Origin of the sequence: Pararobbsia silviterrae (genome assembly GCF_003628125.1) — a bacterium.
In the GTDB taxonomy this organism is placed as follows: Bacteria; Pseudomonadota; Gammaproteobacteria; order Burkholderiales; family Burkholderiaceae; genus Pararobbsia; species Pararobbsia silviterrae.
Genome location: NZ_RBZU01000002.1, coordinates 230,147 through 287,817, shown reverse-complemented (window position 1 = coordinate 287,817; position 57,671 = coordinate 230,147). Strand labels below are relative to the sequence as shown.

The window sequence follows — 57,671 nt, the reverse complement described above, 5'->3', positions numbered from 1 at the left end:
GCGCACGCCGATCCCCATGATCTGGATCACCGAATCGCCGACCGGCGACGGCACGACGACCGGCTTGGGGCCCCAGATCGCGAGACCGACGCTGTCGAGCACGACGCCGAAGCCGAGCGTGCTCATGACCCACGCCATGCCCGGCTGCTTCGTGAACGGGCGAATACCGAGCACGTAGAGCAGCCAGCCGAGCAAGCCCATGACGACGAGGGCCGCGACGAGACCGAGCAACTGGGCCGTGACGCTCGGCGCGATGCCGCTGAAACTCGTCGCGGTGATCGGCTTGCCGACCATCAGCAGCAGCGCGCTCATGCCGATGAACGCGCCGGCCGACACGAATTCGCCGTGCGAGAAATTGAGCGTCTTGGTCGTGGTGAACGTCACGCCGAAACCGAGCGCGACGAGCGCGTAGGCGCCGCCTACGGCGAGGCCGCTGATCAAGGCCTGAAGAATGGCTTCCGTCATGGTTCTCTCCCCGCGCGCGGCACGTCGGCATATCGCCGCGTCGCGCGCCGGTGGTAAGTGCATGCGTCTTATTGCTTGAAGTCGGCGGTCGTCAGCGAGGCGACGAGCGGGTCGGTGTACGGCACGAGCTTGCCGTCCTTCCAGTGAACCCAGACGAGATCCTTCGCGGTCAGCGCTTCGTGATTCGTCTTGCTGAACGGCTTGTCGTAGGTCTTGAGCAGACCGTGCACGGGCGTGTTCAGATTTTCAAGCGCGGCGCGCACCGCGGCGCCGTCGGTCGAATTCGCCTGCTTGATCGCTTGCGCGAGCAGCAGCACCGAGTCGTAACCGTGCAGCGAGAACGAGAACGCGCTCGGCGCCTTGAGTTGCGAGCCCACGCGCGCAAACAACTTGTCCTGCTCGGGCGTGCGGTTCTCGCTGACCGTGCGCAGAAACAGCGGCTTTTCGGCGAGCTGCTTGCCGGCGGCGTCGTAGAACGTCACGTTGTCCGACGCCCACGACGTCAGCGTGCGCGGGTAGTAGTTGATCTTCTCCATGCTGCGCATGACCTGCGCGATCGGCGTGCCTTGCGCCCAGATGATGACCGTGTCGACATTCGCGGCCTTGAGCTTGTTGAGCTGCGAGGTCATATCGGTGTCGTCGACGCCGAACTGTTCGATATCGACGGGCTTGACGCCTTGCGCATCGGCGATGTCCTTCATGTCCTTGAGACCGCCCTGGCCATAGCCCGTCGTCTCGGCCATGAACGCGACGCGCTTCGAGTCCGCGCCGTTCTTCTTGACGTAAGCCATCAATGCCGCGACCTGTTCGCGATCGACCATCGACACGCGGAACATATAGTTGTCCGAACCCGGGCTCATCGGCTTCGTGATGTCCGTGCCGGCCGACACGTTGTCGATGACCGGGATCTTCTTCTGATCGACGACGTGCTTCCACGCCATCGCGTTGCCCGAGTTCGTCGGGCCGAAGACCGCGGCCACCTTCTCGTTGTCGATCAGATCGCTCATGTTCTGGATCGACTTCGGCGGCTGCGACACGTCGTCGCGCACCACGAGCTCGAGCTTCTTGCCGAGCACGCCGCCCGCCGCATTGATGTCGGCGATTGCGGCCTGCATGCCGAGTACCGCGGCCTGCCCGCTTTGCGCCGACGGCGACGCCGACAGGTCGCCGTTGAATCCGATCTTGATGTTCTGCGCAACCGCGTTCGGAATCGCCGCAGCAATGCCGAGCACGGCCAGCAGCGTCGGGAGGATTCGGGTGGCCTTCATGGTGTCTCCAACGGAATGTTATGTGAGGCAGCGCCTGCGTTCGGGTCCGCATGCCCCGTATCGGTCTCGACCGGCGACGCGCGAAATCGAATGCTTCGCGCCTGCGTATCCATGACCGGATAGTACGCCAGCAAATTAGATATTCGCCACTCGTTTTGCATAGGTACAAATCCCGAGACTCGATACATCATTAGACGGGTGCATAGTTGCATGTCAATGTGCAATACTGCGCACGAACCCGCGTGGTCCAGGCAAGCGGGCATTCCACACAACAAGCAGTAAGGAGACGTCATGTCAGCAAGTCCATCACCGGCCGACCGCTTGCTCGAGCGTCGTCTGGCGCTCGTGACCGGCGCGGGACAGGGCAATGGCCGCGCACTCGCGGTGGGTCTCGCGAAGGCCGGCGCGAATGTCGTCGTCAGCGACATCAACCTCGACCAGGTCGAGGAAACCGCGCGACTGGTCCGCGAGACGGGCGCGAGCGCATGGGCGTATGCGCTCGACGTGACGGATGCCGACGCGTGCTACGCGCTCGCGCAGCATGTCGGGCGCAACGTCGGTCAGATCGACCTGCTCGTCAATAACGCGGGCATCATCATTCGGGAAAATTCGACGAGTCCGAACGCGGCGAAGAACTGGCGCAAGGTCATGGACGTCAACGTCCAGGGCACGTTCAACGTCACGCACGCGTGGCTCGATGCGATCAAGGCGCGCCGGGGCGTCATCATCAATCTCGCGTCGATCGCTTCGTATGCGGGCCAGGGCGGCAGTCTCGGCTACTCGCCGTCGAAGGGGGCCATCAAGATGTTTACGCAATCGCTCGCGGCCGAACTCGCGCCGCACGGCGTGCGCGTCAACGCGCTCGCGCCGGGTGTCATCGAAACGCCGATGACGGCCGTCACGCGCGAAGATCCGAAGCGGCTCGAAGCGTTCATGACGCGCATTCCGATGGGACGCGTCGGCCAAACCGACGACCTTATCGGTCCCGCGTTGTTTCTCGCCTCCGATATGTCGCGCTATGTGACGGGCGTGACGCTCGCCGTCGACGGCGGATTCCTCGCGATTTAGCGGGCCCAGCACAGCGCGGCGCGCCATGCCCGGCGCGCCGCGCTTGCCGGGCGCCGCCCTCTCGCCCTCTACGTCTCGGCGGCCCCGACATTGACCCAGTACGGCGTGACCATGACGACACGCAACGCAAAGGTATCCGCGAGCAAACGCAAGGCGCGGTCCGTATCGTCGATCTGAAAACTGCCGGACACACGAAGCGCGGCCACCGAAGGATCGCAGCGGATGATGCCGCGTCGATAACGCGACAGCTCGTCAAGCACATCCGAGAGCGGCATATCGTCGGCAAAAAGCACGCCTTGCGACCACAACGCACTCGTATCGTAGGCGGCGGCGACGGGCCCGACGATGCCGCGCGCGAGATCGATCCGCGCGCCCGAGCGCAACAGAACGTGCGGCGTCGCATCGCCGCCCGACACATCGACGCTGCCTTCGAAGACCGCCACGCGCGTCATCGCATCGTGCAGCCGAACATCGAAGCGCCGGCTCGCCGATCGGATCGCGCCGTCGCGCGTGCGCACGACGAACGGCTGCCGCGCCATCGCGGTGTCGACCAAGATCTCGCCGCGATGCAGCGTGACGGTACGGTTCGTTCCGTCGAACGCCACGTCGAGCGAGGTCGACGTGTTCAGCATCAACGTGCTTTGATCGGCGAGCGTGATCCGGCGGCGCTCGCCTGTCGCGGTCCGATACTCGGCCGACCAGTCGTCCCAGGGCAAACGCGATGCGAGCCACGCGCTCGGTACGGCCGCGATGGCGACGGACAGCGCGCCGAGCATGGCCTTGCGACGCGCCTTCGAGAGGGGCACGTCGAGCGTCGCCGCGCCGATCTGCGCGGGAATGCCGCCGAACTTGCTCGCGACGGCGTTCGCACGCATCCATGCACGCTCATGTTCGACGCTCTGATCGCACCAGCGGCGCCACGCCTGACGTTCGGCTTCGCTCACGCCGGGTTCGTGCAAGCGCATGAGCCAGACCGCGGCCTCGCGCACGACGCGCGGATCGAGGCGTGCGTTCATTCGAGTTTGAGCAGACATTGTTCGAAGGCCAGCACCATATAGCGCTTCACGGTACGCAGCGAAATGCCGAGCTTGAGCGCGATCTCCGCATATCCGAGGTGGTCGAGTTGAGCGAGCAGAAACGTCGTGCGCGCCTTGTCGGGCAATTGCGACAGTGCCGCATCGATTTCAAGCAGCGATTCGAGGATCAATGCGCGGTCTTCGGGCGAAGGGGCGAACGATTCGGGAATCGTCGCGAGGCGATCGAGATAGGCGCGTTCGATCTCGTGTCGACGCCACTGATTCGCGAGCAGCCCCTTGGCGATGACCGTCAGATAGGAACGCGGCTCGTCGATCGAGACGGGCTCGGACTTGAGCAGGATGCGCAGAAACGTGTCGTGCGCGAGGTCGGCGGCTTGCTCGCGATTGCCCGTCCGTTTGCGCAGCCAGCCGAACAGCCAGCTGTGATGATCGACATATAACGCGCCGGCCACTGTCCCTTCGATCTTGTCCACGATGCATCGCCCGATGATGTCTTCGTTGAAGCCGCACGGCACGTCCGGCGCTCGGCCGGTATCCGCTCTTGATACAGAATGAGCGCGAAGCAACGGGTTCTCAACTCGCCAATAAATTGACGTTGGATATCCGCAAATCGAGTCGCGGCGCCCCGTATCTCATGCGCGCTTGAAAATTTGCACGCCATTCTAGGGGGCCCGGCGGAGAATTATTTGTCGAAGAAATCATATCGATCGAAGATCGGCAGGAAAAAGTTTTTCAGAACCGTACGCATGCAACACACCATTCTCCGCGCCGCGCCGGCGGATCGAATCCGCGCGTTTACGCGTACGGCCGCCATGCGTTCGACTCGCGCCATGACGACGCACGACGGCGGATTCCTCTGAGTTGAACGCAGGGCAGCGATCGCGCACCTTGCGCGGCCGCCTCGTAATATTTCGTCACACACGCATGCGGCGAAATTGGCCCTTTTCGTGGGCGTCGATGGGCCTACCTGTGAAAACACTCATTCACCGGGGAACAGCACATGGCATCGCGCACGACTCGATTCAGCCCTGACGTCGACACGACGGCCCGCACGCGCTTCACGTCAAAGGCTCGGCGTATTTCACTCGCGGTTCATCTCGCGCTGCCGATCGCAAGCGCGGCATCGTTGTCGTGGGTCTCGACGTGCGCGCACGCGCAGTCCGCGGCGAGTGCCGCGACATTGCACTACGCGTTGCCCGCCGGACCGCTCGATCACGCGCTCGCCAGTTTCGCGGCATACGCGGGCGTCTCCGTCTCCTATGCGCCGGGAACCGTCGAAGGCAAGCAAAGCCCGGGACTCACGGGAACCTACACCGTGCGCGAGGGCCTCGACAAATTGCTCGCGGGCACCGGTCTCGAAGCCGCGAGTGCGGACGACAAGGCCTACGTGATCCAGAAAGCATCGGCCGGCGCGACACCGTCGACGCCCGCGAGCCACACCGATACGGTGCCGACCTTGCCGCTCGTGACGGTCAACAGCTCGGTCGACACGGGGTCGAGCAACGGCTTCGTGACGACACAATCGACGACGGCCATGCGCACCGATACGGCGATCGCGGACACCCCGCAGTCGGTGACGGTCGTCGATCAGTCGGTCATGCAGAGTCAACAATCGCGCTCCTTGAGCGACGCATTGCAGAACGTCAGCGGCGTCACCGTGGCGCCGAGCACGCTCGGCCCCACGGTCAGCATCCGGGGATTCGACGCGCCCGTCATGACGGACGGCATGAATAGCGTCACGTCGTCGTTATTCTCGACGCAGCAGGGTGCGAGCTCGCTGAACGTGCCGATCGCCGCCGTTCAGCAGCTCGAAGTCCTCAAGGGCGCGGACGCGATCATCGCGGGTCCGTCAAATCCCGGCGGCATCGTCAATCTAGTCCTGAAGCAACCGCAGACCGATCCGGTACGCGAGGTCTCGATGCAGCTCGGGCCCTACGGCGACATTCTGAGTTCGCTGGACCTCGCGGGCGCGATGTTCGGCGACGACCGCATCAGCTACCGACTCGTCATATCAGGCGAGCACTCGGGACAAAGCCAAGGCGACTACGACGGCATGCACGATTTCTACATCGCGCCGTCGGTCCGATGGAAAAGCGGCGACACCGATCTGATCGTCGGCTTCAGCCAGAACACATCTCACGAACCGTTTCCGTGGTTCACGATCTTGTTGCCGACGGGCCCGGTCACTGATCCGGTGCGCTTCGGCACGGCCGCAGACAACATCACGGAAAACGACACGGCCGTCTACTACAACCTCGAAGAAAAGCTCACCGACAACATCACGTTTCGCAGCAAGGCACGCTACGACGCCGAGCTCACCGGCACGACCGGCATGAACTTTCTGACGACGCTCAATGTCGGTGCAGGGGAGCAGGCGTTCTATATCCCGTTCAGCCAATTCACGCAAAGCGACCGCTGGACGTTCGACAACAGCGTGCAGGCCAAATTCAGTATCGGCCCGGTCGCCCAAACCGTAGTTGGCGGCTTCACGTATTCGAAGATGAACGGCATCGCGAGCGCGTATAGCGGACTGCCGATCCTCACATCGATCTATGCGCCACAGTTTCCGTCGACGGGCTTCCCGTACGGCTTGGCCTACAACATCAACGATCACATCAATAACGAATATCTACAGGATCAAATCGCGGTCGGCCGCCTCCATGTCGTGGTCAATCTTTCATACAGTCAGGCATGGGGCTGGTCGGCGACCCAGCCCGACCAGCCGAGCCAGCACGGCTGGAGTCCGAACATCGGCGCGGTCTATCAGTTGACCGACAGCGTCGGGCTCTACGCGAATGCGATGAAGTCATTCACACCGCAGATCGCGCTGACCCCGACCGGCAGCTTCTCCCCTCCGGATACCGGAAGATCCGCCGAAGCGGGCTTCAAGATCGACCTCGCCGACGATCGCCTGACCTCGACGATCTCGTTCTATCGGACCGCGCTCATCAACAAGGCCGTCTCGGACCCGGCCGAACCTGGCTACTATCTCGTCCTGCCGCAAACCACCTCACGCGGCGTCGAAATCGACGTGCAAGGCTCGCCGTACAAAGGCGTCAACCTGATCGGCAGCTATACGTACGCCGACTTCTTGTCGCAGCCGACATCGGGCTTCAGCGCGATCCCGAGGCATACGGCCAGTTTCTGGGCGACGTATGACTTCCAGAACGCCGCGCTGCACGGCTGGGGCTTCGGCGCGGGCATCAAGGCGCGCAGCGACTACGCGATCACGACGTCGGCAAACGCGACCTACGATATCGCGGGACAGGCCGAAGTCGACGCGGGCGTCTACTACAAGGCCAAAAAGTGGAGCATGCGTCTCGGCGTGCAGAACCTTTTCGATCGCCGTCTCTATTCGGACTACTCAGCGGAAAACGATATTTATATCGAGCCCGGACGCACGGTCTTGCTGACCGGCACCTACGACTTTTAGCGATCGATCGCGATGACCCGAGTCGATCAGGGCATCCGCGACGGCGGCCCGCTCGACATCGCGCGCCCCCCGGTGCGCGATCTGCCGCCGTCATCGATCGGCCCCGATTGCCTGCCCAGTTCGTCATGGAGTCCTAGCGGTGCTGATCTCAATCACCGATAAAACAACAATGGCGGCCCATGCGCCGCCGCGTCGTCCACGCGCGGTCAGCGCGAAGGTCGGCGCCGCGCTCGTCGCGTTGCTCCTGCACGCCGCACTCGTCGTGCTCGCCATGCATGTGCAACGCGATGTGCTCCTGACCTCGCATGCGGCGCCCGGCGGCGCGCTGCGCGTGACGCTCGTCTCGCGCGCCCAGCCCCCCGTGCCGCAGCCGCCCAAGCCGCAGATACAAAAGCCCATGACGCATCCGAATGTGCTCGCGACCCATCACGCGGCGATGCGGCAGATCGCCGCGCTCGACCCCACGCCCGTCGTCAAGGAGCCGCCCGTGGTCACGCCGCCGACACCGCCGCAGCCGCACGCGTCGGCGCCACCGGCGACACCCGCGCCGTCGGCGGCGATGCCGCTACCCGTGCCCGGTGATGCCGGCAAGCACGCGAACCTGATCTGCGACATTCCGGCGCCGCCCTATCCCTCGCGCGCGCGCCGTCTCGGACATGAAGGCACGGTCGAATTGGCGGTCAACATCGATGCGAGCGGGCGCATCACGGACGCACAAGTCAAAAAAAGCAGCGGCTACGACGACCTCGACGACGCAGCCGTGCAAGCCATGCTTGCAGGCCATTGCGACCCGCTGATGCAAGCGGGCCATCCGGTATCGACCAGCGCGGTCCAACCGCTTTCGTTTCATCTCGACCATTGAGCTTCAGCATTTGTTCAGGAGTCTTTCCCTATGAATTCCGGGCTTATCCAAACCCTGTGGCGGGGTGATGCCATCTCACACGCGATCGCGACGGCACTCGTCGCCATGTCGGTGCTCTCATGGGCGGTGATGCTCTACAAGGGGCTCCAATTCGCGGGCCATCGCAAACTGACCGCCGTTGTCGAACGTCAGTTCTGGCAAGAAGAAACGCTCGAACACGGCAGCGCGAAACTCGGCGGCGCGCGCGCCGGCAATATCTATCAGAACCTCGTCGACGCCGCCTTGCAGGCCAAGGACCGTCATAGCGGCACCAACCTCGAAGAGGTGCTCTCGCATGACGAATGGGTTCAGCGATGCCTCGCCGTCTCGATGGAGGAACAAACGTCGAAGCTGTCGAGCGGACTGGGCATCCTCGCCTCGATCGGCAGCACCGCGCCGTTCGTGGGCTTGTTCGGCACCGTATGGGGGATCTATCACGCGCTCATGGCCATCAGCGCGTCGGGGCAGTCGAGTCTGTCGCAGGTCGCGGGTCCGGTCGGCGAATCGCTCGTCATGACTGCACTGGGCCTGTTCGTCGCGATCCCGGCCGTGCTGGGCTACAACGCGCTCACGCGCGGCAACCGCGGGCTCATCTCGAAGCTCGCGCGCTTTCGGCATGAACTGCACGCGTATCTGATGAGCGGCTCGCGGCAGACGCGTCCCGCACACGACAAGGTCCGCGCGCCGGCCCAGCGCCGCCTCGCGACGGAGGGATCCTGACATGTCCTTTTACAGCCCGCCCGACGATGTGATGAACGAGATCAATATGACGCCGCTCATCGACGTCATGCTCGTGTTGCTGATCGTATTCATGGTCACGCTGCCGGCCATGACGAACACCGTCAAGCTCGACTTGCCGACCGCGACGAGCACGCCGACCGGCACGCCGCCCCCGCACGTGGTCGTCGCGGTGCAGGCCGACGGCTCCGTGCACTGGGACAACGAAACCGTCGATGCGGCCGCGCTCAGCGTGCGCCTCGCCGGCGCGGCGCAACGGCAGCCCCAACCCGACATCCAGATCTACGCGGACAAGGCGGTGCGCTACGAAGCGGTCGCCGACGTCCTCGCGGCCACACAGCGCGCGGGGCTGACGAACATCGACTTCGTCACGCAGCCCGCACCGAACTGAAGCCCCGACCTCCAGCACTCCAACGAGCGAGATTCCCGAATGAGCATCGTCGATACCACCGAACACCGATTCGAACGCGACGTCAGCGGCGGCGTGCCCGTGATCGTCGATTTCTGGGCGCCCTGGTGCGGCCCCTGCAAAGCATTGAAGCCCCACCTCGACACACTCGATGCGAAGGTCGGCGAGCGTCTGCGCATCGTCAAGATCAACATCGACGAGGAACCCGTGCTCGCGCAGCGCTTTCAGGTTCGAAGCGTTCCGACGCTCGTATTCCTGCGCGACGGGGCCGAAGAAGGCCGACTGGTCGGCACGACCACGATGCGGCTGAACGCCATGGTCGAGCGCTGGATCGGAGAGGATCGTATCGACGCCGCGCGCGATACGCCCGCCCAGGCTTCGTCCGATCCTGACGATCTCAAACGCGTGTGGTCGAGCTTCGGCGGTCGCGCCGCGCTTCGCGACGCGTGTGTCGCACGCATCGCGGCGATCGCCGATACCGGGCGCGTGCGTCTTGCGGCGCAGTTGGCCGACACCCCGGAACAGATCGAGGATGAACTGGGCATTCCGCTCGCGTACACGACCTTGCTCGATGCCGTCTGGCATCTCAGACGCGCTTCGAATATCGAACCTCATGAACGCATCCGTGAACACGTGGCGAACCTGATCGCGGCGATTCCGCTCGACGTCGATCTCTTTGCGTTGACCCGGCATCTGCAGTTCGATTTTCTGTACCGATCGAAGTGGGCCATCGCCCCGCATTTCGACGATGTGGACGTGTTGTCGGTGCTCGCCGATATCCACGCGGCCCACCGACGCGAGCTCGATGGCGAGACGATCGCGACAGCCGAATGGGACGCCATCCGCAAGCGCGCGGTGCTCCTCGCCGGCATCGACGGCACACGCGCCGCGGAGAGCCGCCGGCTCGAAACCCTTGCCCACCCGCTCGCGCAGCAGAACAGCGAAGGCTGGATCCGCGTCCTCATCGGTTTGCGGCACGACGACGTGCATCGCGAACCGCACTGGAGTCTCAAGGACATCGAACGCATGAAGACGCTTGAAGCCGAGTTCGGCATGCGGACTCGAGACACGCAAGGACCGCGTCCGACGCAGCCGGGGACCGAACTCGCCGAGTGGCAGCGCGCGATCGACTCGTTGCGCAAGACATGGCACGAGACCGAGCGCGCCGCAAACCCGGCGTTCTGGGCCCGCTTCGACATGTTTCAAGCCAACGTGAAAGCCGCGCAACACGATATGGCCATCGATCTCCTCGAACAGCTCCAGGCGCGTTTTTCCAAAGCGGCCACCGGTGCCTGATCGCCCCATCGAGCCTCCTCTCATGACTATCGATGAACCTTCGATCGCGTGCCCCGTCGGCTGCGACGAGACCGCGGATCGCGTCGCGCCGACCGGCGTCGACAATTTGACGCTCGCCAAAGCCGCGCTTCTGGAACCCTATGGACTGGACGAAGGCGTCCTGCAAAACACACTCGGCGACATGTACGCGACGCGTATCGACGACGCCGACCTGTTTTTCGAACTCACGCACACCGAGAGCTGGATGCTCGAAGACGGCATCGTGAAAGCCGGCAGTCGTTCGATCGACCGGGGCGTCGGCGTTCGCGCGATGGCGGGCGAACGTACCGCGCTCGCGCATTCGGCCCACCTGTCCGCTTCGGCATTGCGGCGCGCCGCGCACACGGTCCGCGAAATCGGTCGCGGGGCGACGTCCGGCGGGACCGACATCGTGATCCCGCTCGATCTGTCGCACGGCTTCAAGCGGTCGGCAACGCATGCGCTCTATACGCAGACCGACCCGCTTGCGTCGCTCGAAGCGGACGAAAAGACGGCCCGCCTGCATCAGATCGAAGCGCTCGCGCGAAGTCGCGACGCGCGCGTCAAGAAAGTGACCGCGCGGCTCTCGAGCCAACACCAGATCGTGCTCATCGCGCGCGCCGACGGAACGCTCGCGGCCGACGTGCGCCCGCTCGTTCACCTGAGCATCCAGATCCTCGTCGAACACCGTGGCCGTCGTGAAATGGGCGCATCGAGCGGCGGCGGCCGCTACGACGGCCGGCGATTCGATACCGCCTTCATTGCCAGGCATGTCGACGCGGCGCTGCATCGCGCATTCGTCAATCTCGAAGCGCAATCCGCCCCCGCCGGCACGATGAGCGTGGTTCTCGGACCCGGCTGGCCGGGCGTCATGCTTCACGAGGCGATCGGCCACGGTCTCGAAGGCGATGCGATCCGCAAGCGGACCTCGGTGTTTTCAGGCCGTCTCGGCGAACGCGTCGCGGCGCCCGGCGTCACGATCGTCGACGACGGCACGCTCCGCGCGCGGCGCGGCTCCTTGAATATCGACGACGAAGGCCATCCGACGCAATGCACGACGCTGATCGAGGACGGCATTCTGCGAGGCTATCTGCACGACACCTTGAATGCGCGGCTCATGGGCGTTCCCACCACCGGCAACGGTCGACGTCAATCGTATGCATCATTGCCGCTGCCGCGCATGACCAACACCTATATGCGCAACGGCGACAAAGATCCAAGGGAGATCATCGAATCCGTCAAAAGCGGGATCTATGCCGTGAACTTCGGCGGCGGTCAGGTCGATATCGTGACCGGGAAATTCGTGTTCGGCGCGACCGAGGCGTATCGCATCGAGAACGGCCGGCTGACCCATCCGATCAAGGGCGCGACCCTCATCGGCAGCGGTCCCGAATCGCTTCAATACGTGAGCCTGATCGGCAACGACATGCGGCTCGACGACGGCGGCGCGACCTGCGGCAAGAACGGGCAATCGGTTCCGGTCGGCGTGGGCCAGCCGACGCTGCGCATCGACGAGATGACGGTCGGAGGGACGGTATCGTGAACGTTCATCTCGACGATTGCCGAATCGATCTCCGTTTCGCGCGCCGCGCATGGGGGTTTATCCAACCCTATTGGTTACGGCGCGCGCACTGGCTCTCGTGGCTGGGGCTGCTCGCGTTCCTCGCCTACACCGTGTTCGAAGTCGGGCTCGGCGCCAAACTGTCGATCCTCACGAAGGACATGACCAACGCGCTCGTCGCGAAGCGCGCGCCGTCGTACTGGCACGGGTTTATCTGGATCTCGTTGATCGTGCTCGTGGTCGGCGACGGCATCGGCAAGCAAGGCATCGTCTCCCGGCTGTCGAACTGGCTGCTCGAATCGATCGTGATCCATTGGCGGCAGTGGGCGACGCGCGAGATGCTCGGTCGATATCTGTCTCATCACGTCTATTTCCGAATCGAGCAGGACAACGACGTCGACAACATCGACCAGCGCATTCAGCAGGAGGTCGAACCCGTATGCAAGATCGCGCTCAATATCGTGCAGATCGCCATCTATTGCATTGCGAGCTTCGGCGTGCAGGGCTGGATTCTGAGGAGCATCTCGCCGACCTTGTTCTATGCGGTACTCGCTTACGCGGCGCTTTTCTTGACCGTGACGTGGTGGCTCTACGGACGGCTGATTCGCTATCAATATCGATTGACCGTCTCGGAAGCTGACTTTCGCTACGGCATCCTCCATGTACGCACCCACACCGAGACCATCGCGCTCTATCGCGGCGAGCAGACGGAAAACGCGAGCGTGTTGCGCCGGCTACGCCGCGTCGTCGAGATCGCCTACGCGAACTTGCGATACTCGACGGGCATGGGCGTCATCGAGTCGGTGCTCAATGTCGCCTGGTCGCTCGTGCCGGTCCTGGTACTCGCGCCGCTCTATTTCGACGGACGCATTTCGTTCGGCGTGATCACGCAGGGCACCGCGTCGGCCGTGCTGCTGCTCGGCGCGATTCAGCGGTTTCAGATACTGATCTCGATGTCGGCGAGCGCCGCGCCTCATGTCGTGCGTATCGCGCAATTTCGCGAGAAGGTCGACGCGCTGGCGAACGAGGAACGCGATAGCCGCGCCACGATCCGCTTCATCGAAGGCCCGCGCATCCGTCTCGACGACGTGACACTGCGCACGCCGGGTTTCGAGCGGACGCTCGTGCGCAATCTGAGCGTCGATATCGATGCGGGCGAGAGCCTATTGATCGTGGGCCGCACGGGCGTAGGCAAAAGTTCGCTGATCCGAGGGATGGCCGGGCTCTGGCATAGCGGCTCGGGCTCGATCACGATGCCGCCCGAGGGTACCGTGCTGTTTCTTCCGCAGCGGCCCTATATGGTGCTCGGCACCTTGCGCGAGCAGATGCGCTATCCGTCCGACGACAAGCACGCGTCGGACAGCGACCTGCAACGGCGCCTGGAGCAAGTCAATCTGCCGGATCTCGCGCGGCATCACGGCGGTTTCGACACCGTCGTCGACTGGTCCCGCGTCCTGTCGCTCGGCGAGCAGCAACGCATCGGATTCGCGCGCGCCCTCGCGTCGGACGCGAAGTACGTGTTCCTCGACGAAGCGACGAGCGCCGTCGATCTCACGACCGAAGCGATGCTCTATCGCGCACTGCTTGGCGCGGGCATCGCGTGTGTGAGCATCGGCCATCGCAGTTCGCTGCTGACCTATCACCGTCGCGTACTCGAACTCCTGCCTGAAGGCGCTTGGCGTCTGATGACGAGCGACGAGGCACGTGCCGCTTGATCCGACGTTCACCGTTGAGCGCCCCCATTCATCCTCCTCGAACGCAAAGACGAATATGGATTTCGACACGCCGCCGTCCGACACGCTTTCGTATTCGCTCGACGCGTTGCGGCAATTCGCGACCGAAGCGCTGACCTACGGCAAATCGATCGGCGCCGGCGCGATGAGCGTCGAAGCGTCCGGCAGCCAGGGGCGCGGCCTATCGGTGCGACTCGGCGCGCTCGATACGATCAAGCTGAGCCACGACCAGCGGCTCGACGTGACCGTGTACGACGGCAAGCGGCGCGGCAAGGCGAGCACTGCGGACTTTTCGAGCGACGCGATTCGCAGCACGGTCACGGCGGCGCGCGAGATCGCTCGCCATGCGGGCGCCGATCCTTTCGCGGGCTTGCCCGACGAGGTAGAACTCGAAACCTCGCCACGCGATCTCGGACTTTTCCATGCGTGGGACATCCCGGTCGCCGATGCGATCGCGCTCGCCGTGCGCGCCGAAAACGCGGCGTTCGATGCCGACGCGCGCGTCAGCCAAAGTTCGGGCGCGTCGCTGCGTTCGCTGCATCGGCAACGCGTGCTCGGCATGTCGAACGGCTTCCTCGCGGGCTTCCAAAACTCGTCGCATTCGCTCGACTGCGCGCCGATCGCCGGCGTCGGCGACGACCGGCATATGAGCACGTGGCGTTCGCACCAGGTCGACTCGCGCGATCTCGATACGCCCGAAGCCATTGGCAAACGCGCCGGAATGCGCGCCGCGGCACAGGTGGGCGCGCGCAAACTCAAGACCTGCCGCGTGCCGGTCCTGTTCGAATCCACCCAGGCCGTGGGTCTGCTCGGCGCTTTTGCCGCGGCGATCAACGGCACGGCCCTGCTTCGACGCTCATCGTTTCTCGGCCAAAGCTTCGGCACGCCGGTATTCGCCGATCACGTGTTTATCGTCGACGACCCTTTCATCGTCGGAGGACTCGGCAGTTCGCCGTTCGATGCCGAAGGCGTGCGCGTGGCGCGCCGTCATGTCGTCGAGCACGGCATCGTCGAAGGGTATCTGCTCTCGTCGTACTCGGCGCGCGCACTGGGCCTGCGCACGACGGGCAATGCGGGCGGCCCGCACAATCTGACGGTGTGCAGCACGCGCACGACGGCGGAGGACGACTTGACCTGCATGCTCGAGCGACTGGGCACAGGCCTATTTGTGACCCATCTGCTCGGGAAAGGCGTCAATCCGCTGACCGGCGACTATTCGCGCGGGGCCGCCGGCTTCTGGGTCGAGAACGGGACGATCCGATATCCGGTTCACGAGATCACGATCGCGGGCACGCTGCAAGGGATCTTCCGCGACATCGTCGCGATCGGCAACGACGTGCATATCGAGGGCGGCTTGCGGAGCGGTTCGATTCTGACCGGCGCCATGACGGTTGCGGGTCGATGACGGGATAGCATCACGCGTGCGATCGCGGTCTTCACCGACGCGCGACCCGCGCTAAAACACGACCGCCCTGTCCTCCGGACTTCCGGCCGGCCGACGCTCGACCGCCGCGTGCGACGCATCCTGCAGCGCGCGCAGCGCATGCGCGGGCGCGCCGTCGAACGCGATATCGATTTCTCCGGTTCGACCGAACATCGTGATGCCGACCGCAAGCTGGCCCTCGCCGTCGAAGATCGGCGCGCTCATGCTGTCGACGCCGGGAATCGGCAGGCCTTGCGTGCGCGCGAGACCCTGCGTGCGGATGTCCGCGCACATCGCATCGAATTCGTCCGACAGCTTGCGACGCGCGGCGCCCCCGTGCCGATCGATCTCGACATCGAGAAACGGCGCCACGCGTTCGCGCGGCAGATACGCCGCGAATAGCCGCCCCGTGCTCGATTGCGTCAGCGACATGACCGAGCCGACGTGCAGCCCCGTATGCACATACGTGTCCGCGCTCAGATATTTGACGAGCGTCGGTCCGCGATCGGCCCATAACGAGACAAAGACGCCGAACCGCGTCGTGGCGGCCAGCGCGGTCGCACGGTCGCAGGCCAGCCGGATCATCGGATGCAGCGCGATCGCGTGCAAGCCGAGCGACAGCAGCAACGGTCCCGGTTCGAGACGGTGCGTGACCGTGTCGCGCCGCACGAGACCCGTACGCGTCAGGCTCACGACATACGTGAACACCTGATTCAAGGGCAGGCGCGCGGCCTCGCTGAGCTCGGCCATCGAGACCGGCCGCCCGGCATCCGCGAGATGGCGCAGCAGTTCGCCGCCGACCTCCATCGCACGAATACCTCTTTGCTTGCCCGACGTCATGGCCGAAGCCGCGACGGACGCTGGCCGCACCATGCATCCCCCCTCGTTCAGGATCGCCCCGCGACGACACGCATCGACTAGACGTTCGCCCCATTCGCAACGGCCAGCCGCGCGCGCGGCGCGGCATCGTTCGCGAGCGCGCCGGGCTGCTCGCCCGCGCGCACGATCGCATTGCCCGCGATATAGCCGAACGTGAGCGCCGGCCCCAAGGTGATGCCCGCGCCCGGATAGTTGCCGCCCATGATGCTGCATGCATCGTTGCCGACCGCATAGAGACCGCCGATCGCCGCGCCGTCCCCGTTCAACACGCGGCACGACGCATCGGTCTTGAGCCCCGCGAACGTGCCGATATCGCCGATGCGGATCTTGATCGCGAAGAACGGGCCCTGCTCGATCGGCGCGATACACGGGTTCGGCGAATGCAGCGCGTCGCCCTGATAGCGGTTATAAGCCTTGCTGCCCTTGCCGAAGACAGGGTCGCGTCCAAGCCGTGCTTCGTCGTTGTAGGCGCGCACCGTCTGCGCAAGCGCCGCGGCCGGGATGCCGATCTTCGCGGCGAGCGCATCGATCGTCGAAGCGCGCGTCAGATAACCGATCTTGAGATAACGCCCGATCGGCATCGGAAACGGCGCGACGCTGCCGAGCCCATACGTGCGCAGCGTCTTCTTGTCGCAGATCAGATGCGCGGAAATCTCCTCGCCGGGCTTGCATGCCTTGACGAGCGCCTGCACGAAGTCGTGATACGAACTGCCTTCGTTCGTGAAGCGGCGGCCGTCCTTGAGCACCGAGATCACGCCCGGTTTCGCGCGATCGATGAAGTGCGGCATGATGCCCATCGTGCCGTCCTTGCGCGTCAGCGTCGAAACCGGCACCCACGCGGCCGCGTTCGGCAGCGTCGTGCTGACCTGCCCGCCGACGCGCTCGGCCATCCGCAGACCGTCGCCCGTATTGCCCGTCGGCGACGGCGAGAAGTGCTCGACGCCGTTCGGCGCATGGGGGAACAGCTGCTTGCGCCGTTCGATGTCGTACGGAAAACCGCCGCTCGCGAGGACCACCGCGCGACGCGCGACGACCTGAATCCGCGTGCCTTCGCGATCGAGCAGCGCGCCCGTCACGCGCGCGCCGTCGGACGTCAGGCTCAGCGCCTTCGTGTTGAGCCACAGCGGTACATCGAGATCGATCAGCGATTTCGCAAGACGGCCGGCCAATGCGTTGCCGTTCGTCAGCGTCATGCCGCGTCCGTGCTTGACGACGTCCATGAAGTGGCGCGAGAGCCGCTTCGTCACATACCAGGCGGACTTCAACGACTTCGTCACGCGCATGAAGTGAACGATTTCCTTGCCCGAGCCGAGCATCATGCCGAACACCGTGAGTTCGGGCAGCGCCGGCGCAAGCGTCTTGATCGCGCTGCCGAGCTCGCGCCCGTCGAACGGACGCGTGACCATCGAACGGCCGCCCTGCGTGCCGCCGGGCGCTTCGGCGTGATAGTCGGGAAACACGAGCGGCATATCAAAGCGCACCGATGTCTTCGACGTGAAGAAGTCGACGGCCTCGGGCCCATGCTTGATGAAGGCGTCGACACGCGGACCGTCGAAGCTCGCACCGGCTTCGTGCTGCAGATACGTGCGCGCCGCGCCTTCGGGCTCCTCGATGCCCTGCACCTTCGCGAGCGCGGTATTCGGAATCCAGAGCCAGCCGCCCGAACGCGCCGTCGATCCGCCAAAGCGCGGCTCCTTCTCGATCACGAGCACCTTGAGGCCCTGCGATGCCGCGGTAATCGCGGCGGACATCCCCGAACATCCGGAGCCCACCACCAGGACGTCGCAAAGGTATTCGCTGTCGTGCTTCATCACGTCTCTCCGAGTACGGCGACGCGTGCGTGCCGCGTCCCCATGAAGTCATCCTGCCCCTGCAGGGTCATGTTCGAATCATACTCATTGAATTATACCTATGCACTTCTATTTGCATACGTACAATCCCTGACGAACACGAAAAACGGGGAAGGATGAGGTAACCGCGCTGCGAAACATCGAAATGACGCGAATCGCGAGTATCGTGGGCCACCTCGCACAATTACTCATGTACAAAGTACTTTGTTTTCATGCAATCTCGCATTCATACCGCGACGCTGCGCGATGCCCGTGCGTCGCGCACGGGATCGGCCGTCGCGATGCGATGCGCACGGCGCCCACGCATCATCCGACGCGCACACGAACACTTGAGATGACACGTACCGAATCACGCAAGATCCTCTGGCTGTTGAGCACATGCTGTTTGATGAGCATGGCGTCGATGCGCGTCTGCGATTCGCTGCTGACGTCATTGCAGGCGACGTTCGCGATTCCGATCGGGCGCGCCGCACAGACGATTTCCGCGTTCGCGCTCGCGTACGGGGCGACGCAACTCTTCGTCGGTCCGCTCGGCGACCGCTTCGGCAAGATGCGTGTCGTCGGCTATGCGACCGCGCTCTGCACGATCGGACAGATCGCCGCGGCGCTCGCGCAGACGAGCGGCCAACTGATCGCGGCGCGCGTGCTCTCGGGCGCGGCCGCAGCGGGCATCGTGCCGCTCACGATGGCGTGGATCGGCGATGCCGTGCCCTATGCACGCCGTCAGGAAGTGCTCGCGCAACTGCTCGGCGCCACCGTGTTCGGCATGATCGCGGGACAGTGGTTCGGGGCGGTCATTGCCGACGCCTTGCATTGGCGCGTCGCCTTCGCGCTGCTTGCCGCGATCTCGCTGATCGCGGGATGGCTCGTGCTGCGCGAGCCCGAACACGATGCGCATCGCGACGTGAACAGCGACGCGCACTTCGTCCGGCGCGCGCGCGCCGTGCTCTCGATCGCATGGGCGCGCACCGTGTTGTGCGTCACGTTCGTCGAAGGCGCCTTCGCGTACAGCGCGCTCGCTTTCGTACCGAGCTATTTGCATCGGACATTCGGGATCGCGATCACGCACGCGGGAGCGATCGCCGCGCTCTACGGCGTCGGCGGCCTGGTCTACAGCCGATGCACGAAGCGCCTGGTCGCGCGGCTCGGCGAAATCCATCTCGCGCGGCTCGGGGGACTCTGCCTCGCGCTCGCGTATGGCGGCCTGGCCTGGATTCCGCGAGGGGGATATGCGTGGCCCGCGTGCTTGCTCGCGGGATTCGGCTTCTATGCGCTGCACAACACGCTGCAGACCCATGCGACGCAGATGGCGCCGCAAGCGAGAGGCACGGCCGTCTCGCTGTTTTCATGCTTTTTGTTCTTCGGGCAGTCGATCGGCATCGCCGCGGCAGCCGCGTTCATCGGACGCTATTCGGCGCCGCCGGTTTTCATGGTGTGCGGCCTCGGCCTGTTCGTGCTGTCGATCGTGTTCTCGGGGTTGATCGCGGGTCACGCGAAGCGCGTCGCATCGTGAAGCGCCAGTCGTTCATGCCGCGTTGCTTCGGCGCTTGCGCTTGTCCTTGCGCTCGCGTATTTCAGACCGGCATCGATGCGCGCTCAAGCTCACGCCGCGTTTTGCGCGGTCAGTCTCTTCGTCGTATCGAGCAGATCCGTCGCGAGCGGCCCGCGCCATGCGAAATCGAACGTGCCTTCGACGCCGAACACGGTGATCACGAGCGCGATCGCGCCGCTCTTGTCGAAGACGGGCGCGCTCATGCTGTTGATCCCGGGAATCGGCAAGCCCTCGCCTCGCGCGATGCCGCGCTTGCGGATATCGGCGAGGATCTCGTCGAACGCCTTCATCGACATCCGGTCGCCGTCGGGGCGCTGCATCCCCATATCGACGCGTATGAGCGTGGACATGTTCGGCAGGTCCTTGAACGCCGCAAAGACACGGCCCGTCGTCGAATGCACGAGCGACATGACAGTACCGATATGCACGCCCGCATGCAGCATCGCGGCCGGCGAATGGCTTTGCAGAATCGTCGGGCCGCGCTCGCCCCAGGCCGCGAGCAGCACGCTCTGACCGACGCGATCGGCGAGATCGACGGCGGGCTGCATCGCATGGCGGACCGCGGGCACCATCTTGAGCGCATGCAGGCCGAGGCGAAGCGCAAGCGGTCCCGGTTCGAAGCGCGCGGTCACGGGGTCGCGCTTGACGAGGCCGGTCCGCACGAGGCTCACCATATAGGTGAACACCTGGTTCGTCGGAATGCCGCTGCGGGCGCTGAGGTCGGCGAGCGTCATCGGCTCGGCGGCGTCCGCGAGATATTCGAGGAAGCGGCCGCCCGACTCCATGCTCTGGATGCCGCGCTGCGTCTTGCGCGCGCCGGACGAGGCGTCGTGTTCCGCGCCCTGTTCTTTTGCCAACTGCTTCGTTACCATGCAATCCTCTGCCGCACGAATAGGGATGTGACCTCCGGATTTTACCGGCATCCGGATGGCCGACGCGGCCGGCGCCGTCACGCTTCACCCTTGCGCACACACACCTATGGACACCGAAAGCACTGAGAAGGCACAACGGGGCATTCAATCCGTCGAAGTCGGCAGCGAGATCCTGCTGGCGCTCACGTATTCCGACGCGCCGATGGCGCTCAAGGAAATCGCGGCCGTCACGGGCATGCCGCCCGCGAAACTGTTCCCGTATCTCGTCAGCCTCATCAAGCTCGAGCTCGTGCAGCGCGTCGAGCCGTCGGGCGACTATGCGCCGGGCGCGCTCGCCTTGCGGCTCGGACTCTATGGACTGCAGCGCCTGAATCCGCTGCGCGAAGCGGAAGCCGACGTGCTCGCGCTCGCCTCGAAGACCGGACAAAGCGTGTTTCTGACGACCTGGGGACCGAATGGTCCGGTCGTCGTGCGTCAGGAAGATCCGTCGTACCCGCTGCATCTGACGTTGCGCGTCGGCACGATCATGTCGCTCGTCAACACGGCGACGGGGCGGCTGTTCGGCGCCTATATGCCGGAGCCGCTCGTACGCAAGGCGCTCGAAGACGAACATATCCGGCTGAGCGGCGCGACCGAACTCAGAGCGGCCGACAAGGCGCAGTTGTTCAGGGACTACGAGCAGATCCGCGCCGAAGGCATGACGCGCACCGACGGCAATCCGCTGCCCGGCGTCAATGCGATCGCCGCGCCCGTATTCATGTTCAACGGCGCGATCGCGCTCGCGATCACGCTCGTCGGACCGTCCGGCACATTCGATACGCGCGCGGACGCGGATCTCGCGGTCACGCTGCGTCAGACGGCGAAGGACCTGTCGTTCCGACTCGGCTATGCGTTACCGCATGCGGGCGCGAACCGGATCTGAGGCGGTACGAACGGCTTGAGGACATGCTGTGCGCCCCCGAGCGCGGCCGCCATTCGACGGATCTGATTTTGGATCGATGACGTCGTGCCCATATTTGAACGACAACGTCTTGGCGCCATCGCTTGGCGCTGTCCCTTGACGTCTTACATCGGTGCATTCGCTTAGCGTGTCGCGCTTAGCGCTGCGCTCTCAAGGCCGCTTTCTTTGGGCCTGGCTCTTAGCGCCACGCTCTTAGCGACGCTCGCTTCGTACTTCCCGCTTAGCACCGTCTTCTTAGCGCCCTCTTCTTAGCGACGCCCTCTGGATGCGACGACTTCATCGCGTCGCATCACACGAACCACCCGATTCGTTCGACACCCGCGATGCGCGCGCACGCCTCGATTCGCACCATCCCTCTCGTCGCGCGCGGTGCGATGCGTCTTCGCGGACTTCACACGCTCGGCACGCCCTACGGGATATTATCTATACGAGATTGCATTCTCCTATATATAATTCACCGAAACAGGGCGATTGCCTCGGCGCTCGCCGTTTCCCCACTGATAGTCACGAGATCGAGGTTTGGCCATGGCGTCCGAAAAGAAATTCGCATCGCAAGCAGACACGCAGGAAAAGAAGGTCACGTTTGAACGGCTGTCGGAACACGCCTACGCGTACACGGCCGAAGGCGACCCGAACACGGGCATCATCATCGGCGACGACGCCGTGCTCGTCGCCGATACGCAAGCCACGCCCGTGATGGCGCAGGACGTGATCCGCCGGATTCGCGAAGTCACCGACAAGCCCATCAAGTACGTGTTGCTCACGCACTATCACGCGGTCCGCGTGCTCGGCGCATCGGCCTACAAGGCCGAACAGATCATCGCGAGCCAGGACACGTACGACCTGATCGTCGAGCGCGGCGAACACGATATGAAAAGTGAGATCGAGCGCTTTCCGCGCTTGTTCAACGCCGTCGAATCGGTGCCGGGACTCACGTGGCCCACGTTGACGTTCAAAAAGGAAATGACGCTCTGGCTCGGCAAGCTCGAAGTCAAGATCCTGCAACTCGGCCGCGGCCATACGAAGGGCGACACCGTCGTCTGGCTCCCGCAAGACAAGGTGCTGCTGTCGGGCGATCTCGTCGAATACGGCGCGACGCCGTATGCGGGCGATGCCTATTTCCAGGACTGGCCGGCCACGCTCGATGCGATCGCGGCGCTCAAGCCCGAGAAACTCGTGCCCGGACGCGGTGCCGCGCTCAAGACGCCGCAGGAAGTCGCCGACGGCCTCGCCGGCACGCGCGCATTCGTCAGCGAGCTTTATGCGAAGGTCAAAAGCGGGGCGAGCGCGGGCAAGGATCTCAACGCGATCTACAAGGACACGTATGCGGCCCTGAAGCCGAAATTCGGCGAATGGGTGATCTTCGACCACTGCATGCCGTTCGACGTCACGCGCGCGCACGATGAAGCGACCGCGCATCCGGACCCGCGGATCTGGACCGCGCAACGCGACAAGGAAATGTGGGAGACGCTCGAAGGCTGAAGCGCGCCCATCGACCGCTTAACCGCGATCGCAGATCAAACGCCGCTTCGCCGCATCGGAGTCGGCGGCACGCTCCGCGACGTCGCGCCACCATCGCTCGCCGCGATGCGGCGCGCCGAGATCGAGCCGCTCGCCCATGCGCGGCGTCGACAACGACACGCCGCGCGCGAGCGCGATACCCGTCACGCGCTCGAACGGGTCCTGCCAGCGGTGCATCGCGAGATCGAACGTGCCGTTATGAATCGGCACGAGCCAGCGCCCCTTGAGGTCGATATGCGCCTGCACGGTCTCGTCGGGCTGCATATGAACATAGGGCCATTGCGCATCGTATGCGCCGGTCTCGACGAAGGTCACGTCGAACGGCCCGAGCCGTTCGCCGACCTCGCGGAAGCCGTCGAAGTACCCCGAATCGCCGCTGAAAAACACGCGCAGATCGCCGTCGTCGATGACCCACGACGCCCATAAGGTCCGGTTGCCGTCGAACAGGCTGCGCCCCGAAAAGTGCTGCGCGGGCGTCGCGGTCAACGTCACGCCGTCGATCTCGACGCCGCTCCACCAGTCGTATTGCCGCACCTTCGCGGCATCGATGCCCCACTCGATCAGCCGATCGCCGACCCCGAGCGTCGTCACGAAGCATGCGGTCTTCTCGGCCAGCGCCAGCACGGTCTCGCGATCGAGGTGATCGTAATGATCGTGCGAAAGGATCACGGCGCGCAGCGGCGGCAGCGCATCGAGCGCGATCGGCGGCGCGTGGAATCGCTTGGGGCCCAGATTGCGAAACGGCGAAGCGCGTTCGCCGAACACGGGGTCCGTCAACCAGAACTGTCCGCGCAACTTGAACAGCAGCGTCGAGTGCCCGAGCCGATACAGGCTGCGATCGGGCGCGCCGGCGAGCTGCTCGCGCGTCAGCGCGTCGACGGGCAAGGCCTGCGCAGGCACGGTCCCGCTCGGCTTCCTGAACAACAGATTCCACGCGATCCGCAAGGTCTTGCCGAACCCTTCGACAGGCCGCGGCTTGACGTTGCGAAAGCGTTCGCCGTCGTGCTGCGCCGAGCCCGAGATCAAACGCGAGCGCGCCACGGCGTTCAAGCCCAGCGTGCGGCGAAGCGAAGCGGAAAGCGAACTCATACGACCACCCTGGTTCAAAAAGTATACCGGGCAGTGTAATTCAATCGCTAAAAAAGTAAACTGCCTGGTGTAAAATCGCCTCCATGAACTCGACGCTCGCGCCCCCTCGGCTGACCGATAAGAAACGCGCCGCCATCCTCGATGCGGCGATCGCGGAATTTCTTGCGTCGGGCTATGACGCGACGAGCATGGATCGCATCGCGGCGCGCGCGAACGTGTCGAAACGCACCGTCTACAACCACTTCCCGAGCAAGGAAGCGCTGTTCGCGGCGATCATGATCGCGCTCTGGAACGAAAGCGAAGGCGCCGATGCGCTCGGCTATCGAAGCGATCAGCCGCTCAAGCCGCAGTTGATCGAGATCCTCGAACGCAAGCTGCATCTGCTCAACAACGATGCGTTTCTCGCGCTCGCGCGCGTCGCGATCGCCGCGGGCATCCATTCCCCCGAACGCGCGCGCGATATGGTCGCGCGCCTCGGCGAACGCGAAGAGGATCTGACGCTCTGGGTTCGCGCGGCCGCGGCCGACGGCCGGCTCAAGACGACGGACCCGTCGTTCGCCGCGCTGCAGTTGCAGGCGCTCGTCAAGGCGTTCGCGTTCTGGCCGCAAGTCACGATGGGACAGCCGGCGCTCGAACGCGCCGAGCAGCAGAAAGTCGCCGAAACCGCCGCCGATATGTTTCTCGCCCGGTATGCATGACGAGGCGGCAGCGCGCGCGGTGAATCGACGCGCCGCAACGCGCCCGCGCCGCGCGCCTCGCTGCGTCGCACAGCTATCGAACGAATGTGATCGCCACCGCGGTCGGCACCTGCGCGACCGCGCCCGTATCGGTCAACACGCCTGATGCGGGATCGATCCGGAACACGTTGACGCTGCCGCTGCGCTGATTGGCGACGAGCAGCCATTGCCCCGACGGATCGATCGCGAAGCCCCAGGGACGATCGCCGCCCGAGCCGATCCGTTGCACCGGCGACAGCGTGCCCGATGCGGGATCGACGCTCAACACGACGATCGCGTTTTCCGCGCGGTCCTCGACATAGACGAATCGGCCGTCACGGCTCAATGCGATCTCCGCCGCGCTCTTGACGCCGTTGAACGCGGGCGTCGAGACCGGCAGCGTCTGCACGGGCGTCAACCGCGCGTGCGCGGCGTCCCAGCGCAGCACGATGACTTCCGCGCTGAGCTCCGTGAGCAGATACACGTACTGGCCGCTCGCGCCGAACACGAGATGGCGCGGGCCCGTCCCGGGGGGCGCGACGAACGCGCGCGGATCGTCCTGACCCGGCGCCGCGCGCGACGTCAGCGTATGCGTGGCGCGATCGAAATCGTAGATGAACACGCGATCGGCGCCGAAGTCGGGCACGAGCGCATAGCGTCCCGACGGATCGACGACCACGCTATGCGCGTGCGCGCTCGCCTGACGCTTGTTCGGCCCCGATCCCGTTTCCGCGATCGTCGAGACGCGCGGACCGACGCTGCCGTCCGCGTTGACCGCCACGCTCGAGACCGAACCGCTCGCGTAGTTCGCGGCGAGCAGCGTCATCGACGGCGCATCGAACGACAGATTCGTCGTGCCGTTGCCGGCCGACGCGGTCTGATCGATGCGCGTCAGCGCACCCGTCGCACGATCGACGGCGAACGCCGTGATGCTGCCTTCCTTGACGTTGTCGTCATCGACCGAATACACGATCGGCCGCTCGGGATGCACGGCCACCCAGGTGGCTTTGAGTCCTTCGGCGACAGGCCCGATCGTCGTGAGCGCGCCCGTCGACGTGTCGAGACGCAACGCGTGGATCTGCGCCTGCTGCGTGCCCACATAGACCCATTCCGATTGAGCCGGCGTGGCGGACGCGGCCGATGTCGGAAGGACGCCCGGTACGGCAGGCGTCGCCGGCGTCTGCGCGCAGCTGAGCGTCGCATAGAGCCATGCCGATACGGCGAGCGCGCCGAGTGCGGCAATATGTACGTATCGTGAGAACACTTCTTTAGAGGAGGACTGCATCATCTTCCGTCGGCTCTATGGCCGCAAAAGTGAAAACGTCGTGACCGCGGGCTGCCGCGTTGCTTGCCGCATCGCGCAGACGCCATCATCGAATCGTTCCCGCGTGCACGGTCTCGCGACACCCATGAAGGTCGTCGTCGGACGCGATGGCTACGGCGGGAGAGTGGGTAGTCCAGCCTATTCTTCTCAGGAACCGGCGTCCCTGGACAAAAGATGGATTCGCTTGCACTTTTCGACATGCATGCCGGCGCGCGAGGCCGACATGCAGGTCCGCGCAATATCGCGCATTACTGCGTGAGGCCCTTGCGCAGCGGTTGCTGGCGCGCGGTCGAACGGAACTGGCTCGGCGTCTGGCCGACTTCCTTGCGGAAAAACCGCGTGAAATAGGCCGCATCCGCAAATCCGAGTCCGAATGCGATCTGTTCGACGGACATATTGCCGAAAATCAGATTGCGTTTGGCTTCGGTCACGATCCGCGCGTGAATCATCTTCGCGGGGCTCAATTCGGACGCCGACGCGCACGCGGCGCGCAACTGTACAAGCGACACCGCCATCATCGACGTGTAGTCCTGCAGCGGCAGATTTTCACGGTAGTGCTGTTCGATGAGCTTGCGGAAGCGATCGACGAGGCGGACATCGTTGCGACGCTCGCCTTCACTCACGCTCTGGTCGAGATGCGCTTCACGCACGAGCGTCAGCAGCAGCGTCGTCAGCAACGATTCGATGCCGACGACATGACCGACCGCGTCCGATTCGACTTCATGCTTGAGCTGCGCGACGAGGCCGTGAATTTCCGTACCCCGCTTAGCGGGATCGGATAGCGAAATCATTCTCGGCAACGACCAGAGATCGATGAATTCGTGCAGCTTCGCATTGACCTGCGTCAAATACGACTCTTCGATCGTCACGACCCATCGATCGACGTCGAGTTCGTAGTCGAGGCCGTGCACGCATTCGGTCGGCAGCAGCAAGGCGCACGGGCCTTCGAACGGCACGCGGCTGCCTTCGAGATTCATGACGCCGCGTCCGCTGCGCACGAAAATCACTTGGCCATAGGCGGGATGCGCATGCGGCTCGGTTTTCCAGCGCCCCCGGTCCGTCACGTGTCCGACGTGGACGAACCAGTGCTTTTGCTCGGGGCGGTCGACATAGAGGCGGACCTTCGGAACCGTCGTGCGCTTCACGTTGCCGATACGTGCGCGATGCGGCCGGGCCATCGTACTGCTTGTCATGGTGTCTCCTTCGCGGGCGCCGTTTGAATACGGTCGTCAAAGTCCTGCCCGCTTGCTATGCGACGTTTTAGGCATCTTCAGGCATCGAGCCGCGCTGCTTAAAACGAGGTCGCATCATTTCATACATTCACATCGAGTGCGAGTCCGATTTACCCGCATGGACTTGCACTTTTCGTTTTGCGCATTGCATTTCGCATGCATCCCGTCCCCTTACGCGTTGAAAAGTGCCAGCGAATCTCAGTTTTGTGTAGAGGCGCGCAAGCGGCCATCCAATACCATTTTTTACGACTGCTGCAGAACGATATGCATGTGTTCTGCGTTGGATGTTTCAACCCGTTGCATACGGTGCGGCTCGAACAAGAAGTCGAAAAAACGACCGGTCTTAGATCAACACATTCCAGTTTGGACGGAGACATGAAAATTAATTCGGTAGCTTTGCGCAAGCCATTCCTCGGCGCGGCGATGTTCTGCTGCATGACTGGGTTCGGCTACGCGCAAGTCGTCACAGCCCCCAACAGTTCGACACCGCCGCTGCCCCTGCAGGCCGCGCCCAACGGCGCCGCGCCGCCCGCGACGGTCGGCGAATCGAACGAACCCCCTGCGATCTGGAACGACACGTATCTCGGCTATCGCTGGGGCACGAATTTCCACTATCCGGGGATCGATTCGTCGGTCATGCAGAACATCGGCTCGTTGACGACGCTCGGCGGCTTCCGCTTCGGGAGCTACGTCTTCAACGCCGATTATCTGATTTCGAATGCGGCCAACCCGGAAGCCGGCGGTCCGCAAAACGGCGGCGCGCAAGAGGTCTATAGCGTCGGACGCGTCGAATTCAGCGCGGGCAAGATTCTCGGCCGCTACGTCGGCGCCGGCTTTATCCGCGACTACGGTCTGACGGTCGGCTATGAATTCGGCGTCAAGAACGATGCATACGCCGAGCGCGCGCGCATGCTCGTGGTCGGTCCGACGATCGAATTCAATATCCCGCACGGGTACTGGAACCTCACGGCGGGTGTGCGCACCGAAAGCAATCACAACGGCATCATGGGTGTCGACGTGCATTTCAATCCGGCGTGGCACATCGAAAGCTCGTGGCTCTATCCGTTCCGCGTCGGTCCGGTGCCGCTCGTGTTCCGCGGCTTCGCGGGCCTGACCGGTCCCAAGGGACGCGACGGCTTCGGCGTCGAAACGACGACCGAACTGCTGACGCGCGTCGCGCTGATGGCCGACGTCGGTTCGTTCGCGGGTCATCCGCGCACGTTCTACGCGGGCGTCGGCTATGAATACTGGCTCCATATGTACGGCACGCCGGCGAAAGAAGCGCCGGGCACGATCACGTCGGCGCCGATGCTGATGGCGGAAATCCACTTCTGATCGACGCGCATCGCGAACCCGATCGTTGGCGCCTCGTCGAGCGGGCCGCCAACGATCTTCGCGCATCCCGGGTATCCTTGAGGCCCGTTCGCGATGCCGCGTGCCCTTTCCTGTCCGTCCCGTCATTTCGCTTATGCAAAGCTCGATACTCAAGATCCCGTCCTTCCTTTACTACTTCTTGAGTCGGATTGCGGCGACACTGACGCTCCAGATGATGATGGTCATCGTCGCCTGGCAGATGTACGACATCACGCACAGCGCGTACGACCTCGGCATGGTCGGTCTCGCGCAGTTCATTCCCGCGCTCGCGCTGACGCTCGTCGTCGGCCATGTCGCCGACCGCTACGATCGACGCCGTCTGCTGATCCTCTGTGCCGCGGGCCAGCTTGCCGTCGCCGTGTTCCTGATGGTCGGCACGCTCCATGGCTGGCTCGGACGCAACGCCATCCTGGGCGCCTCGCTCGCGCTCGGCACGGCGCGCGCGTTCCAGATGCCGACGCAGCAGGCGCTGCTCCCCACGCTCGTACCCCAATCGGTGCTGCCGAACGCGCTCGCGATGAATTCGGCCGGTTCACAGTTCTCGAATATCGCGGGGCCCGCGATCGGCGGCTTCATCTATATGGCCGGCGCACCCGTCGTCTACGGCATCTGCGCGATCATGGGCGTCTTCGCGATCCTCTGGCTCGCGCTGATCCGCATGGACGCCGCGCGCGCGATCCGCCGCGAACCCGTCACGCTCGAAAGCGTGTTCGCGGGCGTCAAATTCATCTGGAACCGCAAGGAAGTCCTCGGCGCGATCTCGCTCGATTTGTTCGCCGTGCTGTTCGGCGGCGCGACCGCGCTGCTGCCCGTCTTTGCGCGCGAAGTGCTGCATGTCGGTTCATGGGGGCTCGGCCTGCTGCGCTCCGCGCCTGCGATCGGCGCGCTCGTCGTGTCGCTCTACCTCGCGCGCTATCCGATCCAGCAACGCGTCGGCAAGATGATGTTCGGTTCCGTCGCGCTCTACGGTCTCGCGACGTTCGTCTTCGCGCTCTCGCATGTCTTCGCGCTTTCGCTGATCGCGCTTGCGTTGACCGGTGCATTCGACATGGTCAGCGTCGTCGTGCGGCAATCGCTGATCCAGCTCGAAACGCCCGACGCGATGCGCGGGCGCGTGAGCGCCGTCAATTCGATCTTTATCGGCGCGTCGAATCAACTCGGCGAATTCGAATCCGGGCTGACCGCAAGCTGGTTCGGCACCGTGCCCTCGGTCGTGATCGGCGCATCGGCGACCGTGCTGATCGTCGCGCTCTGGATCAAGCTGTTCCCGACGCTGATCCATCGCGAACGCCTGACGCCGTCCGAACAGCCCACCTGACCGTTTCGAGGACGGCTGTCCTCGCCCCTTTTTGGAGTTCTCATGCAGATTCAGGAATTCACCGCCGCGCAGATCCACGCGGTCGTCGCAGCGGCGCACGACGTCTCGGACGATTGGGCGCAATCGTCGGTCAAGACGCGCGCGGCGCTGCTGCACGCGCTCGGCGACGGGCTGCAGGCCGAGCGCGATGCGCTCGTGCGGATCGCCGACGAGGAAACGTCGCTCGGCGCGGGCCGCCTCAACGGCGAACTCGACCGCACGATCTTCCAGCTCGGCGGTTTCGCGACGCATATCGAGCAAGGTCACGCGTTCGCGCAGCTCCACGATGCGGCGATCGCGGGCGCGCCGCCGCTCGGCCGCCCCGATCTCGCGCGCGTGCACGTGCCGCTCGGTCCCGTCGCGATGTTCTCGGCGAGCAATTTCCCGTTCGCGTTTTCGGTGCTCGGCGGCGATACCGCCTCGGCCTTGGCCGCGGGCTGCCCGGTCGTCGTCAAGGCGCATCCCGGTCATCCGAAGCTCTCGCGCGCGGTGTTCGACGTCGTGCGCAAGGTGCTCGCCGAACAAGGCCTGCCCGCGGGTCTGATCGGCTTCGTCGAGGGCGCGAGCGTCGAGGTCGGCGTCGAACTCGTGCGCAGCCCCGAGATCGCCGCGGTCGCGTTTACGGGCTCGTTCAAGGGCGGCACGGCATTGTGGGCGCAGGCGAATGCGCGCCCGCGGCCGATTCCGTTCTACGGCGAGCTCGGTTCGATCAATCCCGTCGTCGCGCTGCCGGCCGCGCTCGCGGGCCAGGCCGAGACGCTGGCGCAAACCCTCGCGGCCTCGATCGAGTTCGGCTGCGGCCAGCTCTGCACGAGCCCCGGCATCGTGGTGCTGTTCGAAGGCCCGGATGCCGACACGTTTGAAAACACGCTGCGCGACGCGCTGGGCGCAAAGCAGCCGCACCGCATGCTGACGGCCGGCATGAAGCGCAATTTCGATGCGGGCGTCGCACGCCTGCTCGGCACGCCCGGCGTGCAGACGCTACTCGGCGACACGCACGCGAACGACGAACTCGCGCCGCCGCGGCCGGCGCTCGCGCGCACCGATGCGAAGACCTTCATCGCCGAGCACGCCCTGCAGGAAGAAGTCTTCGGCCCCGCGTGCCTGCTCGTGCGCGTGCGGTCGGCCGACGAAGTGCTCGACGTGCTGACGGCCGTCGGCGGCACGCTGACCGTGACGTTGTGGGGCGCCGAAACCGACAGCCCCGACGTGCGCCGGATCGCGCGCCGCGCGACGCAAATCGCCGGCCGCGTGCTGTTCGGCGGCGTGCCGACCGGCGTCGCCGTCACGGGCGCGCAGCAACATGGCGGCCCGTGGCCCGCGTCGACGCAGCCGTTCACGACGTCGGTCGGCTACGCGGCCATGGAGCGCTTCCTGCGCCCCGTGGCGCTGCAAAGCGCGCCCGCATGGGTCGCAGAACGCGCGGGTCAGCCGATCTGATCGTCCGACCGAGCGCCTGCCGTGAATACTGTCCGATCGAATCACGCGATCCGCGAGAATCGCTGGGGCGTGCTGATTTTGCTGGCGCTCGGTTTGCTGATCGCGTTCGTCGACCGCACGAGTCTGTCGGCGGCGCTCGCCGACAAGGGCTTTGTGCGGCAATTCGCGCTGACGAGCACCGAACGCGGCTGGCTCAACTCGGCCGTGTTCTGGTCGTACGGCCTCGTGCAGATGCCGATGGGCTGGATCGTCGATCGCTACGGCGTCAAATGGCCCTATACGATCTGCTTCGCGCTCTGGTGCGTCGCGGCCGCGGCGACAGGCGCGGTCACGACGCTCGGCGCGCTCATCGTGATGCGCCTGCTGATCGGTCTGGCCGAGGCGATCGTCGTGCCCGCGACCTATCGTTATCTCGCGGATCATTTCGAGGAAACGCTCAAGGGCACCGCGCTCGGCATCTATTCGATCGGCGGCAAGATGGGGCCCGCGCTCGGCGCGCCGATCGCGGCCTGGATGATCGTCGCGTATTCGTGGAAGGTCATGTTCGTCGCGACGGGTTTGATCGGGCTCGTCTGGCTCGTGCCGTGGCTGCGCATGGTCCGCAACGACTATCCGTCGCGCGAGCAGCTGGCGCTCGTGAAGCGGCGGGCATCGTCGGTGCCGCTTGCGAATCTGCTCGCGAGCCCCGTGGTCTGGGGCGGGCTCGTCAACAACTTCTGCTATAGCTATTTCGCGTTCTACTGCATGACGTGGATGCCCGCCTATCTCGTCGAGCAACGCGGGCTGTCGCTCGAACGCTCGGGCGTCTATACGTTCTTCAGCTTCGCGGGCATCGCGATCGTCGCGGCGTTCGCGGGCTGGGCCGCGGACCGCATGATCGCGCGCGGTCATGATGCGGTGCGCGTGCGCAAGGCCTTTATCGTCGCCGGCTTTATCGGCGGCACGACGGTGTTGTTCGGCGCGTACACGCGATCGGCCGAGCTTGCGCTCGTCTGGAACGTGCTCTCGTTGTCGCTGCTCGGGCTCGTGACGGCCAACAATCTCGCACTCTGTAAGCTCACGCTGATTCCGAAGCAGGCCGTCGGCCTCAACACGGGATTGCAGCAGGTCGCGACGAGTCTCGCGGGCGGCGTATCGGCGAGTCTCTCGGGATGGCTGCTCGATCTCGGCGGCGACTATACGTGGCCGATCATGGCGATCTTCGTATTCCTGCTGCTCGGCGCGACGAGCACGCTCGTGTTGCTTCAGCGCAAGTGGGCGCCGAAGGTCAATGAGGCAATGGCGATCGAAGCCGATACGCCGCTCGCGCCGAAAATCTGATGGACATCTCGATCGATGGATCGATATGTCATCGTGACACAAACATATTGCGCACTCGATGACCCATCGATCACGTATCGCGACCGCACACTGACGCCGCCCCCCGTTCACGTCGCCTTGCGTCGCTCGCCGTTCCCGATCCTCCGCCGCCCGCCCCGTAGACCTCGCACATCGCATCGATGCATTTGCGCTCGATGCGGTCATTCGAGCCGTGTTTCCGCACCGCGTTTCACCGCGGCTCGCGTGTCGTGAACGTGTCGACCGACAGGCGAGGCTTCGCCGCGCATTCCCACCCGCATCGCCTCGCTTGCGCATGTGCTTCGCGTGACGCGCAGGACGCCGACAGGATCTAAAGCGAACCGAAGCACGGCCCCAAACAAAAACGGCGCCCCGCTTTCGCAAGGCGCCGTTCGATCGTCGCGACCTTCGTCGGATCGACACGCAAGCGTCGATCCGACATCGATCAGACACGCAACGTCTTACTCATTCGGCACATACGTCGGCATCGCTTCTTCCCAGAGCGTGTCGGTGATCGCATGCGCGTGGCTGCCGTCGGCATTCATGACCCAGTTCTGGCCGTCAGGCTGGAAGCTGTTGTCGTAAAGCGCGAGTTCGTCGCGAAAGCCATACGTGCCCGAGCTGTACGCGATCCGGCCGTCCCATGTCCATACCGCATGACCCTGGTTCGCGCCGTCGCTCGTCAGACGCTTGAGATCCGTGCCGTCGGGCTTGATCGTGAACACGTCGAAATTGAACTTGTTCGGATCGTCGGGATTCACGATCTTGCGCGTAAAGACGATCTTGCTGCCGTCCGGCGACCAGCCCGGCAAATTGTCCGGATCGATCGTCAGGATCGTCGTCGTATGCGTCTCGAGATCGAGAATGCGCAGACCCTTGACGTCCTCGCTCCACACGCGATAAACGATCTTCTTGCCGTCCGGCGAGTAGCTCGGGAAACCCGCGTTTTCCGGACCGTCCGTCAGGAATTCCGGATGACCGTCCATGCTGCCGTCGGCCTTGATCCGCGCAATGCGGCCCGGTCCCTTGCCCCGCGTGAAGAACCAATCGCCGACGCCGAACGCGACCCACTGGCGATCGGGCGACCACGTCGGCTGGAATGCGCCCGCGAGCCCCATCTGGACCATCTTCTGATCGAGACCGCTCGTGGCCGGATCATAGATACGGCGATATCCCGTGAAGTCCGGACGAATGATCGCGATCGACGAATTGATCGCCTTCTCCGTATAAACGAGCTCCTTTCGATCCTGCGACAACTGCGGGAACACGTCGATGTACCGGTAGTTCCACTGCGGATCGAAGCTGAACAGCGGCGTGCCGTTCGCGCGCGCGGGACGGAACGTGACCTTCTCGTAGACGACCTTCGCGCCGTCCGCCGTATAGCGCGGCGAGCGAATGCCCGTGTCCTTCGTCGAGCGGAACGCGCCCGCCGTCGTATAGATGCCCTCGGTCTCGCCGCCCTTGACGTGATACGCGACGGTCGTGGGGTTCACATATTGCGGAAACACCTTGAAACCCGGGGTCGACGTGAGTTCGTTGCGCGCGAGACTCGCGACATCGACCGACACGATTTGCGAACTGACCTTGTTGATGAGCTCGGGACGATGGGCGCCCCATGTCGATTCGACCGGCGTTTCGTAGAACACGACGGCCTTGCCGTCGGGCGACCACGACGGCGAACCCTCATCGAAGCCCGGCTTGCTCGACAGCTTCTTCCAGCCCGAACCGTCCGGATGGATCAGATAGATGCTGCTTTCCTGCGTACGCTCCCAGCCGACCGGCAGGTTGTGACCACGCCAGTCGCTGCCGATATCGGACGACAAGGCGAGCCACTTGCCGTCGGGCGACCACGACGGACGGAAAAAGCTATGCGGCTTGCTGTCGTCGAACTTGATCGCGCCCGTCACGTTATGCAAGGCGTGCGTCTTGATGTTGAGCGTCCAGACGTTCGTCGTGCCGAAACTCGCGGCACCGCGCCGCGACGACACGAACGCGATGACGTCGGGATTCGTCGGCGAGAACACCGCGGCATCGTCGACCGCGATATGGTCGGTGAGCTTCTGCAGATCCGTGCCATCGATCTTCACGCGATAGAGATTCGATTCGCCGTACCCGTCGCGCTCCGACGTGAACACGACCCATTGACCGTCCTGCGAGAACGACGCGTGATAGTCGAACCCGTCCGACTGAATCAGCCGATGCTCGTCGCTGCCGTCGGCGTTCGCGACGAACAGTTCCGACGTAACGGGACCGAGGCGGTTCAGCAACAACTCGCCCTTCGTCGCCGGCGCTGCGGCAGCCGCCGATGCGGCGATCGCCGGCGCGGCCGCAACCGCCGCGGCAACGAGCGCGATGCACGTCCATGCGTGTTTCATAGAGGTACTCGGATTCACCATGACCTGTCTCCTTGATTTATTGTCCACATTCCTGACGGTCGACTTTCAGCGCGTTATGCGAGGCTGCCCGTCACGTCGTCGAACAGTTCGTCGACCGACAAACGGCGCGGAATGATCTTTTGATCGAGCGCCCAGTCGATGGCGAGCTGGATGCCCTTGCGGTTCGCATCGAGACCGATCGGCGGAAAAATCGCCGGCACACCCTCGGCCTGTTCGCGGCTTTCGACGATCATCCGGTAAATCTCCCGGACCACGTCGGGACGCTGCTTCGACACGTTCTCGTGCACGACGAACATGTGATTGATCGGCACCACGCCTTCGCGCGCGAACCAGTCTTTCGCGGCATTCTGCGCGTCGGGCACGAGCGTGCGCACACGCGGATCCTTCGGCATGTCCTCGCCGAGCAATGCCGCGGCGAGTTCGCCGTCGAGCATCATCTGCGGGATCGAAACGCCCTTGGGCAAACGCTGGGTGTTCGCCGGATCGGTGTACTCGGCCAGATGTCCGTCGCCGAGCGTCATCCACGTGACCTTGTCGAGATCGACGCCGTACTCGTGACGCAGAATCCCGCGAATCCAGAGCGCCGTGGTCTGCGTATACGTGCGCACGCCGACCTTCTTGCCCTCGATATCCTTCGGATCGAGATGGCCGAAATCGATGTTGTAGCCCGCGCAGTGATGCTGGAAGCGGCCCGAGATCGGCGCCGGCAGCAGCACGTACGGCTTGCCGTACGCCTTGGCCTGCAGGAACGTCACGATCGCGAGCTCGCCCGCGTCGAACTGGTTTTCCCGGACCATCGCCTTGAAGCCGTTGTGCGCGGGCGTCGGCCCGCAGTAGTCGAGCGTGACGAGATCCGAGCTCACGCGTCCGTCCTTCATCGCCTTCGTCACCGCATAGTCGGCGAGATTGGTGCGCAGCGTCGGCACCCCTGTCAGCGTCGTAGTCATTGATGCCACTCCTTGTTCTCGAATGCCTTGAATTGCCTGTTTCGAATCACAGCCGCACGACGATCAAGCGCGGACCCGCTTCGCGCGTCGAGTCGACCATGGCCTGATGAAATGCTTGAGCCGTATCGACGGCCACCGACGGCACGCCCATGCTCGTCGCCATCGCCTGCCAGTCGATACGCGGCCGATCGAGATCGATCATCGAGAGCGCGCGCTCGCCCGGCGTGCCCGCGCCCATGTTCGCGTACTCGGCCTTCAGGATCGCGTAGCTGTTGTTCGCGAAGATGATCGTCGTGATGTTCAGACCCTCGCGCGCCTGCGTCCACAGCGACTGGATCGTGTACATCGCGCTGCCGTCGCCGACCATGCAGAACACGCGCCGATCGGGACACGCGAGCGCCGCGCCCGTCGCGACCGGCGTCGCATAGCCGATCGAGCCGCCCATATTGTTGATGAGGTCGTGCGGGGCCGCGCCGATCGTCAGGCCCATCGATTCGCGCCCCGTCGTCAGCGATTCGTCGACGACGATGCAGTCCTCGGGCAAGGCCGCGGCCAGCGCATGCGCGATGCTGACCGGATTGAGCGCGCCCGTGGGCACCGGTGTCTCGATACGCGGTTGCAGCCGCGGCGCCGTGTGCGTCGCGCCGAGCGCATCGAGCAGCATCGCGAACGCGAGCGCGCTGTCCTCGTCGGCTTCGACGAGCGGATGCACGAGCGTGCCTTCGGGCTTGAGCAGACTCGGCTTGTCCGGATAGCTGAAAAACGCGACGGGCTCTTTCGTCTCGACCGTGACGATGTGCTTGAAGTCCTTGAGAAACTCGCGCGCGGGCGCGACCGCATAGGGAATGCGTTCGATCGGCACGCGGCCCGCGCCGCGCTCGATGCGCGCCGTGAAGAACTGCGAGCCGAGCCGCGCGCCCGTCGCGGCCGCGACGCGGCCCGCGCGTTCGAGCGCCGCGCCGCGCGTGGCCTTGTTCGCGAGAATGATCAGCGTCGGTTCGCCCGAACGCAGCACGCGCGCGATATGTTCGATGCGCGCGGCATCGGGCACCTTGCGCGCGGGCTTCGCGGCCGGCGGCAGCACCGGTGCGCCGGCTTCCTGCCACGACGTGTCGCCGGGCAGGATCAGCGTCGCGATCTGGCCCGGATGCTCGGACGCCTTCGCGACCGCCTTCGCCGCATCCCACGCGATCGTGTCCGCCGACTCCGCGCGGCGTACCCAATGACTGAGCGGACGCGCGAGCCCCTCGATATCCGACGACAGCGGCGGATCGTACTTGAGGTGCGAACTCGAATGCTCGCCGATGATGTTGACCATCCCCGACGACGCGCGCTTCGCGTTATGAATATTCGCAAGGCCGTTGGCCAGGCCTGGCCCGAGATGCAGCAACGTCGAGGCCGGCGTGTCCTTCATCCGGTACCAGCCGTCGGCCGCACCCGTCGCGACGCCCTCGAACAGACAGAGGACGCTGCGCATCCGCGGGTTTTCGAGCGCCGAGAGGAAATGCATCTCGGACGTACCCGGATTCGCGAAACAGATGTCGACGCCCTGATCGACGAGCGTCGCGACAAGGCTTTGCGCGCCGTTCATTTAGTAACCCGCCGTCTCGCGCGCCGCACCGACGACGCCGTAGCTGCGCAGCGGCGCCGACATCAGCAGACCATAGCCCTCTTCGAGCAGACGCTTGTGGTTCTTCGCGTTCACGTGCGGATTGCCGACGATGACCTTGTGCTTCTTGCAGGTCTCGACGATCTGACGCATCGCATCGACGACTTCGGGATGCTCGTAGTTGCGCGGATGGCCGAGCTGCTGGCTCAGGTCGCCTTCGCCGATCAGGATAAAACCGATGCCGGGCACGTTCGCGAGGATATCGTCGAGGTTCTCGATCGCTTCGGTGCTCTCGCACATGAGGCCGACGAGAATTTCGCCTTCGGGCGCGAGCGGCCAGACGTCGGCCTTGCGGTAGTACTCGACCATGCTGACGCCCCAGTAACGCGCGGCATTCGCGGGACCGTCGCCGCGCACGCCCTTGGGCTCGTAGAGCGGCGCGTTCTTCGGACGCGCATAGCGGCACGAGGCCACGGCGTTATACGCCTGCTCGACGGTCGAGACGTGCGGCCAGATCACGCCGTACGCGCCGCGGTCGAGGACCTGCTTCGCAAACGACTGGTTCATTTCGACGCCGTTGGCCGGAATCCGCGCGATGGGCGTGACCTTCGGCGCGACCGAGCCCGACTCGGCGATGTGCTTGCGGTTCAGCAGATACTGGAACGCGTCGCCGAGCGCCGCGACGTCGTACGGGTTGTGCTCCATCTCGTAGACGAGCGCGTCGTACGGCGAGTCGCTGAGTTCGATCGCGGTCTGCTTGTCGAGCTTCGAGAAGGCGGCGTAAGCGGGCTTGCCCGATTCGAATGCGCGGATCAGACCGTTCAGGCGGGTGTTGCTCATGATGGTTTTCTCTCTTTGATGGGGTGTGGCGCGCTCAATCGGCCGCTTTCCAGTACATGAAGCCCATGCCTTCGCCGGTGCCGGCGGGCGTGCGCCAGCACGGCACGTAGTCGACGAGGGTCATTTCCGCGCCGGTTTCCTGCACGGCCTTCATGACGCTCACATACAGCTTGATTTCGGACGTGCCCGACTGATACGAGCGGTTGTCGACCGCGGCCAGACCCTCGTAGTCGTAGTTCGCGAGCATCTTCATGATCGCGTGGTCGAATTCCTCGTCGTTGACGAAGTGCGACAGACCGCCCGACGCGAAGATGCCGACCCGCACGTCTTCGGGCCACGCGGCGATCGCATCGCGAAGCACGCGGCCGAACTCGATGCAGCGCGACATCGACGGCTGCGTCGGCGGATAGAAGCAGTTCATGATGATCGGCACATGCGGCGGCGGATCGTCGCTCATGATCTGGTGATAGACGAAGCTGTATGCGTGCGGCACGACCGGATACTCGGGCAGCGGCTTCATCCAGACGTTGTCGGGCCACGCGAACAGATCGGACAGATCGAACCCTTCGCGCTGGAAATGATCGATCAGATAGGTCGCGAGCTTCGGATGGCACTTGTGCGTGACATGGCGATCGGGCGCGTAGACCGAGCGCTGCGGCGGACCGTTATGGACCTCCTCGCCCGTATAGATCGCGATCGACGGTGAATGCTGCGTGAAGATTTCCTTCTGGTCCTTGCCGAGGATGATCGCGACGTCGACGTCGGCGGCGCGATACGCTTCGGCCATCGTGTCGAGCGCGGCGCGGCAGCGCGCCGCGCGCGCGGTGCGTTCCTCGATCGTCAGGAACGGGGCAAAGGCGGCGCCGCGATGCGCTTCGAGCTCCGGATAGGTCCAGGTCCGGTTGCGGAACCACAACTCCGGATTGTTCCGATCGCGCTCGCCGTTCTTGAGCCAATCCTCGGGCGCTTGACCCAGCATGCCGCTATGCGGCACTGCCATCCCGAATACAATCTTCGCCATTACGGTATCTCGTTCAATAAAGGTGTTCGTTGACGCCGGTCATGCCGGCCTCGTCGTGTCGCTTTGTATCGCTTCGTGTCGCTTCGTGTCTTTCAGGGCCGCGCATCGCGCGATGCGCTATGCATGTTTGAGCCCCTCGTTCGATTCGGTGACCTTCGGCGACCATTCGGGACGGAACATCACGGCCGTCGTGACCGCGCCGATCAGCAGGAAGATCAGGATCACGAACATCGGCACCGCATAGCTGTGGCTCACATGCAGCAACCAGCCCGAGAGACTCGCGGCCACGCCGCCGGCCAGGCTCGTCGCGACTTGCTGGACGCCCGTCACGAGGCCGATCGCCTGCTTGGGCACGAGCGTCAGCCGCGACAGCACGAGGTTGTTCGCCGTCACGAGACCGAGCAGCGACAGCGACAGCACGTTCCAGAACAGCGCCATCTCGAGCGACGGCGCATAGGCGCCGAGCACCACCGTGCAGCCGCCGATAAAACCCGCGATCGTGAACGCCTTGCGCACGAAGATCGGGTTGCCGCCCCGCGCGATGATGCGATCGGCGGCCCAGCCCGCGAGCGCCGCGACGATCGCGATCCCCGCGAAGCTGAAGAACGTGAAGAGCCCCGAGCGCGACAGCGACAGATTGCGTTGCTCGACGAGATAGGCGGGCATCCACGTCATGCAGTAGAACGTGAAATAGCCGTAGCAGAAGTTCGTGATCATGCCGCCCCAGACGACCGGGCTCGACAGGATGCTCGCGAGCGTCACGCTGCGCGCCGTGCGGTTCGCCACGCGCAATTGCGCCTTCGACGGCAGATCGTTGCGCACGAGCAGCAGCCAGGGCGCAAGCCAGATCAGACCGACCAGACCCGTCGCGACGAACATGAACTGCCACGAGTAGTTCACGATGAACCACGCGGCGACGGGCGCGCCGAACGCGGGGCCGAACTTGTTGCCCATCGCGAGGATGCCGACCGCGAGACCGTTCTGGCTCTCGTCGAAGTTGTTGCGGATCCAGCGATAACTGGCGGGAATCACGATCGCTTCGGCCATGCCGATGACGAGCCGCAGCAGCACGAGGCTTTCGAGGGCCGTCACGGCGCCCATCAGCGCGGTCGCCGCGCACCAGAGCGCGAAGCTGATCGCATACGGCCACTTGACGCCGTAGCGGTCGGCGACCCAGCCCATCGGTACCTGAAAGACGCCGTACGACCAGAAGAACGCGGCATTGATCCAGCCGCGGTCGATATTCGTCAGCGCGAAATGGTGAACGAAGCCGGCGTCCGCGAGCGTCGACGAAATGCTCGTGCGATCGACAAACGAGATCAACACGCCGATCGCGAGCAGCGCGAGGACGGACCAGCGGCTCAGCGAGCCGGATCGCGCGGGGATGTCTGTCTCCATGGGCTTCTGTCTCTTACGTATGTTTGGAATTCGCGTGCCGGTCGCGTCGCAGGCCTCTGCTGTGCCTTCTGCGAACGAACTCGTGACCGGCACGGGTACAACCGGCGCTCAGGCCAGGGCCGGATACAGCTGTTGCGCCGTCTTGCCGAAGATCCATGCGCGGTCTTCGTCACTCAGGCTCGCGAGGCCCGCTTGCGCGGTCGCGAGAATCTCCGACAGCGCGCCCGGCGACGTCGGATAGTTCGAGCCCCAGGCCATGCGCTTCGCGCCGAACGCTTCGACGACGCGCGGGAAGAACGTGTCGGCGCTCGCCTTCTCCTTCTTGACGTCGCCGAAAATGCGCGGCGTCAGCTTCAGATAGATGTTCTCGAGCGGCGCGAGATCGAACAGGCTTTGCGCTTTCGCGTACGGCGCGCCGTCCGCGACTTCGGGACGTCCGAGGTGATCGAGCACGATCGCGACCTTCGGGAAGCGCTTCGCGAGCGCGGTCACTTGCGGCAGACCGATCGGGCCCGTCTGGATGCACATCGGCAGGCCGAGTTCGGCGCAGAGCTCCCACGCCGGAAACGCACGCGGATCGTCGAGTTCGCTCGGATCGAATTCCTTCGTGCTGCCGCCCGTGAACAGGCGCAGACCCGCGAGACCGCGGCCGACCCACTCGCGAATCTTCTTCGGCGCGTCGGCCTCGAGCACGTCGACCGAACCGACGGCGACGAGACGGTCGGCGTACTTCGCGCAGCCGTCGACGACGTAGCTGTTGTCGAAGCCGTAGGTCGTCGACGAATGCACGACGGCGGCCTTCGCGACGCCGGCGGCGTCCATCGATTCGATCAGCGTCTCGACGGTCGTCGGACGCTCCTTCGACCAGTCCGAACGCTTGCCGAACAGCGGCGCGGGCGGATAGGCCTGCTCGTCGTCGGAAATGATGTGCGGATGGATATCAACGATCTGGAAAGTCATGGATGTCTCGGTACGTGGGTCGGCTCGCGCCGCATTTCATTGCGGCGCTTATTTGCCACTCTCATTTGCCGCGCGCCTTCAGCCGCGCGTCGAGCCGCGGATAGACGCGGCGCGCATTGCCTTCGAAGATCTTGTGGCGGTCTTCGTCGCTCAGCGCCTCGCAGGCGTCGATATAGCGCTTCGTGTCGTCGAAGTACTGGCCCGTGGCCGGATCTTTGCCGCGCACCGCGCCGATCATTTCCGAGCCGAACAGCACGTTGTCGGTCGGGATGACCTTCGTGAGCAGCTCGACGCCCGGCTTGTGATACACGCACGAGTCGAAAAAGATGTTGTTCAGCAGGCCTTCGAGCGGACGGTCGCGCATCTCGAGCGACATGCCGCGATAACGGCCCCAGTGATAGGGCACCGCGCCGCCGCCGTGCGGAATCACGAGACGCAGCGTCGGGAAGTCCTTGAACAGGTCCGACTGGAGGATCTGCATGAAGACCGACGTATCGGCGTTCAGGTAGTGCGCGCCCGTGCCGTGGAAGCAGGGATTGCACGAAGCCGCGACGTGGATCATCGCGGGCACGTCGAGATCGACGAGCGCTTCGTAGAGCGGATACCACTCGCGATCGGTCATCGGCTTGCCGGTCCAGTAGCCGCCCGTCGGATCGGGGTTCAGATTGCAGCCGACGAAGCCGAGCTGTTCGACGCAGCGGCGCAGTTCGGCGATCGAATTCGCGGGGTCCACGCCCGGCGATTGCGGCAGTTGGCAGACCGGCGCGAAGTTGTCCGGATAGAGCTCGGTGACGCGGAACACGAGGTCGTTCGATACCTCGGCCCATTCGAGACTCGTGCGTTCATTGCCGAGGTGATGGCTCATGAGGCCGGCGATCGGCGAGAACAGCGTGAGGTCGCTGCCGCGCTCGCGCTGGAGCTTGAGCTGGCCGTTGCCGATCGCTTCGCGGATCTCGTCGTCGCTGACGAAGGCGCCGTCGCGCGAGGGCGCATTGGCCGGATCGTTCGCGAACTCGACCTGCTTGGCGCGCCAGTCGCGGAAGGACTTGGGCACGGTCGTGAAATGGCCGTGGCAATCGATGATCATGGTGTATTCCGTTGAGTGCGGCGGCTCAGAGGGCCTGCGGGTCGACAAAGAGTTCCGGCAGCGACATGCGGCGCGGCGTCAGGCCTTGCTTGAAGGCGGTCGCTTCAAGCGTCTCGATCGTCTTGCGGTTGGCCTCGATGCCGTACGGCAGCGGGTCGTGACCGACGATCTTGCGCAGTTCGAGATACTTCTTGTCGCTCGCGCTCGTCGCCTGACCGGCGTCGAGGCGTTCGAGCCATTCCTTTTTCGCCTGCGCGAACGCGTCGTAGATCGACTTCGCGATCCACGGGTTCTCCGCGAGCACCGAATCCTTGACGACGATCGTGCCGTGCATCGGGTAGACGCCCGAACGCTTGTAATAGTCGGCTTCGAGTTCCGCCGCATTGGGCAGCAGATCCGGGTAGTCGGCTTCGACTTCCTTCCAGCCGCCCGTCGGCGCACCCGTGCGGCCGATGCCTGCGGCGGCCGCGAAGCCGGCCGACAGTTCGCCCGAGGCCATCATTTCGGCGAGCGAACTACCCGCGGGCGCGTGAATGACATTCGAGGGCAGCTTGAGTTGCGTGACGTGCTCTTCGTCGTCGACGACCCACGTGACCTTCGACGAATCGAGACCGAATTCGTCGATCAGCACCTGACGCGTCCAGACGCCGGTCGTGACCGAATACGCGCGCACGCCGACCTTCTTGCCTTCGAGATCCTTCGGCGTACGGATGCCGGCGTCGGGACGCACGAGCAGGCCGCCGTGATGGAAGCGGCGCACGACGAAGATCGGCAGGCCGACGAACGGCGCGCCGTAGGCGCGCGCGATGATGTACGTGGTCGGCGCGAGTTCGCAGACGTCGAATTCGACGTCGCGGACCATGCGGCGGAATGCGCCGATTTGCGGCTGCACGGTGATGAATTCAGCGTCGACGCCCTCGATCGGGATCGAACCGTTGCGAATGGCGGAAGTATGCGGATGCTCAGCGATCGCAATCTTGAGCGGGACTTTCTTGGCCAACATCGTCTCCTTGGTCTGGGTCGGCGCGTCGACGGACTTCGATCCATCGCACGCATCGTGACTGTTGGCATAACGATATGGGAGCCGGCCAGGGGCGTCCCTATACAAAAACGCGATTCAATGGCACTTTTCGACGCCCGCGTTCCGAATGGCACTTTTCGCATTGCACCCGCGCGCAAAGCACGGTGCGACGGCCTGTCGCGCGCGATGCGCACTAGGACGATTCGGTTGCGGCGCGAATCGGACCACGCGGCGGCGGACGCGTCGGCAGGCCACTCGGCAGGTGACTCAGTGAGTGAGTCGGTGAATGAGTCGGTGGGCGGGTCGGTGGGCGGGTCCGTGGATGAGTCGGCGGGTAAATCAGCGCGTGGGTAGGCGGGTGACTCGGTGCATGACTCGGCGGCTTATTCGCCGCCGCCTGCGCGACGCCGATGCTCCTGCGGCGAGTAACCGAACGCGCGCCGGAACATGACGGAAAACGTCCGCGCGTCGGCATAGCCGAGCGTCTGCGCGACGTCGGCGACCGTGCCGCCCGTCGCGAGCTTCGACACCGCTTCGACGAGCCGCAACTGCTCGCGCCACTGCCCGAACGTCATGCCCGTTTCCTCGCGAAAGAGCCGCGCGAGCGTGCGCGCACTCGCGCCGACGCGTTCACCCCATCGTTCGAGCGTATCGACGCTCGACGGATTCGCGATCAGCGCTTCGCAGATGCGCCGCACGCGCGCGCTCGCGGGCAACGGCAGACGGCTGTTGCCCGGCGCATCGCGCGACGTCTGCAGCAGATGGAGTATCAGCGGCGCGAGCATCGCGTCGCGCTCGGCCTCGCCGATCACGGGATCGAACATGCCGAGCACGGACGCGCGCAGCAGATCGCTCATTTCGATCACGCGGCATTCGCCCGAAAATCCGGCGAGCGAATCGGGCTCGATATAGAGCGTGCGCATCGAGACCGACCCGACCATATGCAGCTCGTGCTCGATCTGCGATCCGATCAGCAAGGCGTGATCCGAGGTCAGCATCCAGAGGCCATACGGCGTGACCGTACGAACGATGCCGGTCGTCGCATGGACGAGCTGCGCGCGATGGTGGACATGCGCGATCTCGTGCGCGCCGTCGTCGTAGTCGATCGACTGGGCGATGACGGGACGGGCGCCGGCGACCGGGCCGAAGGTCTGGAGCTTCGCTTTCGTCATGTCTTTTTTATGCACTTTAATTCACACCAATCATCAAAACGGACACATTTGACCGTTTGAACGCCAAGAATGTCCGGACGCCGCCCCTAGCCCGCCCGTATAGTAGCCGCTCAACGGCCGATCGAGCCGTCTCGTGTGTCCCCACGTCATTTCGCATCGCCTACCGCAACCGAATACACCACACTTTTTATCGCTTCGGTTGTTATTACGAATCATTCACATTAATATTCACGCAGGATGGAGAACCGCATGGTCACGGGGGTACGCAATTCGACGGCGATAGCCTTATCGCTTTGTTTATTCAATGGAAACGGGATCGCGCTCGCGCAATCCTCGACATCGGGCGATACGCCCGCGTCGAGCACGACACCCGCGACCGAGCAACTGCCGGCCGTCGTGGTGACCGCACCCGCGACGCAAAGCACTGACGGATACGTTGCGAACACGGCGACCACGGGCACTAAAACGGACACGCCGATCATCGAAACGCCGCAATCGATCTCGGTCGTGACCTCGTCCCAGATGCAGGCGCAAGGCGCGCAGACGGTTCCCGAAGCGCTCCGTTATACGTCGAGCGTGCTGTCCGAGCAGCGCGGCGATTCGACCGCGGGTGCGCCCTATCTCTACAGCCGCGGCTTCGCGCTCGACCAGTATCTCGACGGCACGCGCCTGCCGAGCGATTCGGGCTTCGGCTACGCGATGCCGAGCTTCGACACGTACGCGCTCGACCGCATCGACGTGATCCATGGCCCGTCGTCCGTGCTCTACGGCCAGACGAATCCGGGCGGCATCGCGAACCTCGTCAGCAAGCAGCCGACGACGACGCCCTTGCACGAAGTCTTCTTCACGACCGGCAGCCATAACCGGCTCGAAGCCGGTTTCGATTTCGGCGGTTCGCTGACCGCGGACGGCAGTCTGTCATATCGCTTGACCGCGCTCGGCCTCGACGCGACCACGCAGGTCGCGGGCGTGCGCGAAAGCCGCGTGCTCGTGGCCCCTGCGATCACGTGGAAGCCCGACGACAAGACGACGCTGACGGTCCTCGCGAAGTACCAGCGCGACCCCGACGCGGGCTATTACAACTACCTGCCCGCGATCGGCACGGTGCTGCCGAACCCGAACGGCGAGATCTCGAGCCATCTGAATCCGGGCGACACCGACTACGATCACCACACGCGCACGCAGTACTCGATCGGCTATAACCTCGAACACGTCTTCGATTCGACCTGGACCGTGCGTCAGAACGTCCGCTATACGGTCGTGCACGACGATCTCGCCAACGTCTTCCCCTGGCCGACCGGATACAGCGACGCCGACCAGACGACCGTCAATCGCTATTCGTTCACGAACGACGAAACCGCGAAGTTCTTCACGATCGACAACCAGGCCCAAGCCAAATTCACGACGGGCCCGCTCGACCACACGGCCCTCGTCGGCATCGACTTCCAGCGCGTGCTGTACAACGAAAAGGTCGGCTCGAACTTCTTCGAATCGTCGCTGAACCTGTTCAGCCCCGTCTATCTGCCGATCCAGGGCGCCACCGAAACCTCGGACGACCTGGTCCGCATGTCGCAAACCGGCGTCTATGCGCAGGACCAGATCGCATACGGCAAGTGGCGCTTCCTCGTCGGCATGCGCGAGGACTGGGCCAATGCGGACGACCAGAACCCGGTCCAGGACTACACGTACACGTATTCCGAGCGCGCGTTCACGTGGCGCACGGGCCTCGTCTATCTGTTCGACAGCGGCTTTGCGCCGTATGTGAGCTATTCGAAGTCGTTCGATCCGCAACTCGGCGTCGTCTACGGCGGCGGCTCGCTGTTGCCGACCTATGCGGAGCAATACGAAGTCGGCCTCAAGTACCAGCCGCCCGGCTATAACGCGTTCATCACGGCGGCCCTGTTCGACCTGCGCGAGCGCAACGTGGCAAGCGGCGATCCGGTCAACGAAGGCTACAGCGTCGAGATGGGACAGGTGCGCGCGCGCGGCCTCGAACTCGAAGGGCATGCGAGCCTGACGAACAATATCGATCTGACCGCCTCGTACACGTATCTGAACGACATCACGACGCAGAGCAATTTGACCGCCAGCACGATCAATGGCGAGTCGGTCTCGTTGCAGGGGCTCGAACCCTGGGGCATTCCGCGTCAATCGGCGTCCGCCTGGGCCGACTACACGTTCCACGACGCGACGCTGCACGGGCTCGGTTTCGGCGCGGGCGTGCGTTATACGGGCACGAGCTACGACGAGAGCAATACGATCAAGGTCCCGTCGCGCACGCTCATCGATGCGGCGATCCATTACGATACCGGCAAGCACTGGCTCCTCTCGCTCAACGGCAAGAACCTGTTCAACCGGACCTATGTCGCGTCGTGCGAGACGAGCGGTATCTGTAACTACGGTGACGGCATCGAGGTCCTCGCGACCGCGCGCTATCGCTGGTAAGCCTCAATCGGACCTCATGACGACAGACCCCGTCGAGCACGTACACCGCGCACCGCCTGTGTTGAATCATGCGGTGCGCGCGGACGGCGCCGGCGGGGTCCATCGCATCGAGGGTTCGCGCTGAGATGCGGCGCAGGTCGTTCGTCGCCGCGTCGCTCGCGGGATTTGCAGAGGTCTCGGGGCTGGCGGGACTTGCGGGACTGACGTTGGGGCCGCGCCTCGCGTGGGGCGATGCGTCCGTCGCGTCGAGCGGGTCCGACCGCGCGAATGCGCGGGGTGCGGACGCGCATGTCGCAGACGCGCATGTCGCGGACGCGCACCTCCCCCATCCGCCGCGCCTCGTCGTGCTCGACTGGGGACTCGTCGAAACCCTGCTCGCGATCGGCGTCGTTCCCGCCGGCGTCTCCGAGATCGACGACTACAACGCGAGCGTCGTCTCGCCCGTCGTGCCGCCCGAGGTCCCCGACGTCGGGCTGCGGCTCACACCGAGCATCGAGTTGATCGCCGAACTCGCCCCCGATCTGATCCTCATCAATTCGAGCCAGGAATCGCAACGCGATCTGCTCGAACGCATCGCGCCCGTGCGCGCTTTCGATGTCTATTCCGATGCGGGTCAGCCGTATCGCCGCTCCGAAGACGTCACGCGCGCACTCGGCGCGCTCTGTCATCGGGACGCGGCCGCGCAGGCGCTGATCGAGGGCACCCGCGCCGCCCTCGCGGCCGATCGCGCGCGCATCGCCTCGCTCGACGCGTCCGTTCGCGACCATCCGGCCTACCTGATCCGCTTTTTCGATGCGCGCCATATCGGCGTCTACGGCGCCAAGAGCCTCTTCGAAGACGTCTTCGACGCGCTCGGCGTGCGCAATGCCTGGCAAGGACCGACCGACTATTGGGGCATCGGCGTAGCCCCGCTCGAAGCGCTCGGCGCGGCGGCCACGGCGAATCTGTTCTATTTCGAACCGCTGCCGAACGGCGGCGCGCGCAAGCTCGCCGACAACCGGCTCTGGAACGCCCTGCCCGCGGTCGCGCACGCGCGCGTGCGGGCCTTGCCGCCGTTCTGGGGCTTCGGCATGCTGCCCTCGGCGCAACGGTTCAGCCGCGTGATCACCCAAGCGCTCGTCTCGCTGGCACCGGCACCGGCACCGGCACCGACACCAGCATCGACATCGACGTCTGCGTCGGACTGGGACTCGACATCGGACTCGAACGCGTCCCCTGCTGTGTCCACGATCGGCACTGCCCTCGATGACACCCGCCTGAATCGTCGGCTCACGCGCGAGGTGCGATCTTGAACCCGGTCGTTCGCACAGCCGCCGGCATGCCGCGTGCGCGTGCATCGCATATCGGCGTCCGGCCCACGCGCCGCGTGTCGATCGTCTTGCTCGCCGTCGCGGTACTCGCCGCGTGCGCGCTGTCGCTCGTCAATCTGCATGACATCGCCGCGCCGCATCTGTGGATTCGAGGCCTGTTGCATCCTGACCCGCGCGAGCTGCGCACCGTCATCATTCACGACAGCTGGATGCCGCGGATCGGCGTCGCGTGGCTCGCGGGCGCGATGCTCGGCCTCGCGGGCACGATCTTCCAGCAAGTCCTGCGCAATCCGATCGCGGAGCCGATGACGCTCGGCGTGTCCTCGGGCGCGCAACTCGCGCTGACGCTCGCGACGCTCTATGCGCCCGCGTGGCTCGCTGGCGCGACGCAGACGACCGCGCTCGCCGGCGCGGCATGCGCGGCCGTGCTCGTGTTCGGGCTCGCGTGGCGCAGCGATCTGACGCCGACGACGGTCGCCGTCGCCGGCATGGTCGTCTCGCTGTTCTGCGGCTCGGTCACCGTCGCGCTCCAGCTGATTCATGCGCCGTATCTGCGCGCCGTGTTCATCTGGGGCGGCGGCTCGCTCGTCCAGCAGGACTGGACGGTCGTCGCGGCGCTCGGACCGCAGTGCGTCGTCGGCGCGGTCCTCGCCTGGCTGCTGCTGCTGCCCATGGTCCTGCTCGGCCTCGACGATACGAACGCGCAGAATCTCGGATTCTCGGTGCGGCGCGCACGCGTCGCCTCGCTCGCGCTCGCGGTGCTGCTCGCGGGCATGGTCGTCGGCGCGGTCGGCGTGATCGGCTTCATCGGGCTCGCGGCGCCCGCGATCGCGCGCTGGACGGGCGCGCGCCGGCTCGGCGCGCGACTCGTCGCGAGCGCGCTGTGCGGCGCCGTGCTCGTGTGGCTCACCGACCAGATCGTGCAACTCGCCTCGGGCGCGCTCGGCGATCTCGTGCCGGCGGGCGCCGTCACCGCGCTGCTCGGCGCGCCGGTGATGCTGCTGACGGTCTCGCGCATGCGGCGCGAGAACGGCACGCGTCTCGCGCATGCGCTCTTCGATCCGGGCGGCCACGATACGCCGTCGGATCCGAGCGCGCGATACGCGCCGGCTCGCGTGCTGGGTCTCGCGCTCGCGCTGCTCGCGGGCGCCGTCGTCTGCGCCTTGATGCTCGGCTACACGGGACACGGCATCGTCGATGCGGCGCGCCATGCGTCCGCGCACGCGACAGTCGGACACTGGCACTGGGCGACACGCGACGGTGACGCCCGCATCGTGCTCTGGCGCGTGCCGCGCGTCGTCGGCGCGCTCGCCTCGGGCGCGATGCTCGCGATCGCGGGCGTGCTCATGCAGCGCGTGACGGCCAATCCGCTTGCGAGTCCGGAGATGCTCGGCGTATCGGGCGGCGCGGCGCTCGGCATGGTCGTGCTCATGATCTGCGCGGCCGACGCGACCGCGTCGGTACGCCTGATCGCATCGGCCGCGGGCGCCTTCGCGATCCTCGCCGCGCTCGGCTATACCGCGTCGCGCACCCGTTTCGCGCCCGAGCATGTCGTGCTCACGGGCATTTCGATCAGCGCCTTGAGTCAGGCGATCGTCGCGGTCGTCATCGCGAGCGGCGGCGAACGCGCGGTCGCCTTGCTCTCGTGGCTCTCGGGATCGACCTATTCGATCACGCGCACCGATGCGGCGACGGCCGCGTTCATCGGTGTCGCGCTCTGCGCGACGACGCCGCTGCTTCATCGGTGGCTGACGATCCTGCCGCTCGGCGACGCGCACGCGCGCGGTCTCGGCGTGAACGTCGGACGCGCGCGCCTGGCCGTCCTGTCGCTCGTCGCGCTCGCGACGGCGTCCGCGACGCTGATCGTCGGGCCCTTGTCGTTCGTCGGCCTGACCGCGCCGCATTTCGCGCGGCTCGCGGGCGCGCGGCGTCCGGTCGAACAGTTGACGCTCGCGGCGATCGCCGGCGCGATCGTCATGGTCTTCGCCGACTGGCTCGGCCGCGAATGGCTGATGCCGCGCGAACTCCCCGCGGGACTCGTCGCGACGCTGATCGGCGCACCCTATCTGATGGGCCTGCTCGCGCGACGACGCTGAGCGCCGCGCACACCCGATCGAATGCGCGCTCGGCCTTCACCGAGGCCCGCGCGCGCGATTCTCGTCACGCAAGACGTGCCGGCGCTCACGCCGCCCTCACGCCGCCCTCACCGCAAGCCGCACACGCCTCCCCCGCGCCCGCGTCACCGCGGCCGGGTCGATTCAGGCGTCGGCCGATGCGCCCGTCGTCGCCACGGGCAGACCGAAGCGGAACGTCGTCCCCGGTCCATCGCGTTCGACGAGTTCGATCTGGCTGTGATGCAGTTCGAGCATCCGGTGCACGATCAGCAGGCCGAGCCCCCCGACGCGCCGCGCACCGCCCGAACTGAACGCGCGCCGGAACAGATGGGCGCGCGCTTCGGCCGGAATGCCGGGCCCCGTATCGCTGACGGTCACCTCGACGCGCGACCCGTCGGCCGCGAGCTCGACGCTGACCTGACCGCGATCGGGCGTGTGCCGGATCGCGTTGTCGAGCAGATTGGTCAGCACGCGCTCGATCATCCCGAGATCCGCATAGACGACGGGCAGGCGCGGCGGAATCTCGGCATGCAGCCGGATCTGCCGCGCCTCGGCGGCAAGCTCGAACTTCTGAAACACGTCCTGGACGACGTCCGCGAGCGGGAACGCCTCGCGCGTCAGCGGGACGTTTTCGTGTTCGAGCCGCGCGAGTTCGAACAGCGACTGCGCGAGCCGGCCGACTTTCGCGCTCTGCGCGAGCGCGATCGACAGATAGCGGCGGCGTTCGACCGAGGGCAAGGCCTCGTCCTTCAACGACAGCGTCTCGAGATAGCCGTGCAACGAGGTCAGCGGCGTACGCAGATCGTGCGAGATCGTCGCGAAGAAATCGCGCCGCTCCTGATCCTGCCGCTTGAGTTCGCGCCACTGGAGTCCGATGCGGTCGGCCATCTGCGCAAAGGTACGTTCGAGAATCACGATTTCGTCGCGCGTCGCGCCGGGCTTCGCGGGACGGCTGCGTTCAAGCGCACCAGGCTCCGCGCCCGCGCGCAGCGACGCGTCGAAACGGCTCACGACGCCCGTGAGCCGCCGCAGCGGACGCGTGATGAGACCGAACGCGACCAGACCCGCGAGCAGCCCGAGCGACGCGACGACGGCCATCGACCAGAGCGTCGTGCGCAACACCGCGCTTTGCGCGATCTGCGAGGCGAGCGCGTCGTGCGCCTCGCCGAGCAGCACGACATAGATATACCCGGCGGGCTGCGTGCCCGTACTCGGAATCATCGCCGCGCTGAAAACCTTGCGGCCGTCGACGCTGCGCGGGTCGTCGCCGAGAATCGGCAACGCGTCGTGCGCGAGAAAACGCTCGATCGGACGCACATCCACGCGCATGCGGCGCAGATGGCCCGGCGGCGCATCGTCGGCCGCGATACGGCCGTCGGGATCGAGCAGATAAACCTCGACGCTCGGGTTCACGGCCATGAGTTGCCCGAACAAGGTGCGCAACGCATCGGGCCGCGGCCCGTTCGTATCCATCAACGCCGCGTTGCGCGCGATATGCGACGCGAGGTCGCGCGAGAGGCCCTGGATGACTTCCTTGTCGTGCAGATCGCTCGCGCGGATCTGCAGCCACGCCGACGCGCCGCAGCAGGCGAGCAGCAGCACCGAAAAAACGATCGATAGCCGGTGAGTCAGCGCGAGTTTCACGATGCGTCTCCGTTCGATGCGTCGTCCGCGCGCACCTCGGACGGTCCGGGCGGGTCAGGCGTCTCGTGCCCTTCATGCGCGCCGGGCGCCTGCTGCGCGTCGAACTTGTACCCGCGTCCCCAGACGGTCAGGATCCGCGCGGGCTCGGCGGGATCGGCTTCGATCTTGGTCCGCAGACGATTGATGTGCGTGTTGACCGTATGTTCGTAGCCTTCGTGCTGGTAGCCCCACACGGCATTGAGCAGATCCATGCGCGAGAACACCTTGCCCGGGTGGCGCGCGAAGTAATAAAGCAGATCGAATTCGCGCGGCGTGAGCTCGATGCGCGTGCCGTCGACGCGCGCCTCGCGCGCGATCGGATCGATCGACAGGCCGCCGAGCGTGAGCACGCCGGCTTCGACACGCAGATCCTTGGCCATCGCATCGACGCGCCGCAGCAGGGCCTTGACGCGCGCGACGAGTTCGAGCACCGAAAAAGGCTTGGCGAGGTAGTCGTCGGCGCCGAGTTCGAGACCGAGGATCCGGTGAACCTCGCTCGAACGCGCGCTCGTGATGATGATCGGCGTATAGCGCGTCATCGCGCGCGCGCGCCGGCAGATTTCGAGACCGTCGACGCCCGGCAGCATCAGATCGAGGATCAGCGCGTCCCAGCCGCCCTGCTCGAGCAGGCGCAGGCCTTGCGCGCCGTCGGCGCTATGGACGACCTCGTAGTGCTCGTCGCGCAGATGCAGCGCGAGTACGTTGGCGATATCGGCATCGTCTTCGACGATCAGAACGCGTTTGGCTGAATCCATATCCGTGGCAGACACTGCATCTCGAACGAGGCGTCCATTGTGCAGAAATCCGCGCGGCCGAGTTATCACAATTCATTTTACTTTTCGTGAGGACTTCGACACCGCGCGCGCCCTAAGCTGCGGTCATCGATCACCGGGCGGAATGGCTCCGAATCCCGGTTCGTGGTTCCCTGGCAGGTTTGAGGAGATGACACATGAATACGCGCAGACGACTTTTCGTGTCGGGCGGCAGCGCACTCGCGGTCGCGGCGGCCTTGACCCGGTGGCGCGCGTTCGCCGCGACGCCGGGCGACGCGGCCGCCGCCCCGCCGCCCGCGGCCGGCACCGCGTCGGGCCCGGCCGAACATTTCGAGGTCGTGCACACCGACGCCGAATGGCGCAAGCTGCTGACCCCCGCCCAGTACGACGTGCTGCGCAACGCGGGCACCGAACGCCCGTTCACGAGCCCGCTCAACGACGAGCACCGCGCGGGCGCGTTCGCGTGCGCCGCATGCGCGCTCAAGCTGTTCGACGCGCGAACCAAATTCGACAGCGGGACAGGCTGGCCGAGCTTCTATGCGCCTTTGGAACACGCCGTCGCGACCCATGCGGACCTCTCGTTCGGCATGATCCGGACCGAAGTGCACTGCCGCCGATGCGGCGGTCATCTCGGCCATCTGTTCGACGACGGCCCGAAGCCGACCGGCCTGCGCTACTGCATGAACGGCGTCGCGATGACGTTCACGCCGAGCGCGACCTGACCGTATCGGCCGGGGGGCCGTCCGGCGCGGACCGGTCCGTGCGGCCGCGCGAACCGCGTCGCCACATCGCCCGCGCCGGCTGAAACCCGCCCCTCGATCTTCGAACCCACGACTTTCCATCGAGACATCATCATGCTGCTCATCGTCCTCGCCTATCTCGGCGGCGTCCTCACGATCCTGAGCCCGTGCATCCTGCCGGTGCTGCCGTTCGTGTTCGCGCGCGCCGATCAGCCCTTCGTCCGTTCGGGCCTGCCGCTGCTCGCGGGCATGGCCGCGACGTTCGCCGTCGTCGCGACGTTCGCGGCCGTCGGCGGCGGCTGGGTCGCGCAAGCGAACCAGTACGGCCGCTGGATCGCGATCGTGCTGCTCGCGGTCTTCGGCCTGACGCTGCTGCTGCCGAAGTTCGCCGACCGGCTCATGCAACCGCTCGTCAACGCGGGCAACCGGCTGTCGAGCGCGGCCCAGCACGACGGCGCGCCGAGCATCGGCGCCTCGTTCGTGCTCGGCATCGCGACGGGCCTGCTCTGGGCGCCGTGCGCGGGCCCGATCCTCGGCCTCGTGCTCACGGGCGCGGCGCTGCACGGCGCGAACGCCGGCACGACGGTGCTGCTGCTCGCCTATGCGGCCGGCGCGGCGACCTCGCTCGCGGTCGCGCTGCTGCTCGGCGGCCGCGTATTCGCGGCCATGAAGCGCTCGCTCGGCGCGGGCGAATGGATTCGCCGCGGCATCGGCGTGGCCATGCTCGCGGGTGTCGCGGCCATTGCCCTCGGGCTCGATACGGGCGTGCTCACGCGCATCTCGACGATCGCCACGGGCGGTCTCGAACAGCGCCTCGTCGACGCGTTCTCGCCGTCGGGTTCGAACACGGGCTCGATGCAAGCCGCCAACGCCATGACGCAGACGACCGGCGGCACGATGCAGGCGAGCGGCGATGCGATGAAAGCCCAGGGCGGCGCGATGATGCGCGCCTCCGATGCGATGAAAGCGCCCGAGAAGATGGCCTTGCCGGTACTCGGTCAGTTGCCCCCGCTCGACGGCGCCGTGCAATGGCTCAATTCGCCGCCGCTGACCGACGCGTCGCTGCGCGGCAAGGTCGTCATCGTCGATTTCTGGACATACTCGTGCATCAACTGCCTGCGCTCGCTGCCCTATGTCGAAGCCTGGGCGCGCAAGTATCACGACAAGGGCCTCGTCGTGATCGGCGTGCACGCGCCCGAGTTTGCGTTCGAACGCAATATCGACAACGTCACGAAGGCCACGCGCGATCTCGGCGTCACGTATCCGGTCGCGATCGACAACGACTACGCGATCTGGCGCGCGTTCGACAACCAGTACTGGCCCGCCCACTACTTCGCCGATGCGCAGGGACGCATCCGCTACACGCACTTCGGCGAGGGCGAATACGACCAGTCCGAGCGCGTCATCCAGCAATTGCTCGTCGAAGCGGGCCACCCCGACGCGGCGAACGTGCCGCTCGGTCTGGGCGACGCGAAGGCGGCCGGCGTCCAGGCGCAAGCCGATGAAGCGGACATGCGTTCGCCCGAAACCTACGTCGGGTTCCAGCGCGCCGAAGGATTCGCGTCGCCCGGCGGCGTCGTGCAGGACCGCTCGCATGCCTATCGCGCGCCGTCCGATCCGAACGTCAATCAATGGGGGCTCGCGGGCGACTGGACCGTGCGCGCCGAAAACGCCACGCTCGCCACGCCCGACGGCCAGATCGTCTATCGCTTCCACGCACGCGACCTTCATCTCGTGCTCGGGCCCGGCGCGGACGGCAAACCCGTGCGTTTTCGCGTGACGGTCGACGGCAAGGCGCCCGGCGACGCGCACGGCACGGACATCGCGCCCGACGGCACCGGAGTCGTGACCGGCCAACGGCTCTATCAGCTCGTGCGCCAGGCCGGCGACGTCCGTGATCACACGTTTGCGATCGAGTTCCTCGATCCGGGCGTGCAGGCCTACGCGTTCACGTTCGGCTGATGCCGTCGGGCGGGGGGCCAAGGTGCGGATGGCATGCAGACCGCACCTCGCCCTCGCCCTCGCCCTCGCCCGACATCGACATCGACATCGCACGCATCGCATTCAACCTTGATTGGAGCACCGCACATGCATCCCGCTGACATCCCGCAACCGGCCGCGCCGGCACATCGCACCCCGCCCGAGACCTCGCGCGCGCGGTCGGGTCTGAAACGCGCGGCGCGCATCGGCGTGTTCGCCCTCGTCGTCGCGGGCGCGTTCGCCTGGCAACGCAGCGCGCATTCGGGCGAACGGCCCGTCACGATCCCCGCGCCCGCGCAGGACGAACACGTCATGGGCGCGCACACCGAAACGGCCGTGCTCGCGGGCGGCTGCTTCTGGGGCATGCAGGGCGTGTTCGAACATGTGCGCGGCGTCACGCAGGTCGCATCGGGCTACTCGGGCGGCGCGGCCGATACCGCGCGCTACGAGCGCGTCGAGGAAGGCGATACGGGCCACGCCGAGTCCGTGCAGATCACGTTCGACCCGGCCCAGATCAGCTACGGCCGGATCCTGCAGATCTACTTCTCGGTCGCCCACGATCCGACGGAGCTCGATTTCCAGGGCCCCGATCACGGCAAGCAATATCGATCCGCGATCTTCCCGACCACGCCCGAACAGCGCGCCATCGCGCAGGCCTATATCGCGCAGCTCGACGGCGCCCATGTGTATGCGGGCCCGGTCGTCACGCGCGTCGAGGCCTATAAGGGCTTCTATCCGGCCGAACACGACCATCAGAACTTCCTCGTCCTGCATCCCGACTACCCGTATATCGCGATCAACGACATCCCGAAGGTCGAGGCGCTCAAGACGCTGTTTCCCGCGCTGTACCGCAACGACCCCGTGCTCTACAAGACGGCGGACGCGAAGTCCTGACGCCGGGAACCGATGCCGGGGCGTCGACGCGTCGCGCCCCGCAGCGGCCCCCGCTCCTCCAAGTCCCCAAGCCCCCCCGCCCCCCATTCGCCCGATCCGCCCGCGCCGCCGTCCGGTCGGAAACCCGTCACGGCCGCGCGGCATCCCGCTCGACCGATCCATGCAGCCGGGCTCGACGTGTCGGCCCGCGCCCCATCGACGATCCCCGCGTCGATGCGCACGACCTGAACCGTGCGCGCGCTTGCCATCGGATAGCCAGTGCAGGCACGATGCGCAAACGACCTCATACACCCAGACGATATCGAGCATGGATGATCCCAAACCGCGTGCGTCGGCGCGCTTCGGTCTTTTGAAAGGTCTGCTGCCGATCCGGCGCGAGACGGCCTGGCGCGACGTCTTCGCGGGCTTGTCGCTCGCGTCGATGGA

At 65.3% G+C, this 57,671-nt stretch carries 46 protein-coding genes (2 of these 46 running past the window's edge); 24 read left to right on the top strand and 22 right to left on the bottom strand.

Translation table 11 applies throughout. From position 1 onward, the window contains the following. Window positions 1–465: the 5' portion of a branched-chain amino acid ABC transporter permease gene (locus D7S86_RS06640; protein WP_121084776.1), read on the bottom strand. 459 nt of this gene lie to the left of the window's left edge; the window shows 465 of its 924 coding nt (coding positions 1–465); it begins with the start codon at window positions 463–465; its stop codon lies off the left edge, out of view. A 68-nt stretch (window positions 466–533) separates the two neighbouring features. After that, complete coding sequence (locus D7S86_RS06635) at window positions 534–1,733, bottom strand: ABC transporter substrate-binding protein (RefSeq protein ID WP_121084774.1); 1,200 nt, start codon at window positions 1,731–1,733, stop codon at window positions 534–536. Window positions 1,734–2,024: 291 nt separating this feature from the next. On the opposite strand from D7S86_RS06635, the gene D7S86_RS06630 reads away from it, so the two are divergent. Continuing rightward, window positions 2,025–2,801 carry an SDR family NAD(P)-dependent oxidoreductase gene (locus D7S86_RS06630; protein ID WP_121084773.1) on the top strand — a complete coding sequence of 259 codons (777 nt, stop codon included), beginning with the start codon at window positions 2,025–2,027 and terminating at the stop codon, window positions 2,799–2,801. 68 nt (window positions 2,802–2,869) lie between these two features. Here the strand turns inward: D7S86_RS06630 and D7S86_RS06625 are convergent, their stop codons facing one another. Continuing rightward, the gene (locus D7S86_RS06625) at window positions 2,870–3,817 is read right to left on the bottom strand and encodes a FecR domain-containing protein (RefSeq protein ID WP_158601877.1); all 948 of its coding nucleotides are present in this window, start codon (window positions 3,815–3,817) and stop codon (window positions 2,870–2,872) included. Then, window positions 3,814–4,311: a sigma-70 family RNA polymerase sigma factor gene (locus D7S86_RS06620; protein WP_240648019.1), complete on the bottom strand. Its 498-nt coding sequence runs from the start codon at window positions 4,309–4,311 to the stop codon at window positions 3,814–3,816. Before D7S86_RS06620 ends, D7S86_RS06625 begins: the two co-directional genes overlap by 4 nt. A 527-nt stretch (window positions 4,312–4,838) precedes the next feature. Here D7S86_RS06620 and D7S86_RS06615 point away from each other — a divergent pair. The 8 genes from D7S86_RS06615 (at window position 4,839) to D7S86_RS06580 (ending at window position 15,332) form a co-directional block, all read left to right on the top strand. Continuing rightward, the gene (locus D7S86_RS06615; protein ID WP_121084769.1) at window positions 4,839–7,271 is read left to right on the top strand and encodes a TonB-dependent siderophore receptor; all 2,433 of its coding nucleotides are present in this window, start codon (window positions 4,839–4,841) and stop codon (window positions 7,269–7,271) included. Window positions 7,272–7,410: 139 nt separating this feature from the next. Then, a complete protein-coding gene (locus D7S86_RS06610) occupies window positions 7,411–8,133 on the top strand; it encodes an energy transducer TonB (RefSeq protein WP_147432242.1) in 723 nt (240 codons plus the stop codon). A gap of 30 nt (window positions 8,134–8,163) precedes the next feature. After that, on the top strand, window positions 8,164–8,892 hold the full coding sequence (locus D7S86_RS06605) for a MotA/TolQ/ExbB proton channel family protein (protein WP_121084765.1): 729 nt from the start codon (window positions 8,164–8,166) through the stop codon (window positions 8,890–8,892). A 1-nt stretch (window position 8,893) separates the two neighbouring features. Next, window positions 8,894–9,301, top strand: coding sequence for an ExbD/TolR family protein (locus D7S86_RS06600; protein WP_121084763.1), 408 nt, complete (start codon window positions 8,894–8,896; stop codon window positions 9,299–9,301). 39 nt (window positions 9,302–9,340) lie between these two features. Further along, window positions 9,341–10,615 (top strand): thioredoxin family protein, encoded by a 1,275-nt coding sequence (locus D7S86_RS06595; protein WP_121084761.1) that lies wholly within the window; start codon window positions 9,341–9,343, stop codon window positions 10,613–10,615. 22 nt (window positions 10,616–10,637) lie between these two features. Continuing rightward, window positions 10,638–12,176, top strand: coding sequence for a metalloprotease TldD (tldD, locus tag D7S86_RS06590; RefSeq protein ID WP_121084759.1), 1,539 nt, complete (start codon window positions 10,638–10,640; stop codon window positions 12,174–12,176). Then, on the top strand, window positions 12,173–13,909 hold the full coding sequence (locus D7S86_RS06585) for an ABC transporter ATP-binding protein/permease (RefSeq protein WP_158601876.1): 1,737 nt from the start codon (window positions 12,173–12,175) through the stop codon (window positions 13,907–13,909). The genes tldD and D7S86_RS06585 overlap by 4 nt, the downstream gene beginning before the upstream one ends. Before the next feature lie 55 nt (window positions 13,910–13,964). After that, window positions 13,965–15,332, top strand: a complete 1,368-nt coding sequence (locus D7S86_RS06580; protein WP_121084755.1) for a metallopeptidase TldD-related protein — start codon at window positions 13,965–13,967, stop codon at window positions 15,330–15,332. Window positions 15,333–15,383: 51 nt separating this feature from the next. On the opposite strand, the gene D7S86_RS06575 is transcribed toward D7S86_RS06580, so the two are convergent. Together D7S86_RS06575 and D7S86_RS06570 are read right to left on the bottom strand one after the other, a co-directional pair. Then, complete coding sequence (locus D7S86_RS06575; protein ID WP_121084753.1) at window positions 15,384–16,223, bottom strand: IclR family transcriptional regulator; 840 nt, start codon at window positions 16,221–16,223, stop codon at window positions 15,384–15,386. A 44-nt stretch (window positions 16,224–16,267) separates the two neighbouring features. After that, the gene (locus tag D7S86_RS06570; RefSeq protein ID WP_121084751.1) at window positions 16,268–18,040 is read right to left on the bottom strand and encodes an FAD-dependent oxidoreductase; all 1,773 of its coding nucleotides are present in this window, start codon (window positions 18,038–18,040) and stop codon (window positions 16,268–16,270) included. A 373-nt stretch (window positions 18,041–18,413) separates the two neighbouring features. Between D7S86_RS06570 and D7S86_RS06565 the strand changes: the two genes are divergently transcribed. After that, complete coding sequence (locus D7S86_RS06565) at window positions 18,414–19,592, top strand: MFS transporter (protein WP_121085250.1); 1,179 nt, start codon at window positions 18,414–18,416, stop codon at window positions 19,590–19,592. Between the two features lie 89 nt (window positions 19,593–19,681). Here the strand turns inward: D7S86_RS06565 and D7S86_RS06560 are convergent, their stop codons facing one another. Then, window positions 19,682–20,488 (bottom strand): IclR family transcriptional regulator, encoded by an 807-nt coding sequence (locus tag D7S86_RS06560; RefSeq protein ID WP_158601875.1) that lies wholly within the window; start codon window positions 20,486–20,488, stop codon window positions 19,682–19,684. A 121-nt stretch (window positions 20,489–20,609) separates the two neighbouring features. On the opposite strand from D7S86_RS06560, the gene D7S86_RS06555 reads away from it, so the two are divergent. Together D7S86_RS06555 and D7S86_RS06550 are read left to right on the top strand one after the other, a co-directional pair. Continuing rightward, entirely contained in the window at window positions 20,610–21,425 is an 816-nt protein-coding gene (locus D7S86_RS06555) for an IclR family transcriptional regulator (protein ID WP_121084746.1), read from the top strand. A 564-nt stretch (window positions 21,426–21,989) separates the two neighbouring features. After that, the gene (locus D7S86_RS06550) at window positions 21,990–22,946 is read left to right on the top strand and encodes an MBL fold metallo-hydrolase (protein ID WP_121084741.1); all 957 of its coding nucleotides are present in this window, start codon (window positions 21,990–21,992) and stop codon (window positions 22,944–22,946) included. A gap of 18 nt (window positions 22,947–22,964) precedes the next feature. Here the strand turns inward: D7S86_RS06550 and D7S86_RS06545 are convergent, their stop codons facing one another. Further along, window positions 22,965–24,074, bottom strand: a complete 1,110-nt coding sequence (locus D7S86_RS06545) for an MBL fold metallo-hydrolase (RefSeq protein WP_121084739.1) — start codon at window positions 24,072–24,074, stop codon at window positions 22,965–22,967. A gap of 83 nt (window positions 24,075–24,157) precedes the next feature. Here D7S86_RS06545 and D7S86_RS06540 point away from each other — a divergent pair, with 83 nt between their 5' ends. Further along, the gene (locus D7S86_RS06540) at window positions 24,158–24,772 is read left to right on the top strand and encodes a TetR/AcrR family transcriptional regulator (RefSeq protein ID WP_121084737.1); all 615 of its coding nucleotides are present in this window, start codon (window positions 24,158–24,160) and stop codon (window positions 24,770–24,772) included. Between the two features lie 73 nt (window positions 24,773–24,845). On the opposite strand, the gene D7S86_RS06535 is transcribed toward D7S86_RS06540, so the two are convergent. Further along, window positions 24,846–26,075, bottom strand: coding sequence for a lactonase family protein (locus D7S86_RS06535; protein ID WP_121085249.1), 1,230 nt, complete (start codon window positions 26,073–26,075; stop codon window positions 24,846–24,848). A 287-nt stretch (window positions 26,076–26,362) separates the two neighbouring features. After that, the gene (locus tag D7S86_RS06530) at window positions 26,363–27,307 is read right to left on the bottom strand and encodes a helix-turn-helix domain-containing protein (RefSeq protein WP_121084735.1); all 945 of its coding nucleotides are present in this window, start codon (window positions 27,305–27,307) and stop codon (window positions 26,363–26,365) included. Between the two features lie 414 nt (window positions 27,308–27,721). Here D7S86_RS06530 and D7S86_RS06525 point away from each other — a divergent pair, with 414 nt between their 5' ends. The 4 genes from D7S86_RS06525 to D7S86_RS06510 all read left to right on the top strand — a co-directional run bounded on the left by D7S86_RS06525 (window position 27,722) and on the right by D7S86_RS06510 (window position 32,837). After that, window positions 27,722–28,681, top strand: coding sequence for a hypothetical protein (locus tag D7S86_RS06525; RefSeq protein ID WP_147432240.1), 960 nt, complete (start codon window positions 27,722–27,724; stop codon window positions 28,679–28,681). Between the two features lie 133 nt (window positions 28,682–28,814). Next, window positions 28,815–30,038 (top strand): MFS transporter, encoded by a 1,224-nt coding sequence (locus D7S86_RS06520; protein WP_121084730.1) that lies wholly within the window; start codon window positions 28,815–28,817, stop codon window positions 30,036–30,038. A 42-nt stretch (window positions 30,039–30,080) separates the two neighbouring features. Then, on the top strand, window positions 30,081–31,517 hold the full coding sequence (locus tag D7S86_RS06515; protein WP_121084728.1) for an aldehyde dehydrogenase (NADP(+)): 1,437 nt from the start codon (window positions 30,081–30,083) through the stop codon (window positions 31,515–31,517). Between the two features lie 21 nt (window positions 31,518–31,538). Continuing rightward, the gene (locus D7S86_RS06510) at window positions 31,539–32,837 is read left to right on the top strand and encodes an MFS transporter (protein ID WP_121084726.1); all 1,299 of its coding nucleotides are present in this window, start codon (window positions 31,539–31,541) and stop codon (window positions 32,835–32,837) included. Between the two features lie 479 nt (window positions 32,838–33,316). Here the strand turns inward: D7S86_RS06510 and D7S86_RS06505 are convergent, their stop codons facing one another. The 10 genes from D7S86_RS06505 to D7S86_RS06460 all read right to left on the bottom strand — a co-directional run bounded on the left by D7S86_RS06505 (window position 33,317) and on the right by D7S86_RS06460 (window position 45,306). Continuing rightward, window positions 33,317–35,230, bottom strand: a complete 1,914-nt coding sequence (locus tag D7S86_RS06505) for a TolB-like translocation protein (protein ID WP_121084724.1) — start codon at window positions 35,228–35,230, stop codon at window positions 33,317–33,319. A 74-nt stretch (window positions 35,231–35,304) separates the two neighbouring features. Next, window positions 35,305–36,198 (bottom strand): substrate-binding domain-containing protein, encoded by an 894-nt coding sequence (locus D7S86_RS06500; RefSeq protein WP_121084722.1) that lies wholly within the window; start codon window positions 36,196–36,198, stop codon window positions 35,305–35,307. Window positions 36,199–36,244: 46 nt separating this feature from the next. After that, the gene (locus D7S86_RS06495) at window positions 36,245–37,789 is read right to left on the bottom strand and encodes an acetolactate synthase large subunit (RefSeq protein ID WP_121084720.1); all 1,545 of its coding nucleotides are present in this window, start codon (window positions 37,787–37,789) and stop codon (window positions 36,245–36,247) included. Beyond that, window positions 37,790–38,647, bottom strand: coding sequence for an HpcH/HpaI aldolase family protein (locus D7S86_RS06490; protein WP_121084718.1), 858 nt, complete (start codon window positions 38,645–38,647; stop codon window positions 37,790–37,792). It abuts the gene before it with no gap. 34 nt (window positions 38,648–38,681) lie between these two features. Then, window positions 38,682–39,668 (bottom strand): DODA-type extradiol aromatic ring-opening family dioxygenase, encoded by a 987-nt coding sequence (locus D7S86_RS06485; protein ID WP_121084716.1) that lies wholly within the window; start codon window positions 39,666–39,668, stop codon window positions 38,682–38,684. A gap of 117 nt (window positions 39,669–39,785) precedes the next feature. Beyond that, entirely contained in the window at window positions 39,786–41,066 is a 1,281-nt protein-coding gene (locus D7S86_RS06480; protein ID WP_121084715.1) for an MFS transporter, read from the bottom strand. A gap of 108 nt (window positions 41,067–41,174) precedes the next feature. After that, window positions 41,175–42,026: an amidohydrolase family protein gene (locus tag D7S86_RS06475; RefSeq protein ID WP_121084712.1), complete on the bottom strand. Its 852-nt coding sequence runs from the start codon at window positions 42,024–42,026 to the stop codon at window positions 41,175–41,177. A gap of 61 nt (window positions 42,027–42,087) precedes the next feature. After that, a complete protein-coding gene (locus D7S86_RS06470; protein WP_121084710.1) occupies window positions 42,088–43,113 on the bottom strand; it encodes an amidohydrolase family protein in 1,026 nt (341 codons plus the stop codon). A 25-nt stretch (window positions 43,114–43,138) separates the two neighbouring features. Then, complete coding sequence (locus D7S86_RS06465) at window positions 43,139–44,116, bottom strand: ABC transporter substrate-binding protein (RefSeq protein ID WP_121084708.1); 978 nt, start codon at window positions 44,114–44,116, stop codon at window positions 43,139–43,141. A 401-nt stretch (window positions 44,117–44,517) separates the two neighbouring features. Next, window positions 44,518–45,306 (bottom strand): AraC family transcriptional regulator, encoded by a 789-nt coding sequence (locus D7S86_RS06460; protein ID WP_121084707.1) that lies wholly within the window; start codon window positions 45,304–45,306, stop codon window positions 44,518–44,520. 249 nt (window positions 45,307–45,555) lie between these two features. Here D7S86_RS06460 and D7S86_RS06455 point away from each other — a divergent pair, with 249 nt between their 5' ends. The 3 genes from D7S86_RS06455 to fhuB all read left to right on the top strand — a co-directional run bounded on the left by D7S86_RS06455 (window position 45,556) and on the right by fhuB (window position 51,157). Further along, window positions 45,556–47,751 carry a TonB-dependent siderophore receptor gene (locus tag D7S86_RS06455; protein WP_121085248.1) on the top strand — a complete coding sequence of 732 codons (2,196 nt, stop codon included), beginning with the start codon at window positions 45,556–45,558 and terminating at the stop codon, window positions 47,749–47,751. A gap of 125 nt (window positions 47,752–47,876) precedes the next feature. Continuing rightward, window positions 47,877–49,043 (top strand): ABC transporter substrate-binding protein, encoded by a 1,167-nt coding sequence (locus tag D7S86_RS06450; protein ID WP_121084705.1) that lies wholly within the window; start codon window positions 47,877–47,879, stop codon window positions 49,041–49,043. Continuing rightward, window positions 49,040–51,157 carry a Fe(3+)-hydroxamate ABC transporter permease FhuB gene (gene fhuB, locus D7S86_RS06445; RefSeq protein WP_240648018.1) on the top strand — a complete coding sequence of 706 codons (2,118 nt, stop codon included), beginning with the start codon at window positions 49,040–49,042 and terminating at the stop codon, window positions 51,155–51,157. The genes D7S86_RS06450 and fhuB overlap by 4 nt, the downstream gene beginning before the upstream one ends. Before the next feature lie 162 nt (window positions 51,158–51,319). On the opposite strand, the gene D7S86_RS06440 is transcribed toward fhuB, so the two are convergent. Together D7S86_RS06440 and D7S86_RS06435 are read right to left on the bottom strand one after the other, a co-directional pair. Beyond that, on the bottom strand, window positions 51,320–52,819 hold the full coding sequence (locus D7S86_RS06440; protein WP_121084701.1) for a sensor histidine kinase: 1,500 nt from the start codon (window positions 52,817–52,819) through the stop codon (window positions 51,320–51,322). Continuing rightward, window positions 52,816–53,613, bottom strand: a complete 798-nt coding sequence (locus tag D7S86_RS06435; protein ID WP_240648044.1) for a response regulator transcription factor — start codon at window positions 53,611–53,613, stop codon at window positions 52,816–52,818. Before D7S86_RS06435 ends, D7S86_RS06440 begins: the two co-directional genes overlap by 4 nt. 194 nt (window positions 53,614–53,807) lie before the next feature. Between D7S86_RS06435 and msrB the strand changes: the two genes are divergently transcribed. The 4 genes from msrB to D7S86_RS06405 all read left to right on the top strand — a co-directional run. Further along, window positions 53,808–54,353: a peptide-methionine (R)-S-oxide reductase MsrB gene (gene msrB / locus D7S86_RS06430; RefSeq protein WP_121084699.1), complete on the top strand. Its 546-nt coding sequence runs from the start codon at window positions 53,808–53,810 to the stop codon at window positions 54,351–54,353. 132 nt (window positions 54,354–54,485) lie between these two features. Then, the gene (locus tag D7S86_RS06420) at window positions 54,486–56,333 is read left to right on the top strand and encodes a cytochrome c biogenesis protein DipZ (protein WP_121084695.1); all 1,848 of its coding nucleotides are present in this window, start codon (window positions 54,486–54,488) and stop codon (window positions 56,331–56,333) included. Window positions 56,334–56,459: 126 nt separating this feature from the next. Next, the gene (msrA, locus tag D7S86_RS06415; RefSeq protein ID WP_121084693.1) at window positions 56,460–57,245 is read left to right on the top strand and encodes a peptide-methionine (S)-S-oxide reductase MsrA; all 786 of its coding nucleotides are present in this window, start codon (window positions 56,460–56,462) and stop codon (window positions 57,243–57,245) included. Between the two features lie 307 nt (window positions 57,246–57,552). Next, a protein-coding gene (locus D7S86_RS06405) for a SulP family inorganic anion transporter (protein ID WP_121084689.1) crosses the window boundary here: on the top strand, window positions 57,553–57,671 show its beginning. 1,600 nt of this gene lie beyond the right edge of the window; 119 of the gene's 1,719 nt are visible here — the first part of the coding sequence; its start codon is at window positions 57,553–57,555; the stop codon falls past the right edge of the window.

What these genes read in the sequence shown, in the direction of transcription:
- D7S86_RS06635 (WP_121084774.1), bottom strand. Translation starts at nt 1,733, where the DNA reads ATGAAGGCCACCCGAATCCTCCCGACGCTGCTGGCCGTGCTCGGCATT.
- D7S86_RS06555 (WP_121084746.1), top strand. Translation starts at nt 20,610, where the DNA reads ATGGACACCGAAAGCACTGAGAAGGCACAACGGGGCATTCAATCCGTC.
- D7S86_RS06605 (WP_121084765.1), top strand. Translation starts at nt 8,164, where the DNA reads ATGAATTCCGGGCTTATCCAAACCCTGTGGCGGGGTGATGCCATCTCA.
- D7S86_RS06580 (WP_121084755.1), top strand. Translation starts at nt 13,965, where the DNA reads ATGGATTTCGACACGCCGCCGTCCGACACGCTTTCGTATTCGCTCGAC.
- D7S86_RS06535 (WP_121085249.1), bottom strand. Translation starts at nt 26,075, where the DNA reads ATGCAGTCCTCCTCTAAAGAAGTGTTCTCACGATACGTACATATTGCC.
- D7S86_RS06470 (WP_121084710.1), bottom strand. Translation starts at nt 43,113, where the DNA reads ATGATCATCGATTGCCACGGCCATTTCACGACCGTGCCCAAGTCCTTC.
- D7S86_RS06565 (WP_121085250.1), top strand. Translation starts at nt 18,414, where the DNA reads ATGACACGTACCGAATCACGCAAGATCCTCTGGCTGTTGAGCACATGC.
- D7S86_RS06455 (WP_121085248.1), top strand. Translation starts at nt 45,556, where the DNA reads ATGGTCACGGGGGTACGCAATTCGACGGCGATAGCCTTATCGCTTTGT.
- D7S86_RS06490 (WP_121084718.1), bottom strand. Translation starts at nt 38,647, where the DNA reads ATGAGCAACACCCGCCTGAACGGTCTGATCCGCGCATTCGAATCGGGC.
- D7S86_RS06615 (WP_121084769.1), top strand. Translation starts at nt 4,839, where the DNA reads ATGGCATCGCGCACGACTCGATTCAGCCCTGACGTCGACACGACGGCC.
- D7S86_RS06460 (WP_121084707.1), bottom strand. Translation starts at nt 45,306, where the DNA reads ATGACGAAAGCGAAGCTCCAGACCTTCGGCCCGGTCGCCGGCGCCCGT.
- D7S86_RS06485 (WP_121084716.1), bottom strand. Translation starts at nt 39,668, where the DNA reads ATGGCGAAGATTGTATTCGGGATGGCAGTGCCGCATAGCGGCATGCTG.
- D7S86_RS06575 (WP_121084753.1), bottom strand. Translation starts at nt 16,223, where the DNA reads ATGGTGCGGCCAGCGTCCGTCGCGGCTTCGGCCATGACGTCGGGCAAG.
- D7S86_RS06625 (WP_158601877.1), bottom strand. Translation starts at nt 3,817, where the DNA reads ATGAACGCACGCCTCGATCCGCGCGTCGTGCGCGAGGCCGCGGTCTGG.
- D7S86_RS06545 (WP_121084739.1), bottom strand. Translation starts at nt 24,074, where the DNA reads ATGAGTTCGCTTTCCGCTTCGCTTCGCCGCACGCTGGGCTTGAACGCC.
- D7S86_RS06520 (WP_121084730.1), top strand. Translation starts at nt 28,815, where the DNA reads ATGCAAAGCTCGATACTCAAGATCCCGTCCTTCCTTTACTACTTCTTG.
- D7S86_RS06595 (WP_121084761.1), top strand. Translation starts at nt 9,341, where the DNA reads ATGAGCATCGTCGATACCACCGAACACCGATTCGAACGCGACGTCAGC.
- D7S86_RS06600 (WP_121084763.1), top strand. Translation starts at nt 8,894, where the DNA reads ATGTCCTTTTACAGCCCGCCCGACGATGTGATGAACGAGATCAATATG.
- D7S86_RS06550 (WP_121084741.1), top strand. Translation starts at nt 21,990, where the DNA reads ATGGCGTCCGAAAAGAAATTCGCATCGCAAGCAGACACGCAGGAAAAG.
- msrA (WP_121084693.1), top strand. Translation starts at nt 56,460, where the DNA reads ATGCATCCCGCTGACATCCCGCAACCGGCCGCGCCGGCACATCGCACC.
- D7S86_RS06475 (WP_121084712.1), bottom strand. Translation starts at nt 42,026, where the DNA reads ATGACTTTCCAGATCGTTGATATCCATCCGCACATCATTTCCGACGAC.
- D7S86_RS06480 (WP_121084715.1), bottom strand. Translation starts at nt 41,066, where the DNA reads ATGGAGACAGACATCCCCGCGCGATCCGGCTCGCTGAGCCGCTGGTCC.
- D7S86_RS06505 (WP_121084724.1), bottom strand. Translation starts at nt 35,230, where the DNA reads ATGAAACACGCATGGACGTGCATCGCGCTCGTTGCCGCGGCGGTTGCG.
- D7S86_RS06540 (WP_121084737.1), top strand. Translation starts at nt 24,158, where the DNA reads ATGAACTCGACGCTCGCGCCCCCTCGGCTGACCGATAAGAAACGCGCC.
- D7S86_RS06525 (WP_147432240.1), top strand. Translation starts at nt 27,722, where the DNA reads ATGAAAATTAATTCGGTAGCTTTGCGCAAGCCATTCCTCGGCGCGGCG.
- D7S86_RS06570 (WP_121084751.1), bottom strand. Translation starts at nt 18,040, where the DNA reads ATGAAGCACGACAGCGAATACCTTTGCGACGTCCTGGTGGTGGGCTCC.
- D7S86_RS06495 (WP_121084720.1), bottom strand. Translation starts at nt 37,789, where the DNA reads ATGAACGGCGCGCAAAGCCTTGTCGCGACGCTCGTCGATCAGGGCGTC.
- D7S86_RS06530 (WP_121084735.1), bottom strand. Translation starts at nt 27,307, where the DNA reads ATGACAAGCAGTACGATGGCCCGGCCGCATCGCGCACGTATCGGCAAC.
- D7S86_RS06420 (WP_121084695.1), top strand. Translation starts at nt 54,486, where the DNA reads ATGCTGCTCATCGTCCTCGCCTATCTCGGCGGCGTCCTCACGATCCTG.
- tldD (WP_121084759.1), top strand. Translation starts at nt 10,638, where the DNA reads ATGACTATCGATGAACCTTCGATCGCGTGCCCCGTCGGCTGCGACGAG.
- D7S86_RS06515 (WP_121084728.1), top strand. Translation starts at nt 30,081, where the DNA reads ATGCAGATTCAGGAATTCACCGCCGCGCAGATCCACGCGGTCGTCGCA.
- msrB (WP_121084699.1), top strand. Translation starts at nt 53,808, where the DNA reads ATGAATACGCGCAGACGACTTTTCGTGTCGGGCGGCAGCGCACTCGCG.
- D7S86_RS06465 (WP_121084708.1), bottom strand. Translation starts at nt 44,116, where the DNA reads ATGTTGGCCAAGAAAGTCCCGCTCAAGATTGCGATCGCTGAGCATCCG.
- D7S86_RS06450 (WP_121084705.1), top strand. Translation starts at nt 47,877, where the DNA reads ATGCGGCGCAGGTCGTTCGTCGCCGCGTCGCTCGCGGGATTTGCAGAG.
- D7S86_RS06630 (WP_121084773.1), top strand. Translation starts at nt 2,025, where the DNA reads ATGTCAGCAAGTCCATCACCGGCCGACCGCTTGCTCGAGCGTCGTCTG.
- D7S86_RS06500 (WP_121084722.1), bottom strand. Translation starts at nt 36,198, where the DNA reads ATGACTACGACGCTGACAGGGGTGCCGACGCTGCGCACCAATCTCGCC.
- D7S86_RS06435 (WP_240648044.1), bottom strand. Translation starts at nt 53,613, where the DNA reads ATGGATTCAGCCAAACGCGTTCTGATCGTCGAAGACGATGCCGATATC.